We start from the raw sequence: 56,520 nt of genomic DNA on the forward strand, positions 1-56,520 counted from the left end.
GCGGCGAAAGGCGCCCCTTGTCCAGCAACTCCTGAACGGCTTCAGCCACCGGGCGATAGTTTTCGCTCTCGGCGCGGAAGGCTTGCAGGTCGTGGAAACGGTTCGGGTCGAGCAGGCGCAGACGGGCGAAGTGACTGTCCTGGCCCAGTTGTTCCGGGGTGGCGGTCAACAGCAGCACACCGGGAATGGTTTCGGCGAGTTGCTCGACCAGGGAATACTCAGGGCTGACCTGGTCTTCGTGCCACACCAGGTGGTGAGCTTCGTCGACCACCAGCAAGTCCCAGCCCGCCGCGAACAGCGCGTCCTGGGCTTTCTCGTCGTCCACCAGCCACTCAAGCGCGACCAGCGCGAGCTGGGTGTCTTCGAACGGATTGCTGGCATCGCTTTCGATGAAGCGCTCTTCGTCGAACAGCGCAACCTGCAGGTTGAAGCGGCGGCGCATCTCGACCAGCCACTGGTGCTGCAGGTTTTCCGGAACCAGGATCAGCACGCGGTTGGCGCGGCCCGAGAGCAATTGGCGATGGATCACCAGGCCGGCTTCGATGGTTTTACCCAGGCCCACTTCGTCGGCCAGCAGAACCCGTGGCGCGATACGGTCGGCGACTTCGCGGGCAATGTGCAACTGGTGCGCGATGGGTTGCGCACGCACACCGCCCAGACCCCACAGCGAGGACTGCAACTGACGGCTGGTGTGTTCCAGTGTGTGATAACGCAGGGAGAACCAGGCCAACGGGTCGATCTGGCCGGCGAACAGACGGTCGCTGGCCAGGCGGAACTGAATGAAGTTCGACAGTTGGGTTTCCGGCAGGGTGACCACTTCGTTCTGCCCGTTGAGGCCGTGGTAAACCAACAGGCCATCAACGTCATCGACTTCGCGGACGGTCAGCTTCCAGCCTTCGAAGTGAGTGATGGAGTCACCCGGCGAAAACCGCACACGGGTGAGGGGCGCATTCCTTAGCGCGTACTGGCGAGTGTCGCCAGTGGCCGGATAGAGCACGGTCAACAAGCGGCCGTCCTGTGCCAGAACGGTGCCTAAACCCAGCTCGGCTTCGCTGTCACTGATCCAGCGTTGCCCCGGTTGATACTGCTGCGCCATGCTGCCTGACTCCCACCTGAAAAAGCGGGCTATCTTAACGGAATGAGGGCTTCAGGGCCAAAGGACTCTCAGAAAAACTCACAGTCATACGTTAGTCCACCTGTGCATGACGCGCCGCTCGGTGCACTAATGAGTGCCAAATGAGTCACAGTTTGCGACCGATGGCTCAAGTCGCCATCCCCGCAGCCGACAGCCTGCCGACAGGAGACTGAAAACCATGCTGCCACCGATGCTCCCCCTGAGTGCCGTGCCGATCACTTCACAGACCGACCCGATCCGTCAGCGCCCGGATATTCCACCGGTGGTGCCGGTGCAGGAAAGCTCCAGTGAAAGCACCATCGACCTGCAAAAGCGCAATCCTGAAGAGGACGGGTTAGTGCTGCGCGAGGAACAGCGGCGCAGGCAGGAGCAGGAACGGCGCCGCCGTGAAGCCGACAATGACCCCGAGGCGCACCTGGCGATTCCCGGGGATGAACTCAATGCCGACAACACCGTGCCGGTGGCGCCGCTGATGGAAGATCAGCCGCGGCAGGGGCTGTGGGTCGATATCGAGATTTGAGCGCAGGCTGGTCAGCGCGACCGTCAGGCCGCATTATTGGGGCAGGGTTGCCGAAATATACGGCGGCTTAAACTCATTTCAAGCGATGCACTGACCGCCATGAGCCAAGACGACAAACTGATTGACCTCAATGCTGAGCGCGCCAAGCGTGTTCATGACCTCAATGACAAGCGGCTCAATGAAGTTCGCCAGGCGTTCGAGCAGGCCATGCCGTTGGGCAAGGCCAAAAAAAAGCCGAAAAACAAACCGAAAAAACGCTGAAATCCCCCGCATTCATTGATGTGGGTCAAATTTTTCCCTTCCTCTTGCCCAGTCTCGGGCGACATTGATCCCGGTCAATATTCTCTCCTGCCCGTTTGGTTAACTTAGCCCTATCGCAACAGGGCAGGTACAGGAGACGCGTCATGTTTTTCGACAACGTGGTGATCGCCGGAGTGCTGACTGTCGGCCTCATGTTTGTATTTTTTGCAGGGTTCGGACTTTTTATCTGGAAGGATTCGCACAAGCGGAAGTAACCGCAGTTCTTTCTGGATGTAATGAGCACGCAAGGCATTTTGGGCAACTTCGGTTGCCCTTTTTTTGTGCGCCCAGCATGGGCGCAATCTTGCGGGTGAAAGTCCCGTCGTAAGCTGACCACAGCGAACGAAGTGAAGCGCAACTGCATGAGGGCGACCGAGTGTGGGGAGGAAGCGTGAATCGAAACCGCGAGCCGATGGACAAGAACCGGATATAAGGCGAAGCCGATCAGGGCGAGCGAGCAAAAGATCGCGAAGCTCTTGTGGTCAAGGATCAGGCTGCGTAAATCCGGCGGTTGTGCGGGGAAGGATTGCGTTCTTACCTGGGGAGATCTCGCCTTGTGTCTGAAAGGGCGACGGTGCGAGCCGGAGCGAGAAGTCAGCAGAGGCCGTAGTAGTCTTTTTTTTTTGACGAAGGGCCGAACGAGAGAGAGTGTTGTAGGCCATGTTGATGCGAACGACCGGAAGTCAGATGCCTGCCAAACGCGGGGCGGATGGAGATAACGAGCGGTGAAACCGTGAGAAGTCCCGCCAGCGACGAGGTCAATCGCCCGCAAGATGAATCCGACAACGCAGGGCAAAGGCTGCTGGAACGGGCCTTTGCGAGAGAAAACCTGAAACGGGCGTGGAAACGGGTCAAAGCCAATAAAGGTGCAGCGGGAGTTGACGGTCTGGACATTGAACAGACTGCTGAAGCCTTGCTGACTCAATGGCCAGTGATTTGTGAACAGCTACTTTCAGGTGTCTACCGGCCCAGTCCGGTAAGACGCGTGGTCATCCCCAAACCTGACGGCGGTGAACGCGAGTTGGGCATTCCGACGGTCACCGACCGCCTGATTCAACAAGCACTGCTGCAAGTCTTGCAGCCACTCCTCGATCCGACCTTCAGTGAACACAGCTACGGCTTTCGCCCGGGACGTTGCGCGCAGGACGCCGTTTTGGCGGCTCAGCGGTATGTGTCCTCGGGGCGCAAAGTGGTGGTGGATGTTGATCTGGAGAAGTTCTTCGACCGGGTCGATCACGACATTTTGATTGATCGCCTACGCAAACGGATTGCGGATCGGGCGGTTATTCGACTGGTCCGGGCGTACCTGGATGCGGGAACGCTGATCAATGGCGTAATCGAGAAAAGCCGCTGCGGGGCGCCGCAGGGCGGTCCGCTGTCACCGTTGCTGGCAAATGTGCTGCTGGACGAAGTGGATCGGGAGCTTGAACATCGAGGTCATTGCTTCGTGCGCTATGCCGACGACGCGAACGTTTATGTTCGCAGTCATAAAGCCGGGCAGCGGGTGATGATCTTGCTGAGGCGTCTGTATGAAAAGCTGCACTTGAGCGTCAACGAGAGCAAGAGCGCGGTGGCCAGTGCGTTTGGTCGCAAGTTTCTGGGTTATGCATTTTGGTGCGCCCGTGACGAAGTCAAACGTGCGGTATCTCAGAAGGCACAAAAGCAATTCAAGCAACGTATCCGGCAGTTCACTCGCCGTTCATGTGGCCGCAGTTTGCAGCAGGTCGTCGACCTCCTACGTCCCTATTTGCTGGGTTGGAAAGCCTATTTCAAGTTGTCGCAAACACCAGGCGTCTGGCGCGAATTGGACAAATGGATGCGGCACCGACTCAGAGCGATTCAACTCAAGCAATGGAAGCGGGGAACGACGACTTATCGTGAATTACGGGCTTTGGGTGCGAGTAAAGAAGTCGCCCAGAAAGTGGCATGTAACACCCGTCGTTGGTGGGACAACAGTCGATGGGCCTTGAATTGGGTGCTTAATCTCGCGTGGTTTGATCGCTTGGGACTTCCACGTCTCTCCTGACCTCAATCCCTCGAACCGCCCGGTGCGGACCCGCATGCCGGGTGGTGTGGCAGGGGTACGGTCTATGAAGGCCGTCCCCTATGCCGATTGTTTGTAGACTTTTTGTAGCCATTTGTAGCAATTACCTTCATTCCCTATCCGTTTACGGCTAGGCTGCGGACATCTGCAACGCCGCCACCCGCAATTCAAACAAGAGCCGGCTATGACTGATTTGTCTACATCCCCAGGTTCTGCACACGTTGCTGTCGCGACACTCGACGGGCGCTTCTTCCGCCCGCCGTTGCCCGACGGCCATGTGCTGCGTCCACGTTTGTGCGAGCGCTTGAGTGCCGGGCTCGGTGGCAGGTTATTGCTGGTCAGCGCACCGGCAGGGTTCGGCAAGAGTTCGTTGGCGGTGGAGTTTTGTCAGGGGTTGCCGGCGCACTGGCAAAGTCTCTGGCTGGGCTTGAGCCCGCGAGACAGTGACCCGGGACGTTTTCTCGAGCGCCTGCTGGAAGGCCTCCAGGACTACTTCCCGCACCTGGGCAGGCAATCCCTCGGGCTGTTGAAAATGCGCCAGCGCCATCAGCCGTTCGCGTTCGAAGAGTGGCTGGACGGCCTGCTCGACGAATTGGCCGAGCACCTGTCCACCGCGACGCCATTGCTGCTGGTGCTGGATGACTACCATCTGGCCCAGGGGCCGGTGCTGGACCGTTGCCTGCAATTTTTCCTCAATCATCTTCCCGATGGCTTGCTGGTGATGGTCACCAGTCGCCAGCGTCCCGACTGGCACCTGGCGCGACTGCGGCTGTCGCGGCAACTGCTTGAGTTACATGAACAGGATTTACGCCTGACCCACGACGAGGCCTTGAGCCTGCTCGACCGGCACAGCAGTTCCTTGCGCGGTGAGGCACTGGAAAACCTGATCCAGCGCAGCGAAGGTTGGGTCGCGGGTTTACGTTTCTGGCTGCTGGCCGCCTCGGAGGCGGGCACCGATGGTGCACTGCCGCAATCGTTGCACGGCGGGGAAGGGCTGATCCGCGATTACCTGCTCGAAGAGGTCATCGATTGCCTGCCCGCCGAGGTTCAGTCGTTCCTCTATGACACGGCGCCCCAGGAGCGTTTTTGCAGCGAACTGTGCGATGCCGTTCGTGACGCCCATGACAGCGGGGAGATCCTGCGCTTCCTGCTTGCCCACCAAGTGTTCCTGGTGCCGCTGGACGAACATGGCCACTGGTATCGATACCACCACCTGTTTTCCGATCTGTTGCGCACGCGGCCGACTTCCCAGTCGATGGTGCCGGCCGCTAGCCTTCACCTGCGTGCCTGCCGCTGGTTCAATGCCCAGGGGCTGCTCGATGAGGCCGTGGAGCAGGCCTTGCGTGCCGGTCACCTGGATGTCGCGGCGAACCTGGTGCAAAACCTCTCCGAAGAGCAGCTGCTGGCCGAGCAGAACGTCGGCATGTTGCTGCGCTGGAAAATGGACTTGCCTGACAGCTTGCTGATCAGCACGCCGCGACTGATCGTGCTCTATAGCTGGGCGTTGGGGATGGCGTGCCAACTGGATGCCGCCGAAGAGCTGGCCAGCCATTTGAGCCGTTTCCTGCCTGCGCCGTCGGCCACCGCCCAGAAGTCGATGCTCGCTCAATGGCTGGCGTTGAGCGGCATCATTGCCCGTGGGCGCGGTAACCGCGAACTGACGCTGCGGTACTGCCGCGAAGCGTTGGAAAGTCTTCCGTCCAAGCGTTACGGCCAGCGCCTGATGTGCCTCTCGACCCTGTCCAACCTGGCCATTGCCGACGGTGATTTGTGGCGGGCACGAGGGCTTAACCGCGAATCGCTGGAGCTGGCGCAACGGGTCGGCAACCCCTTGTTCGAAGCACTGGCACATTACGACCGCGCCCGGGTGCTGCAAGCACGCGGGGAAATCTGTCGGGCGCTGGAAGAGGTCCGCCAGGGAATGCAGCGCCTGCAGAGCTTGTCGGCGCAACGGCTGTATGCGGTTCGCGCCCGGCTGACCTTGTATGAAGGCTTTTTGCTGGCCCTGCGCATGCAGCCGCAGGCGGCGCGGGTGCGATTGCAGGCTGGTTTGAGCGAGGCGCGTGCCTGTCGTGACATCAGCGTGCTGATCGGCCACTGTGTGATTGCCAGGCTGGAAGGCAGCAGCGGCGAGTTCGCCAAGGCCTTTGCCGAACTGGCCGAAGCCGAACGGCTGATGCACATCTGGGATGTGCCGCCGATCTACTACCTGGCCATGATCACCCTGGTCAAATGCGAACTCTGGCTGGCCCAGGGGCGCACCGATCTGGCCGAAGCCTGGCTGGCGCGCCTGGGGCAGACCTATAACGGCGAAAACGGGGCAGCACCACCGGAATTCCACCCGCAATTGCCGCTGCATATCGAATTGCAACAAGCCTTGCTCGACGTCATCCAGGGCCAACCGATGCTGGCCGAAGGGCGTTTGAATGCGCTGCTCGAACATGGCCAGCAAAGCGGTCGGCAGATGCTCAGTGCCATGGCGTTGACCCAGAAAGTGGCGTTATTGCTCGGCAGCGGACGGGAACCGGAAGCACGCAAGGCGCTGACCCAGGCATTGGACGCCGCTGGCGGAGGGGTGCTGCAACCCTTTGAGGGCTTGCTGGCCGAGCACCCGGACTGGCTGCGCGGGCAGCTTCAACAGTGTCCGCCAACCCCTGTTTCCCTGAGCCTCAGTGAAAAACTGCCGGCATTGACTGCCCGCCCCGGACCGGAATCCTGCGCGGCTGCGGAGCAGCTCAGCACGCGGGAATTGGCGGTCCTGCGATTGATCGCCCAGGGCTGTTCGAACCAGGAAATCAGCGATCAGCTGTTTATTTCCTTACACACGGTCAAGACCCACGCCAGCCACATCAACAGCAAACTCGGGGTCGAGAGGCGCACGCAGGCCGTGGCGCGGGCCAAGGAATTGGGGGTACTGGGTTAAGGTTTTTTCACGTTACACATCGCGGCCATTGGCTGGATACTCAATTGTGCGAAAATCGTTCATCCCCGTTTATCGAGCAGGCCCCGATGTCCCAGCAACCCACCCTCATCCGCGAAACCTTCCCTGTCGGTCCTTTGCAGTGCAACTGCAATGATGCGTGACTGGCTTCCACGTTGATTTACAAGGTATTTATGTAAAAACACCTTTTATTTCAAATGCTTGTGTTCATGCAGTGATGTGCGTTTCGAAGCGTACTTTTGCAGTGTTTCGCTCTCGCAGTGTGCCAAAACTGTGCCCGCACAAGTGTTGTGTCAGAGCCCAGGGAGACCCAGAACAAATCCCCAAATATTCTGAAATATGCCCTTATCACCTGACCCGAGCCCGGCATGAGCCAGATGAGTTTTTCCGACCTCGAATACGCCGGCGAACTTAAGCGAAGTCGCCGCGAACGGTTCCTTGCCGAGATGGATCACATTGTGCCCTGGATTGGTTTACTGAAGCTGATCGAACCGTATTACCCAAGGCTGACGGTGGTCGCAAGCCCTATCCTCTAGAAACCGTGCTGCGCATCCCTCTAGCGCAAAACTGGTTCTCTCTGAGCGACCCGGGCGATGGAAAGGCGCTGTATGACATCAGGTGGGTAATCGCACAGACTTACCCCACATTTGCATTCGACCTGACCAGTCATTTGCAACGGATTGGACCAGTACGCTCCGTGGCCATAACCGGCAGAGAACGACCGATAGCTGACGGTGGCGATAGGCAGAAATCGGCCAAAAGTTAACCTGGTTGGTAGCCGAAAAGAAGCGTAAATAAAGGCTTCCAGGCGGGGCCGTGAAAAACTAACCTTCCTAACTTTTTTCCCACGGCTCAACATGAAAATGGCTTGAGGGTACGAGGAGGGGGATATGACCTGCCGCGCACTGGTAAGGCTAAACATCCCCCAATACGGCCCCCAGCTTGTTGTCGTTGCGTACAAACACCGCTAGAAGGCTTGAAATACGTGGCGGGGGTGAAGGGAATCGAACCCTCGTTATCAGCTTGGGACGCTGACAGATCAGCAGAGCTGATATTCTGGCAGCAATCCCAAGCTATTCACGGTGGCAGATCAGTCGAACAGCTCGCCGCTATACGTCTTGCGGTGATATTCCTGAACTCCTTCTACTGAGTTTAGGTAATCGATTAGCTCTTTAAGAGCGATGACGTAGAACTTAGTTGTTGCGGAGTTTAAAATGTGAGTAATTCCGTGATAGTCGCGTAAGTGCAGGTTGTCCAGGTCTAAAAGCGAAATGACATCGTAATTGCGCTGGCACTCTGAGCCTAATTCCCATGCAATGGCAAGATGGATTTCTTTTTCGCTTTTGTACTCGGACTCAAATTCGCGGATTAGTGCATCAATATTGAATTTGTACTCAAGAATTTTTGGAGGGCTGGTGTATTCTTTGTTGTACTGAAGCTGTTGAACTCCCAGTGGATTGTTTTCTTTGTCATATTCATGGTTAGAGAGAGGGTCTCTAATGATGAATTTAAAAACTCCATCATACTGCTGCGTTTGACTGGTGGCTAATAATTTTATGCCTCGGATAACTCCGCCAGCAACTAACTGATTGAAAAGTACAATCACATCCTGCTCTGAGACAGGTTCGGATGTTATTGAGATCTCATTGGTTGGCGCAAAGAAATTCTTGTTGGTGAGGCTCAGTGGTCGTTCAATTTCATGGGCTTCTTGCGCTCGTACCCAGTCATGAAGAGAGCCCTCTCTAGTTATGTCGTTCTTGGCACCTGTATCTGTTCTTAGCAGGCGTCGCCATTTCTGAAAGCGCTTCACGATCTCCACTGAAATCTGTTCTGCAGCTTCTTTCAATTCAGGTTGAAACCCTTTGCGTCCTAAATCTGGATCTGCATCTACGAAGTGGACAATGACGTGGCACTGGTTTTGGTGGCCGATATTAGATGTCAGAGGTATTGTGATCAATTCACCCTGTATCATCTGGTTATTAGCGAGCTGTAGACCACCTTTCAAGACCCTATACAGCTTTCTTAGCTTCGCAAGCTCGTCATTAAACTGATCCCAAATAGACGTAGAGTAAGCAAAGTAACCGTATGCTGAAATCTGGTACTGGCTGATTAGCGTGTCAAACTTGTCGTTGGGTGATAGCAAAGAAAGCAAATCTTCAGTGCTAAAAAACTCATATATTCCGTTAGCCTTCAGATATTTCATCGGAAGGTCGGATGAATCCTTTCCTTGGGATTGAAGCTTTTTCTGAATTGTCAATACGTCTTTGAGGTTGACGCTTGCACTTAATTTCAAGTGCGGGTAAATATAGCTGCAGCTTTGTTCGGAAAGAGTTGAAATTCCACCTTGTTTGTTTATAACGTTAAGCTGGAATTTAATTTTTGAGCTTTCTGATGCAAATGTTATTGCGCCGAGTGGTGTTTTGATAAGTAGTAGGAATAGCCATTGCTCGGCAGTGGTGGCGGAGTACCAGGATAGGTCTTTTGGTCGAGTGCTGATTCCGCCGAATTTTATTTTAAAAGTCGATCCTCTTGGTATTTCCGCGAACGTTGGGTCAGCAATTTCCGAGGATGTAACCATGGGTCGCGTCACAATACCGTGAAAGTCTTCAACCCAGTCACGGCCTTTCAAAAGCTCCCCGTGAAACGTGTGCCCTGGTACTTTTGTGCCAAATTGTAGGTAGTCGAAGCCATAGCCTATGTAGGTAGCTCCAACTCCTTTGTTGCCCCTCGTTTGCCCGCCGTTTTTAAAGGAGATATTTGGAGCAAGGAATGATTTAAATTCTTTTTCGTTGAACCCAATGCCATTGTCAGTTATGGAAAAAGAGTTTTCTTCAAGATTTACAGTTAACCAAAGCTTGGGAGTGTAGTCTGGTTCCTTAAGCTCAGTTGCGCGGCGGTCCACAGCATCCATAGCATTTTGAATGAGTTCGGAAAAAGAGTCATACATACCAACGTAGGACTTCAAGATGTTCTTGATTTCACGCTTCTTCGCAGCAAACAAAATCTCTGCATCTACATCTTGACCGCTGGTGAGCGGATCCCATGACTCTAGCTTCATTACAGTCCCTTTAGATCGGCATTTGATCGGCTTCGGTGTCAGAGCACCCAACACGGGAGTCCTGAATGATTTTTCATTAGCAGGACGTTACCAGTGGGCTGGAAAATCAACTATTGAATAATTATATTGAAGCAAGGCTCTCGATAGGGTGAATCGTGAATCGCCCCTGATTTCCTAGACGCATCCGACCGTCTGCTTCTGGCCGATTCTGTTGAAAAAGTCGGTCTGCGCAAACGGCCTGATCATTGACTGGTGAAAACGCCTTTTTTGCACGCTGCTACGTGAAATCCGAGTCCGGAAGCTTCTTCCAAAAGTAAAGATTTCAATCTTGGACGCGTACTTTTCTGGTGTGCAAACCATGGCCGACTTTTTCAACAGAATCGGCCGTTTTCTGCCGATCATGGTCACGAAACGTGCTGATCAAATCCGACGCAGTCGGTGCTCAGTACGAATGCATATGACTGGTCAAGGGGAGTGCAATTTCGCAATCACTCGCGCTTTTTTTAGCACTCTGTAGCAATGCCCTGCGGTGTGTATCTGTGTGATGCGGTAATCAAGGTAAAAGTCTTTCGAAGTATTCACCTACGAGCGAAGTAGGTAACCCGAGAACCTGTGCGCATTCGAACCAACCAATGCGTGTCGAGGCCTGTATGGCCTGGCGAGGAGTCTTGAGGATGAAAGCGCTACTTACCGTTGATGATCTGTCTGATTGCATTCATAAATCCGTCACAAGCATTCGCAGCGACGTAACACGCAACCCGCTGTCCTTGCCACCGATCTGTCGGCTACCTGGCACCAAGAGGCTGCTGTGGCGCGCAGAAGACGTAGAGCGCTGGCTGGCAGACCACGTATCAGGTTTTGCTACTGCAGGGACAGCCACCGATGAGGCTATTAAAGCCAAGTCGGGTCGACCTACAAAGGCGCAACAAATCAAAAAGCAGAAGATTCGTTTGTCTTCGTCAGGAAGCCAGAGCAGCACAGCATCTGTTGGTGTCTGATCATGAGTTATAGCTTCCCGAAGCCTCAAAACGCTAACGAAGCGCGTTTGCAAAAGGCTCAGGCCAGACGGCCGCCAAGGGAAAGATCCTCGGAGCAGCTCCCGCTTTGGCCGGATTCCACGCGAGGAGTACCGAATGTTTGGCTCCGGTGCGCATTGTTTGCAGGTATTCAAGGCAAGGGGCGAAAGGCCTTGAAGCGCGAACTGCTTGCTACTGTCGATGGAGTCGAGATTCGCTTTTCTGGATGGCAGCTTGACCAATCAGATTTAGACGTCTGGGAAACGGTCATTCATTTGGCACGCCATCATAGGATCGGCAACCGAGTTCAGTTCAGCGAAGTTCAAGTGCTAAAGACATTGAAGCGCTCTACAGGAACGAGCGATCGATTGTGGTTGAGATCAGCACTGGTCCGTCTCGCGGGGGCAACAATTGAAATGAAATATGGCAACCTCACGTTCTTTGGAGCATTGCTCAAAGGGGCTGGAGACGAGATGACCGGCGTGTACGTCATAGAGCTTGAGTCACGGCTTGAGGCGCTATACATGGCAGGCTGGACTCAAATCGAATGGGATGAGCGTGTACTCCTGAGACGCAAACCACTTGCTCTGTGGCTTCATGGTTGGTTTTGTAGCCATGCCGAACCTTTCCCTCTTGGCATAGAAACGATTCAACGGCTGAGTGGGAGCGTGAACGCGCATCCGGGCAGTTTTAAACGTCAGCTGAGTAAAGCGCTCGATGAACTTGTCTTGATTGGGGCTCTCGTCTCATGGAGATTAAGTGGTCACCGGGTATGCGTGATGCGCACGCCAACACCAAGCCAGCAACGCCACCTGACCAAGAAAAAACAGGGTGGATGAGCCTGTGGATAAATGCATTTTCGGACGTGGGATACGATGCATTGGGCTATGGGATGCGATGCATTCGACATGGGATACGGTGCATAAAATTGTGGGATACGATGCACGAAAATATGGGATACGGTGCACGCTATCCACAGGGTTAAATCGGCTGCAGGCCTTGCGCAGCAAGGGATAGCGCAGAGTGGGAAATATGCACTAATCCTTTTTTAATCCTTATTTAATCAAAGAAACCTCGCTGTCCCTCAAGTGTTAACAAACGCCTCTGCACTTAAGTCGACCGTGTTGCTTTGTCATCAGAACGGCCTGGATGCTGACACTTGAGTGATTCTGCGACGTCACCATCACGCATCGCTACTGACCCAGTCGAACTTCAGGTCATCCCATCGTTCGGAGTTGGCATGTGTTGCTAAAGGGTCGCTAGCATATTTTCTGGCAGCGTCGTCAGATGGTGGATACCTCAATCCAGCCTTCTCACAGTAATCGGGATACGATTGCAGCTTTATGGTTTCCATGCGAATTAGTTCGTCTTTTATGTCGTCAAGTATTCCAAGCATACTTAACGTGATTTTAATGTCAGCGTTGGATATGCATTGAAACAGACTTCTATAAGCTCCTATTCCATCGGAGTTTATTCTAAATAATCTGATTGCATGAGTGTGTAATCTGTAAAGGGCTATGGCTTCTATCAAGTATCCGAATGGGAGTTCGTGAAAGTTTGTTTCCGTTGCGAGCATTATTTCTCCTTCAAATACCCTTAATGCTTCGCAAATATCGTATTTGTTGTCTTGTTTGGAAAGTACTTCGCTCCATAATTTGTCATCCATGAAATGGGCGTTAGTACTTATCCTGGTCTTACAAAATTTCCAAAGCTGGTCGGGTTCTCCCCAAAGTGCATCCCAAAGATTTGATGGGCCTTTGTGATAGAGGTCTTGTGCGTCACTGAATAGTTCGTGTAGTAGGTCTAGCTGCTCATTCTGTAATGCTGTACGTCCTTTGAAACTACCGGTCCATCTGTTGCTTTCGGCTGTATTAGCTCGATTGTATAGTCCTTTTGTGATCATCTCTTGGTCAAACCACTGTGCAAAAGTGTCCGCGAACGGCAAAGCTACGCGCAACGATAGCTCATGTAAGAGAACCTTTGTTCTAAGGCGATTTCTGAAAAGTCGTATCTCTTTCTCGGAAGATGATGTTTTAGCGGTCATCAAGGTGAATCTCCAGAAAAATTTATACCTGCAACTCTATACCAATCTGAAGCAATCTGCATCTGTCTAATTCGCTTTCGATATTGTCTGGAGCTTGCTGCCGATATATCGAAATTTATCCGTTCGATATACCGGAGTCATATGAAGTCCATAATTGATTATCTGCAGGATAAATACGGCTCACTTATGACCGTTGAGCAGTTGGCGCAAGCTCTAAGTCGTAAGCCATCTGGGCTTCGTGGCGTACTGCAGAAACCAACGGAGCCCTGGATGTTTGAATTGAATCGGGTCAAGCGGCGTATCGGGCGGCGTATTTACTTCCCTACGGATGCTGTAGCCGCATTGCTTAACGGCGACTTCGGTCACCAAGAAGCTGGTTCATGATTAATTCGATTTTCCTGGAAAGACCAGTTAAAGGAAATTGGCTGTATAGAACGTCAGCGCCGACCAGTGACCATAAAAAATTGGGCAAGATGCAGATTAAGAATCTAGTTTCCCTAGGAGCGATCATGAAATCATTGTCACTGAGAATAGCAGAGCGCGTAGCAGCTTCGACAGACGCGTCAATAGGGGACAAGAATCGCGCCACATTCATCATGCTGAGAACCGAGATCCAAAGCGCTATTGATGACGGATGCTCGATTTTAAAAATATGGGAGGTACTACGAGATGATAATTCAATCAATTTTGGCTATCAGGCATTTCGGCGTTACGCCCACCAGCTTTGCTCCGAAACAGATGAGTGAGTGTCGCAATGGCTAATGAAGCGTTGCTAAACCGATCCTCTACCTTTCTTAGGCCGGTCAACCGTTCTTAGCGCGGTCAAACCCCGTTCAGGTGCGTTCTTATCGCGAACAATATTAATTGTCCGCGATAAAACACCGCATTGCTCACTAGAAGAACACACGATTGAACGCTAAAGGAACATCGAAGTGCAGGGCAAGACAGGTGAAGTTAGCTAACCGGCAAGCCGGCCAGCCAATTTCACTATCACTTATTCGCGCCTATCGGCACTCAACATGGACTTGCTCTGCGAGGCCATTCGCATCCGCGAAGTGAAGTTCACCATGAACATAGGAGGAACCCGCTATGCAAACGAAGAAGCCTGGTATCGACACCAGAAAACATGGCAAGCACTTGCGAGTGCCCGTCCTACCCGATGAGGAAACTCTGATTAAAGAAAATGCAGCCCGCGCAAGCCTGACTGTCGCGGAATATCTGAGGCGCCTCAGTCTGGGGCATGTGATTAAGGGAACTATCGACTCTGAGAACGTGCTGAAGCTCGTAAAAATCAATGCTGATCAAGGACGCCTGGGAGGGCTTCTCAAGCTTTGGCTGACTGACGACCCCAAGCTGGCGCTAGCCAACATCGCTTGGACGCCGGCCGTTGTGAGGGCACTGCTGAAGCGCATAGAAGCGAACCAAGACGAAATGCTGCGACTGGTGCAGTCCCTCAAATTTTAGCCGCTAAAAAATCAATCTTTCAAAAACGTGCTTCCCTTTGGAGTTTCCATGAACAAAACCGAAGGTTTTATCGCAGGTTGCTTGCTGACCATCTCTATGATGCATTTGCAGCAAGCGGTTGCCGGCATTCCGGTAGTCGACGGACTAAACGTCAGCCAATCCACCATCAGCGCTATCCAAAACGTAGCTGCCGTCACTAAGCAGATCGAACAATACAAGACCCAGTTAGAACAGTACGAGAACATGCTGCAGAACACCGCCGCTCCGGCAGCCTACATCTGGGATGCGGCTGATCGGACTATCTCTAAATTGCTGGCAGCTCAAGACACGCTCACCTACTACAAGAACCAGGCAGGCAGCCTCGAAAGTTACCTCTCCAAGTACAAGGACGTTTCACATTACTCAGCCTCTCCGTGCTTTGGCGACCAAGGTTGCTCAAACGAGGATCAGCAAACCATTGCAAAGGCCCGAGCCGATGCCAGCACTGCACGCAAACAGGCTAGCGACGCATTGCTAAAAAACGTGGATAGCCAACAAGACACCCTACAAGCAGACGCCGACAATTTAGCAGCTATGCAACATCAGGCCGTTACGGCCAACGGCCAGATGCAGGCGATCCAATCGGCTAATCAGTTAGCCAGCGCTCAAGCCAACCAGCTTCTTCAAATCCGAAGCCTACTCGTGGCACAGCAAAATGCATTGGCTACTGAAGCCCAGATCAACGGCGACCGAGAATCCCAGCAGCTCGCTTCCGATCAGCACGCATTGTCCGGACAAAACAGCCCGAGCGCTGAAAAGCTCTGGTAGGGAGGGGATATGCACCACCGATTTTGGATCTGCATCGTTCTGCTAACCGCTCTCATGAGCGGTTGCGACACATCAAACAACTCGAAGGTGCTGACTTGCAATGACGATCCCACAGGTCGCCCGAAGCACGACCAAGAGCAAATTCGGGACGCATGTGCGCTGGACCACAACAACACCTCTAGCAGCGATAAAAAATGGTGACGCCATGAGAAAGCTCATATCAATCTATCTGCTACTCACCACGCTCTGCATTGCGCAAAGTGTTCAGGCTGCGGGTTTGGATAGCGGCAACATGCTCAACCAAATACTGGAAAGTTTTTCCAACGTAGCCATCACGTGGCAATCCAAAATTATAAGCGCGGCCACCTGGCTTTTCTGGAGCCTGGCACTCGTGAGCATGGTCTGGACATACGGATTCATGGCTTTGCGTAAAGCAGATATCCAAGACTTTTTTGCAGAAACGATCAGGTTTTTTGGAACACTCGGTTTTTTTTGGTGGCTCCTGATAAACGGCCCGGCCATCTCCCTATCCATCATCGACACCATGCGCAAGATCAGCGCTGATGCATCCGGCCTAGGCAATGGCCTATCTCCTTCCAGCATCGTTGATATCGGCTTCAGCATACTCACGAAAGTAAGCGACTCTGCCTCGTTACTATCCCCAGTCCTCTCCGCCGTAATGCTCGTTGCTGCAATCGTCGTATTGGTGGTCCTGGCACTCATTGCCGTCAACATGCTGCTGCTGCTCGTTTCCGCATGGCTTCTCGCTTATGCCGGCGTTTTCTTGCTGGGATTCGGAGGCAGCCGCTGGACATCGGACATTGCGATCAGCTTCTACAAGGCAGTGCTTGGTATCGGGATTCAGCTCTTCACCATGATTCTGCTGATCGGCATCGGCAAGTCCTTCATCGACCAGTACTACAAAGCCTTTCAGGAAGGGACGCCAGACTTGAACAGCTTATGCGTACTCCTAGTGGCGTCTGTAGTGCTGCTCACCATGGTGAATAAACTACCTCCGATGTTAGCTGGCCTAGTTGGTTCTGGAGGACAGTCCGCAGGGATCGGCAACTTCGGCGCCGGTGCAGCCATGGGTGCTGCGACCATGGCTGCCTCTGCCGCTGCATCAGCAGGCGCCTCAGCCTTGACGGGTGCAACCCAGGCTGCTGGAGGCATGTCAGCGCTCTCAGCAGCGTTTAAATCCGCCCAGGCAAGCATGGCAGACGGTAGGAGCGGTGAACTCTCGATGGACACCTCTGACTCGTCTCCTAGCGGTGGGAGCGGCCGTTCAAGCTTCTCAGAGATCATGGGCAATGGATCTGGCTTTTTTAGCAGCCAAGACGGAAGACACCACGACCCTGCAACGGCATCCGATCAAAGTTCACTTGGTAAGGCCGGCAAAATCGCGATGGAGGCAGGAGCGCAGCTTGCCCGCCACGCTGCGGGAGGTTTCAGTCTCGCCGCAAATGAAGGGATCAAACAGTCATTAGGCGGTAAAATCGCTACAGCGATTGAATTAGAACGAGATCAATCGGTATCTGCGATTCAAGGCCCTGCCTTTGACGGTGACCACCTTGCTGCTGGAAATGGCGAAGTGGCCGACTTCGTAAACCAGAAACCACCACAGAATTGACCTAGCCAACCTGGTTGCGCTTGCGCGCAACGCACCATGCCTGGCACACCCAAAAAAGGGCTACTGGTGACAGTAGCCCTCGAAATTGAAGCTTGATATTCATATACACACCCTCAAGCAGGGGTGTGGAGGTCTCACCCTACGCCGATGTTCAGCCATCGCCGGGGTTCCTACGCCAGTCCTTGCCGCTGAAGGCCACTGGTTTCGCGCTCGATTGCATCGTATACAAGGTGAGACTTGTGGCCAAGACATGGTGTGCACTTAAATTTAAGTGCACACCAGTTCTAGCCTTTTAAGTGGGTATTTCATGCAAGCAAGAATTGAAAACCGCTACTACCATCTCCTCTGCCGCTGTATGAATGGTTACGCCGCTGGCGACCACTCATCAGGATCCCCCTTGACGGAGCGCAGTGGCGCTACAATTCCATTAACGACTAACGTTAAGCGTTAATAATGATCATAAATTTTCGCTGCGGTGACACAGAGAACCTCTTCACGACGGGATCCTCCAGAAGGTGGACGGCTATCTTGACTGTGGCGCAACGGAAACTGAACATGCTCAATGCCGCGACTACCATCCAGGATCTGGGGTCACCGCCGGGAAATCGGCTGGAAGCACTACAAGGGAACCGACAAGGTCAACACAGCATCCGAATCAATGATCAGTATCGAATTTGCTTCATCTGGGGTGCTTATGGGCCAGAAAGCGTTGAAATTGTAGACTACCACTGAGGTGAAATTGTGTTCACTAACGGTATGCGCCCTGTCCATCCGGGCGAAGTTCTCAGGGAAGAATATCTCCATCCCATGGACCTTTCCCCTACCGCACTTGCGAGGTTGCTGAATGTCTCTGCGCCTACGGTGCATGAAATCGTCCATGAGCGTCGCAATATCAGCGCTGATGTAGCTCTACGCCTAGCAGCATGCTTTGATACCAGTCCGCAATTCTGGGCAAACCTCCAATCAGCTTACGACTTGCGTAAGGCGGAGATTGAACACGGCGCAGACATCGCTCAACAAGTCCAGCGTGCTCCAGAGTACGCATGACTTTTTACGCCTTAAGAGTTTCGTTAGGGCATGGCGATCAGCGAAAAATGGTGTCCACTTAAATAGGTAGACACCATCGTCCTAGGCGTTGGTATCAGGAAGGCGTATCGGCCGGACGCTTACACATCAACAACCGATCGGGATATTGGAATGAGCGAAATTGGTAATCTGCAGGAGCCTATTTTCCTCGAGGGGAATAATGAATCCCCTCAAGAGCTACCGCTGATGGTCACTCGCCATACGTTGAGATCTAGAGGCCTCGCAAAAGCTTTGCTTGAACAGTTGAGTGCTAGCGCATCCACGGATGAGCAACAGGGACGAGTAACCATCAAATGCCAGAGCGAACCATGACACAGCACGCCCCTCTGAAGATGCACGCGAGCTGTAGGGGTCACTGGAAATCCCTGAATATCACTGGCATTCACTAAGTTTTATTGCCGGAGTGGTCATTACCGAATAATAATTATATCAACGCATGAGGGAGTCTCCCGTGCCTACCCTCCGAGGCCCGCGATGCGCAAGCAAGCGGGCTTTCGTGTTTCTGGAATAGGGAATTCGTTCATGACGCATTACGTCGTACATCTGGACGAATTCGGGCATCTCGGCCATCAAACTACATGACAAGCCTTCTCTTTGGCCTCGCCTGCCCTTCCCATCGAGAGATGGTCATAGCTTTCGATCTGGGGTGCCTACAGAATTCGGAAAAAATCGTATGCCTTAAGGCTGCTCCAGCAGCCCCTATACTGGATTTGTCTAGGGGGAGGGAGTGGAATGGGAAGCCCGGTACGCATTCTAGTGATCATGTCCATTGTGATATCGCTTTCGGCGTGCTTTGACCGCTCAATTTCAGGTAGTTACGTGGCCAAAGACTCATCCAGCGCTGAGCTCTTGCAACTTACTCAGGCCCAGGACGGAAAGATCGTAGGAACCCTACAGCACATAGCTCTCAAAAGCGGTGGAGGGATAGAAACGTCGATGGCAAATGTAAGTGGAGTCGTTGATGGTGAGAGTTTGACCCTTACTGTGTCCCTGGCCGGTCTTCCAATCAGTCGGAACCTCAGCGGAACGGTTACCGCATCAGCATTGGAGCTAAATCTAGTCGGCAGCGCCGGCGCGGTAGCCAGCGCTCATTTCGCGCACGGCAGTGTCGCAGACTTCAATACTGAAGCTAAAAGGTTGGCACAGGCCGGCCAGTCGATCAAAGCTGAGAAGTTACGGGCTGATCAGGTCGAAACCTTGGACCGGTCCGCGCTGGCTCTCGAAGAGGCGCTGAATGCGTATGTGGAGAGGGCCAGAAAGCAAATCGACGATACGCCCCGCTTCATTTCTTACTTCACGCGCGCAAGCAACGACATCAGTGACAGGCTACGTTTTGCGCAGCGTCTTAACGGTGCGCAGAGATCTCAGGCCGAGGTTGCATTGGCGCAAGTCTCCGCCTCCGAGCCCGCGATCCGGAATACCGGAGACTCGATCGATACGGCAATTGAGAATATGACCCGGGAAGAGGCATCTCTTAACATCCGAATGATGGCCTTCAATGGTAACTGCCTTGGCACGTCCACCGTCAAACCTGGAGATGTCATACCCAACATGGGCCCCTGCAAAGCACTTACATCGGCTGCAGCACGCTTTGGGGAGGTGAGAGTGCTTGTTCACGCAGCGCATGAGCGCCTCCAACTCCAAAAGAACAAAGCGATGAAAGAGATGGAGGCCACTTGGCAGTTGGCTACTCGACTTCCTTATCCTGAGAGATGACCGACTCTCATCAATTCAGATCAGTGCCTCAATGGTGTGGGGCTGGATTGCCTCAACTCCGAATTCCTCCAATACCGCATCAGGGAAGTCCGATATGACACTTGAGGAAATGCTCACCCGCTCGGCTGATCTACAGGACGAGATCCTGCGACTGCTCGAAGACGTCCCCACACATCCCGGCGAGCGGTTTGAGGCTTCGATGGTTGCTTGTGGAGTCGCCCTAGAACACGCTCAGGCACTACGCATCCTGCTCGAGCATGGCAGTCCGACCACCGCGATGTCGGCGCTACGCCTCCAGTTTGAAGCTCTCACCAGGGCGATGTGGATGCTGTACGCTGCGAGTGATCTGGCCATCCAAAAGCTCATGGCACCGCTGACAGAAGAAACCGCGCGGGTTGCCAATAAACTCCCCCAGGTTGGGGAGATGATAGAGGCTATCGTGAAGAAGGCCCCGATAGGGGTCTCATCCATGCTGATCCAGTTCAAAGACATTTCCTGGTCGGCGATGAATTCCTATGTGCACAGCGGCATTCACCCGCTGCGTCGGCATCTGGAGGGCTATCCAGCCCAACTCGTACTGCAAGTCCTGCGGAACTCCAACGGCTTGATGACCATGACGGGCATGCTCGCGGCGATCCTCACCGGCAATGATTGCTGCATCAACCCGATGCGAGTCATCCAGACAAAGTTTAAGGACTGCCTGCCGCCGCTTAACCCCTTGGCCCCACAGGTGTAAACGATATGGCATTGACCCAGATGCAAATGGGGGGACTATAGAATTCGGAAAAAATCGTACGCTAAGGTTTCCGGGCAGCCCTAGCGGCCGAAACTTCCATCCTCCAGGCTGTGGCCCTTTCCCCGGACGTAATCGAAGGCACGGAACTGCGCTGGTAGGGCTTAAGTGCACTTTCTGCTCCGTTGCTCCCCCAACTCGTAATCGCCGAGCACCATGGCATTGTCCCTCACACTGCGGAATGGTTCAGCCGAACCTCTTGGCATATGTAAGTAGCTGCTTGTTGAGGTCATCGGCATATGGCGCATAATGCGCTTCGCGGTGACAGCACGGGCACAGGGCCACACAGTTGTAAACACGGTCTGACTTCTCGGCCCCTAAGATGTGATGAACATCCAGGAAGCCAGGGAAGTCCCGGCGCTTGCCACAATCCTCACGCTCGCACGCAAACCCGGCCCTTTCGAGTACAGCTCGACGTACATGCGGATCGCGACGAACCTCCGAGCGAAGCACGGGCACGCGCTCACCTTCATCCCGACCCAGAGTCGAGTAGTCCGGAGCCGGGCAGTCGTCGTAGGTATCGTCGACCAGTAACGACTCCACTACATGGGGAATGAGCTTGGCTAGATCGATCACTCCCGGCCACTGCCATAGTGCATCGGCCACCTCGTGTCCGTCAGGTGTCCGGTCATCCTGCAACCACAGAGTCGGGCTGGTGCCGTTCTGAGCGTGATTCTTCTTGGCCCGCCCCTTCAGCCCACGGCGATGCAGGTCATCGCTGACCTCGCGCTGGCGGTTCCAGATGGCATGGAGACTTTCGATAGGAATGAGCGCGGCGAAGATAATTGCGCCTCCGTCACGCTGTAAAAGCAGATTGTGAGTGAGCCCGCGCTTCGTGTCTCGGGAGGTGATGTGCTCCAGTGTCGCATCCCATCCGCCCGACCGTAGGTGCGCCGCCAGCTGAGCCGCGGAGTACTTCTTCTCGTTGGGATTTCGTCCATCGCGCCTCCAGCACAGCCGGACGCGCATACTCAGTACCTGGCCATCAGGAGTGCGGGTGCTGATGAACTGCTGAGTGGCCACGCCCGTTTGAATCCGCTCGTCGGCAATGACAACGTAGCCTCGATCATTCAGGAATGGCGCTAGTGCATCCCTGGACAACTTTTCCGCAGCGTGACTTTCAGGCCCCCGGAACAGGCGATCTCCTTTCGACACCTTGGCACCCCTGCTGTTGATATATGACGAAGCCATACCGAGATAAAGGGAAAATTCACTCATTTGGTTCGTAACCGCCGGTCAGGTTGATGTGTTTCCAACCCAACGGCGACAGGTACTGATACAGGTCGGTGTTCACCGGCTTTCCGGCGTCAGTCAGCCCTTGGGTTGCCCGTTCCAGGTAGACCGTGTTCCACAGTACGATAGCAGCTGTTACCAGGTTGAGGCTGCTGGCCCGGTAGCGCTACTGCTCGAAGCTCCGATCCCTGATTTCAGTACTACACGTTGGTTGCGAACACATTGACCGACTCGGTATAGGCCACAGTCCGTTGGTCTCCGGGAGCCAGGCGGATGGGCGTGGCCGGCCGCACCTCATCTGGACTGCACTAGGACCCGAAACCTTAGCGTACGTTTTTTTCCGAATTCTGTAGGCTCCCCGACCTAGGCTGGGCAAACATTCTAAATGTGTACTCGGATTCAAACAATTATTGTGACCTGGGCTGAAGCGAAGAGCTTGCTAGATACTAGCTCTAGTTTAGCTGCCTCCGGGTTGCTAGTGAAAATTACTATTTTGAGGTCCTTAGCAGCGCGCGAAAAACAAACGTATGCCAAATTATAACTTTTCGTTTTCTGGCCTTCAGTAGGTTCTTTCCCAGAGGTTTGAGGTGTGAATAGCTTTGAAAAACTATACTGATTCCAATTTGCCTCGGTGTCATCAAACACTACTAAAACTTTGGGGAATTCCTCTCCCTTTACACCATGCTGCGTACTATAAGGTGTCATCTTAGAAATAAATTTGCAAAGCGCTGGTAACTCTTTGCAGTTGAGCTTAAAAAATTCGTCGCACAACCAGTCTCCTTTGTCCATATAGTGGATTTCATCGTCGTACTCTTCTGTGCGCGGTGCGCGAGCAAGCTGCTCTTCTAACCTCTCATTGCTGTGAAAAAGATCGTTATCCCGCGCGAACTGTAGAATCTCAATGGTGGCTCCGGTGCTCCAAAGCTCACTCAAATTTGCAATGCTATTTCTTATCTCCGATGAAATATCTCTAAGAGACTTATTTTTATTCTTTCCTTCCGGGTCTAACGCAGGGCTGTTCTCTCTAAGCAGACCAGATATAGCCGCCCAATTGTCGGCTTCAAAGTATTGAATCAAAGGAACTAGCGTTTTTATAAATGGAGAAATCAGATAATGACTCCCCTCTTTGAAAGCATCCTCAGAGTTCTGTGAGGAGTAAGAGCCTGTGAACAGCTTATTTAGATTCGAAAAGCCTAGGCGATGAGCTATCATCTGCCTAGTGAGGTATAATTGCTTTACCTCGCTGTCCTCTTGCCACCCGAATTGTTCCAGGGCCTGATCAAATTTCAATATGTTATTTTGGAGTTGCCGGGGTGAGTACGTATTTCGCTCGCCCTCACCTTTTTCAGACCCTATTATTAATAGTTCAACGCTGCCCTGCGCATTGTCTGAGCTAGGTTCTTGCTGTAGCTCAGGCCTTATCGTATTTAGTAGCTTTATTACTTCTATTGAGCATCTATAATTTATATTTTTCTCAATTGTGCAAGAACCTGACGGACCTTGGAAGTTCCCTGCACGCTTTTCATAAATCTGTTGAATTGGATCCCCAAAGTAACCTGTTATGGGAAGACCGACGTTTTCCGAGATACGGTTGAAGGCATCAATCACATGAGGAAACGTGTCTTGAGCCTCATCAATAAAAATATAGGGGAATCGTTGACCTATAATTCGACGAAGCGACTTATTGTTTGTTATTAAATCTGAGGCAATATCGATGACATCGTCGTGATCCAAATCGCCCTTTACGAAGTCGCTATACCCACTTTCGTTGTACCTAAAGGAAATAGTGTGCTCGATGATAGCCGAAGCGTGGTTGAGCCTATCAATCTGCGCTCGCGCTTTTTTCGCCTCTTTGCTATTGCCTTTCGTCTTTTCTTGTTTTTTTTCAATTCTTTTTGGAATTATGTGATCTTTTATGGCTTTCCTGATGTCGTCTTGATAACCGCTAATTTGATTCCACATAAATCCGTGGATTGTAGAAACCAAAAATAATTCATTTAAGTTTGTGCGTTGCTTTATTACATTTACGGCCGCATTTGTATACGTTATGCATGCGACCTTTTGGCCTGCGGCTAGCATTTGCGCCCCGCAGGATGTGAATATGTAATTTAAGGCCTTCACCAACGACCCCGTCTTGCCAGATCCTGCACCTGCGATGACTGAAAAATTAGTCATCGAATCGATAAATGCTTTTATTTGCTCATCAGGATCAATAACCACGGTACTCATTTGACTTCCTCGACTTGGGTGGCGAGCATAAGAGTGATATCTGTCGTTGCGCTCAATGTAGAGGAAAGCCAGCGTAGACCGTCAGATATATATTCAGGCGCCTTCCATTCCTCGAGAGTCTCGATTTGATTTAATGCGAACTCTACTTTCTTGAAGTCCGAAACAACCTCATCGTACGTTTGCTTGTAGTGCTGATCTAGAGTAGCCTCGTCGGAGTATTCAATCAAAACATCGAGCTTGCCCGCTTTTACTAGCTCAAAGTTAGTGTAGATAAATGACTCTTCGAACGTCCTAGGAATTATTTTCTTAGTTTCCGTTTTGCTTCCGACTTCAATGGCTTCTTGGAACGTTACGTATATTCGGCTATCGGGAACGATTTTTTGATCTTGTTTTAGGGTCAATAAGTTTGATATGAGCCTGCCTTCGTCATACTTGATTTTTGCTTCCCCTCTCAACCCCTTCTTTCCATTAAGGAGCAGGGTCGTGATGCAGGCATTGCTACTTACTGCGTTTGGAGTGTCGGCCCGGCAAGATTTTCGATTATCACTCCTATCCACAGAGTCCAAATCGGTAATTACTAGACACGTCAAGTCCAGAAACTTTATTAAAGGAAGAAATTTGTGTGCGAATGCGCCCCCAAGCTGAAGGGTTGATATGTACGCGTATTCCAATGCGGGGTAATTATTTTTAATAATATGTGGGAGCAGAATACGCTCTACCGTTCCCTCTATAATTATAGCGGCGTCGGCAAAAAACAGATCGCAGTGCGTGAGTGAGAGATATTTTTGGAGGAAGTGTAAATTTTCTTGCTCCGTGCTTTCTGACGCGAATTTGGCGAGATTTAATATTTTAGTTGCTGTTGTTTTCTTACGCACTGATTTCGGCGCACCTAAGTTACTTATACATCTGCGAAAGTATCGGATTGTTTTGAAATCTGCTTCTGCGATAATGTGTGAGGAGTGCGTAGTGATTACTAGCTGAGGGCAATGGGTCTCATGACCTAAGTTTTTTGTGGTCTTCTGGATTGCATGTCGTATTTTTCTGATGAATACTTGCTGCACCTGTGCGTGTAAATGCGCTTCAGGCTCCTCTATAAATATTATTTGGCAGAGTGGACGATCTACTTCAGTGTTGAACCACTGAATTTGAAAGTGAGCAACTTGAATTGCCATATATATCAGGTTTTTATATCCCAGTCCGTTATAGGATTCTGGAAGGGGATGTTTTGCATCTGCGTCAAAGTAAGTGAGAATTGCGTTGCCGCTAAGAGCTTTTTCAGGATTGAGATTCGAAATTATTTTAAGTTGTCGGTCATTCGCGCCCGGAAAGCCCAGTTCTTCTATTGTTTGGATTAGTGATTGAAACTCTTTCTCATAGTGATCTGAAAGGTTGTCATTGCTTTTTTCAATTATTTCTAACGACTCGTTATCATTATTAAGTTTATTTAGATTATGTCGATAGAAGTCAAAAAATATGTCTGAAAGACGATTACTTTTAGATGTCGAGCTTTCATCGATATTACGCTGCGCATCTACAAAATCGACCCTAATTAGAGATGTTAGAGCTTTTCTCCCTACTTGAGAGTCTAACGGATGGAGAGTCAGCGCGCCGCTAAGGAGGTCTTGTTCCAGCACATAGTACTTTAAGCTGAAGTGCTTTTTTAGTATCCCGTCCTGGCTTAAGTAGTGACTAAGTGATTTGCGTAGTCGCTTGTTTTCATTATCGGTTGATTGTGTGGGTATAGGATAAAACTTATTATAATCTAGAAGAAGCTGCTCCGGGGATGTTACTGAATATTGCAATCGAACTCCCGCCTCAGAGCTCTCGATGCCTATCTTAGGTAATAGATAAGCAATGCGACCATATTCAATATCAGGATCGAATGAAAACCACAGATCAAGCTCTATTGAGGGGAGAGCATTTTGTGGAGATTTTTTATCTTCACCAAAGCTGTCGAATTCATTAATTAACTCTGTTGGAAAGTCATGGATTTTGAAGTCTAGTCGGCCGGATACAAAATTTCTAAATGCCGCAGTAGCTGAGGTCTTTCCTGCATTATTTGCACCCACAAATATTGTTTCACTTGATTCTAGACTGATCTCGACATTTTCAAGTCGCCGAAAGTTACGAATGCTATATCGAGTTAGGCGCATTTGGTTACGTCCCTTTAACTTATCTATTGGAGGTGTTATTCGTGTATACTTTTCCTGACTAGAGGTGAATGTTACTGTGCTCCCCGTCTTGGAGCATGTGATGGCTGTTTCGATGCTGCGATTTAGGGACAGGTCTTCGCCGCGAATCCCTTGCCACTGAGCAAGATACTTTAAGGATCCAAACTTTTTGAGTTTTCTATCGACTGAGCTTATACCTCCTTTCCAACCTAGAATCGGTAGCTCTCCTGCTTCGCATTGAGCTTTTAATGCAGGATTCTTTTCTCCAATTTCTCTACCAACTTCCCAGCACTTTATCAGTCCCTTATCAACACCTCCCCAATACTCATCGTGAGTTAGCCCACGTCTAATTGGCTCCGAAACTTTGCGAAATATTTGTGAGCACATAATCCATCCTTGTTGATCTCGTCTACCGGTTTGGGTATCCCGGGCAGTGAAGGCCATTTGATACTACGTCCAGTTGGATCTACTGTATAGGCTAAGGGCACAGCCTACCCTTGCCTCAGCAGCCTTATTGAATAGCCCTACTCCTTAGGCATTAGGGCTGTTCGGTTCGGGACAGTTGCTGCCTGTCCTAATGGAATGTGAAGGCTCGACCGCTACGGATGGCACGCGCTCACACTGGATCAAGAGTTTGCCTTTCCAGATTGTAGTCAAGTAACTGCATGAGCCCGAGCGAGACTCATACGCTGCCAAATCAGTACAACCACGGTACAGTACTCAGCTTGAGCAACCTTCTCGGAATTACGCTCAACACCAGTAACGACAGGGCCTCCAGCTATGCCAACCTACGTTCACCTACGAACGACTTCTCTAGGCATATCAGCTCGCCCAGCAACTCATAATCAGCAAGTCGAATTAAGTGAGCTTCTTGGCTAAGTCCTCCGTTTTGGGATGGTAATAGCGCATGAGCATGCGCGTATCCTGATGGCCAGTGATCTTGGTCAGTTCGTGCAGCGGGAAGACTTCCGCTAGGCGCGAGGTTGCCTCATGGCGTAGATCGTGGAAGCGCAAATCCATTAGGAACGGATCGGCCTCGATGCGCTTGTCGATCTTGTCCTGTGAGAGTTTCTTGTGTTTGAGGTGAAGGGACAGACCTTCTGTGTAGGCGTTGCGTGCGTCGGCGATAGCGTTTGCAAATGCTTTAGTGATTGAGTCCGGCCGACTCCGAAAACAGCGACCGTCGTCTCGCTCAGCAAGGTTTTTCAATATGCCTGCTGCCTTGCTGGAGAGGGGGACGCCGCGGGAAGAGCCGTTCTTGGTCATCGGCAGCAGAGCAACTCGCTTGTCTAGATTGACGTTAGCGTTTTGCAAGCCAGTAATTTCACTGCGGCGCATTGCTGTTTCCACTGCGAAGGTCATGATCTTTGGTAGCTCGGTCGAGCGAGAGTAGCGGCAGATCATTTCGAGCTCGTCCACGTGTTCGTACAGCAGCTTCCCACCTTTTTGCGTCCATACATCGGCGCTGAGAATCCGACGCTCGCGTGAGTCGTCAACACTTGGTTGGCGGATGAGTTCGACCGGATTGGTCAGAGACTCCATACGCCACTCTTTACGGGCAATGGTGAATACGTGAGAGATCAAGGCGAGTTCGCGGCGCACCGTGGCTGGAGCCAGGCCCTCTTCGAGGCGACTATCACGGTAACTTGCCATATCGGAGCCACGAATGCTGGCAAGCGAGCGAAGGGCCATTGGATGACGTTGCATAGCCTGGATGCGTGACAGCTCGGATGCACTACTTCGTTTTTTGCAGGTTATCTCTTTGGCGTATAACTCCAAGGCGCTGGCGAAGGAGGTCGCTTCAGCTTCGCTGCGGCTGACGAATACGCCGGCATCCATTTCTCGCTCTATCATGGTCGCCCAGGTTTTTGCCTCTAGCTGGGTATTGAATGTGCGTGTCTGTTGGGGCCACCCTTTACGCCTGATCTGGGCGTGCCATTGGTGAGGGCCTTTCTTCCTAAACGTCGCCATCGCTTTTCGCACTGTGCCAAAAATGTGCCATTAACTTTACAGGAACACCTATGGAAGCCGCAAAGCCCGCGCTAATACGCGAAACCTTCCCCGTCGGCCCTTTGCAGTGCAACTGCACGATCATCGGCGATCCGGTAACGAAAAAGGCCATCGTCGTCGATCCGGGTGGCAATCATGAACTGATCCTGGCGCGTCTCGATGCCTTGGGGCTGAAAGTGGTCAGCATCATTCACACCCACGCGCACCTCGATCATTTCCTGGCTTCCGGCCAACTCAAGGAGAAAACCGGCGCGACCCTGCATCTGCACAAGGAAGACCAGTTTCTGTGGGACAACCTGGAAATGCAGTGCCAGATGTTCGGCGTTCCTTATACCCCGGTGCCGTCCCCGGATCGCTGGCTGGCCGATGATGAAGAACTGGCCTGCGGCTGTGGCGTGGCGCTGCACACCCCGGGTCATACACCGGGCTCCATGAGCTTCTGGTTTTCCGAGGCCAAGCTGCTGATTGCCGGTGATACGCTGTTTCGTCGCGGAGTCGGGCGCACGGATTTGTGGGGCGGCGACCAGGCGACCATCGTGCGCTCGATCAAGCAGCGGCTGTACACCCTCGACGAGGACGCGACAGTGGTGACCGGGCATGGTCCGGATACCCGTCTGGGCGACGAAATGCGCGAGAACCCGTTTGTTCGGGGCTGATTTGTAACATTCGGAATTTTTACCCATTAACATGATCCAACGCCCGCAAAGGCTGATGCCTTGGTCCGTTGCACCACAGAATGCAAAAAAGTAGGAGCTTTACATGTTCACCACGCGTCGTTTGATTATTCTCGCTACGGCTGTGGCCGTTTTGTCCGGTTGTGCCTCGCCTAACCCATACGGCGGTCAGGGCCAGGCTCAGGGCCAGACGGATAGCGGCTCCGAAGGCATGAGCAAGACCGCGAAATACGGTGGCTTGGGCGCTCTGGCCGGTGCGCTGGCCGGTGCTGCGATCAACCACGATAACCGTGGCAAGGGCGCACTGATCGGTGCTGCGGTGGTCGGTGCTTCCGCCGCCGGCTACGGCTACTACGCCGATCAGCAGGAGAAAAAGCTGCGCGCCAGCATGGCCAACACCGGTGTTGAAGTGCAGCGCGAGGGCGACCAGATCAAACTGATCATGCCGGGCAATATCACGTTCGCTACCGATTCGGCGAACATTGCCCCAAGTTTCTATCAGCCGCTGAACAACCTGGCGGGCTCGCTGAAAGAGTTCAACCAGAACCAGATCGAGATCGTCGGCTATACCGACAGCACCGGCAGCCGCCAGCACAACATGGACCTGTCCCAGCGTCGTGCCCAGAGCGTGGCAACCTACCTGACCTCGCAAGGTGTCGGCGGTGCCAACCTGAGCGCTCGCGGCGCAGGTCCCGATAGCCCGGTTGCCAGCAACGGCGACGTCAATGGCCGGGCGCAGAACCGCCGTGTAGAAGTCAACCTCAAGGCGATTCCGGGCCAGCAGTATGGTGCTCAGCAGTAAGGTCAGGTTCAGCAGTACCCTTGATCGTCTGATTGAACCCCAGGCGTAAAAAGGCCCGCCCGATTCTAAACAGATCAGGCGGGCTTTTTTTGTCGTCAGTTCTGGCCCCATCGCGAGCAGGCTCGCTCCCACAGGGGATCTCCTTGGTCGCAGAGGCTGTGTCCGCTGAAGATCAATTGTGGGAGCGAGCCTGCTCGCGAAGAGGCCAGTACAGGCAAAGAAGAATGCATGAAACAAAAAAGCCCCCGGACTAGTGATTGTCCGAGGGCTTTTTGCCATGCGCGAAAGTTGATTACTTCTTCAGGCCGTAATGCTCATCGAGCATGCCCGGCGCGTTCGGGGCTTTCGGTGCGTAGTCGCGAGGCGGTTCCTGATTGCGTGGCGGCGTCAGGCGTTCCCGTGGAGCCTGTGCTGCATCGGCATGCAGGGAAGCCAGCAGGCGTTGGCGAGTCTGTTCGTCCAGGGCCAGACGATTGGCGCCCTCGGCGAGATGGTCCTGCACTTCCTGATAGCTCTGAGTCAGTTTCTTGACCAGTGTCGCGGTGCTGTTGAAGTGGGTCACCACCTCGTTCTGATAACTGTCGAAACGTTCCTGAATATCGTCCAGCTGACGCTGCGTGCGGCTGGGCGCGGCGTTCGGTGCAACGCGAGCGATCAGGAACCCAATGGCGACACCCACAACCAGGGCAAGAGTCGGTAACAACCAAACTAAGAGCGAGTGTTCCACGAGTCCTTCCTCTATAAACGGCTTTGCTTTACGTTAACGGCTCGAACCTGCGCTGTATACCGCGATTCACTCGCAATAGACAGCCACAGACAATTTGCTAGACGAGTCGACCTGATCCGAGGTCACGGAGTTCCTTCCTTGCTTATGCGTGAAACCCCTGTAGTGATTGATGGCCCGGTGGGTCAACTGGAAGCACTGTACCTGGACAACGAGCAGCCGCGTGGCCTCGCGCTCATCTGCCATCCGAACCCGGTGCAGGGCGGCACCATGCTCAACAAAGTGGTCTCGACCCTGCAGCGCACCGCGCGTGATGCCGGTTTGATCACCTTGCGCTTCAACTACCGTGGCGTCGGCGCCAGCGAAGGCTCCCACGACATGGGCACCGGTGAAGTCGATGATGCCCAGGCTGTGGCCGAATGGTTTCGCGCCAGACACCCGGAATTGCCGCTGACCCTGTTCGGTTTCTCCTTCGGTGGATTTGTTGCAGCAAGTCTCGGCGGACGTCTGGAAGCGAAGGGCGAACAGCTCAAGCACCTGTTCATGGTCGCGCCGGCGGTCATGCGCCTGGGCGATCAGGATCAGCTGCCGCAGCACGGCGAACTGACCCTGATCCAGCCGGAAACCGACGAAGTGATCGATCCACAAGTCGTTTACGAGTGGTCCGACAAGCTCGAACGTCCCCATGAGCTGCTGAAAGTGGCAGAATGCGGACACTTTTTTCATGGCAAGCTGACCGATCTCAAGGATCTGATCCTGCCGCGTCTCTCGAATTGATTGCAGTCTGACAAGCGATTACCCATGACGACTCGTACCCGTATCCTCACCGGCATCACCACCACCGGCACGCCGCACCTGGGCAACTACGCTGGCGCCATCCGCCCGGCGATCGTCGCCAGCCGTGACAGCAATGCCGATTCGTTCTACTTCCTGGCCGACTACCACGCCCTGATCAAGTGCGATGACCCGCTGCGCATCCAGCGCTCGCGTCTGGAAATCGCTGCGACCTGGCTGGCCGGTGGCCTGGATGTCGACCGCGTGACCTTCTACCGCCAGTCCGACATCCCGGAAATCCCCGAACTGACCTGGCTGCTGACCTGCGTTGCCGCCAAGGGCCTGCTCAATCGCGCCCACGCCTACAAGGCTTCGGTGGACAAGAACGTCGAGACCGGTGAAGACCCGGACGCCGGCATCACCATGGGCCTGTACAGTTACCCGGTGCTGATGGCCGCGGACATCCTGATGTTCAATGCGCACAAGGTGCCGGTCGGTCGCGACCAGATCCAGCACGTGGAAATGGCGCGGGACATCGGCCAGCGTTTCAACCACCTGTTTGGCCAGGGCAAAGAGTTCTTCACCATGCCCGAGGCGTTGATCGAAGAGAGCGTCGCCACGTTGCCGGGCCTGGATGGCCGCAAGATGTCGAAGAGCTACGACAACACCATTCCACTGTTCAGCAGCGCCAAAGAGATGAAGGACGCGATTTCGCGGATCGTCACCGACTCCCGCGCGCCGGGCGAAGCCAAAGATCCGGACAACTCGCACCTGTTCACCCTGTTCCAGGCGTTCGCCACCCCGGCGCAAGCCGACGAGTTCCGCAGCGAACTGTTGCAGGGCCTGGGTTGGGGTGAGGCGAAGAATCGTCTGTTCCAACTGCTTGACAACGAATTGGGCGAGTCCCGCGAGCGTTATAACCAGCTGATCGAGCGCCCGGCGGATCTGGAAGACATCCTGCAGCACGGCGCGAAAAAAGCCCGTTCGGTAGCGACACCCTTCCTCAACGAACTGCGTGAAGCGGTGGGCCTGCGCTCCTTCGTTGCCCAGACTCAAGTGGCGGCCACCACCAAGAAGAAAGCCGTGAAGGCTGCACGTTTTGTCAGCTTCCGTGAAGACGACGGCAGTTTCCGCTTCCGTCTGCTGGCGGCCGATGGCGAACAACTGCTGCTGTCGCGCAACTTCGCCGACGGTAAAACCGCGGGGCAAGTGACCAAGCAACTGCAAGCGGGCCAGGATCTGGACGTGCGCAGTGAAGACCTGAGCTTCAGCGTCTGGCTGGAAGGCGAGTGCGTTGCCGACAGCCCGGCCTTCGCCGACAGCACCGCACGCGACGCGGCTATCGAAGCCTTGCGCATTGCCCTGACGCCGGTTCAGGAATAAACAACGGTTCGGCCCGACCAAGGGCCGATTGCCATTCCTCGGGGCCGTCGCTACAGTGTCGGCCCGTTTTTGTTGCCTTGCTAACGAATTATGACGCCCCTAGAACGATATCAAGCTGATCTGAAACGCCCGGAATTCTTCCATGACGCCGCACAGGAAACTGCCGTGCGTCATTTGCAGCAGCTGTACGACGACCTGGTCGCGGCCGAGCAAAGCAAGCCGGGCCTGCTGGGCAAGTTGTTTGGCAAGAAGGATCAGACCCCGGTCAAGGGCCTGTATTTCTGGGGCGGCGTAGGTCGCGGCAAGACTTACCTGGTGGACACCTTCTTTGAAGCGCTGCCCTTCAAGGAAAAGACCCGTACACACTTCCACCGCTTCATGAAGCGCGTGCACGAAGAGATGAAAACCCTGGGCGGCGAGAAAAACCCGCTGACCATCATCGCCAAGCGTTTCGCCACCGAAGCCCGGGTCATCTGCTTCGATGAATTCTTCGTTTCCGACATCACCGACGCCATGATCCTTGGCACCCTGATGGAAGAACTGTTCAAGAACGGCGTGACCCTGGTCGCGACGTCGAACATCGTGCCGGACGGTCTGTACAAGGACGGCCTGCAACGCGCGCGCTTCCTGCCGGCCATTGCGCTGATCAAGCAGAATACCGAGATCGTCAACGTCGACAGCGGCGTCGACTATCGTCTGCGTCACCTCGAACAAGCCGAACTGTTCCACTATCCACTCGATGCGGCCGCCAACGAAAGCCTGCGCAAGAGCTTCCGTGCGCTGACACCGGAGTGCACGGCGGCGGTCGAAAATGACGTGCTGATGATCGAAAACCGTGAAATTCGTGCCCTGCGCACCTGCGATGACGTGGCCTGGTTCAACTTCCGTGAACTGTGCGACGGCCCGCGCAGCCAGAACGACTACATCGAACTGGGCAAGATCTTCCACGCCGTGCTGCTCAGCGATGTCGAGCAGATGAGCGTCACCACCGACGACATCGCCCGACGCTTCATCAACATGGTCGACGAGTTCTACGATCGTAACGTGAAACTGATCATTTCTGCCGAAGTCGAGCTTAAAGACCTGTACACAGGTGGTCGCCTGAACTTCGAGTTCCAGCGAACCCTCAGCCGTCTGCTGGAAATGCAATCCCACGAATTCCTGGCCCGGGCGCACAAGCCGTAGGACGATTCGGAAAGTAAAAAAAGGCCTGCGTTTGCAGGCCTTTTTTGTCAGCGCAAATCCTCCGCCCACAGGTTTGTACATTGTTTTGAAGTCAAATGTCTTCGTTGAGATACTGCGCAAGCTCGTGCTGCCGTTGGCAACCAAGCAGCAGCCAAAGCAGAATTCTGGCTTTTCGCGGACATAGAAAACCCGCCATCGATGCCCCCTTGCGGATCAAGTCCATTTCACCACCGCTAAAACCGTAAGAGGATCGTGCGGTGGAGCCGGAGCCGGTTCGGGTCGCAATGATCACGGGGATTCGTTTGGCAATATGCTCAATCATTGTCGCCCAGCGCTGCGAGATGTGGCCGGCGCCGAAACCGCCGATCACCAGCCCGTCGTAATCGAGTACGAGAATATTTTCCAGTAGCAGGGTGTCGGCCGAAAGTGAGGCCTCAAGCAGCGCAACCTTCTGTGTGGTCTGTTGTGGCAACGGTAATACCGTGCGCGGCCCCGGCGGGCGCAGGTAGCGAACACGGTCTTCCAACAGTAGGCCCGCGGGCCCCACGACCGGAGAGGAAAACGCCTGCAATGCCAGCGAATCGGTTTTGCGTACGCTGCACGCTTGATGAATCTGTCCGTTCATCACGACCTGGACACCGCGCTGCCGGCTGTTCTGCGCCAAGGCAACGCGACATGCATCCAGCAGATTGGCCGGTCCATCGGCACCTGGCTGCGCTGCGGAACGCATGGCACCGGTCAGTACCAAGGGGGTGTCGTAGGGCCACAGGTAATCCAAAAACACCGCGGCTTCCTCGAGGGTGTCGGTGCCCTGGGTTATCACGACCCCAACGGCGCCCTGTTTGACCTGAAACTCAGCCCAGGACAATACGTTCAGCAAAAACTCGAAATCCAGGGACGCACTGGGCAGCAGGCCGAGGGTCTCGACGGTCACTCCGGCCAGTGTCGTCAGTTCCGGTATGGAAGTCAGAAGGGCTTCGCCGCTGACGGTCGGGATGACGCCTTCACCGGCATTGCTCGCTTGCATGCTTACCGTGCCGCCAAGTGCCGCGATGGACAGTTTGGGCAGGTCCATGGGATACCTCGCTTGTTTGTAATGAAAAGTGGCTGTATCCGCTTTTGAGGCCGCGATACAGCCGAATGGCTGGGGCATTAATCAGCGATCAAAAAACCGATCAGCGGCACGATCAGCAGTGTGCTGATGGCCATCGACAGTACATTAGCGATGTAGGCGTGCATGTCGGCCGGTAATTTCCTGGCAATCACACAGGCCAGCGGTGGTGCGAGTAATGCCCCCAGCAGTGCACTTGAGACGATAATCTGCCAGCTGCCGCCATAGGCCAGGATCGCCGCGGGCACCACTGAAACCAGCGGGATGTAAGTGGGATACCAGCCGCGCAACATCCATTGTTGACGCCAGATCAGCACGCCGATTGCCGAGGCCAATGCCTGCGCGCCGATGATGTGCAGCAACAGGCCCGATCCGTACGCGGGGCTTGAAGGGTTCAAGCTGTATGCCAGCACTGCACCCAGTATCAGGCCAAGGCTGGCCAGCTCATTGCCGAAGAACGGTGCTTCGGAAAAGTCCGCCAGAATCCGGCGCAGGCTCCAGGTGACGCCATAGTCGGGCGCCTTGGCGGGGGCGATCGAGGCGGGTGGCGTTTCCGACGACCTGGATTTCACCAGGTTCGGCCAATAGCGGCAGAACAGAAACGCCAGGATGCTGGCAACCGCCATGCCCAGCACATTGCCAATCACTGCAGGCAAGGCCAGCGGTTGGCACACGTAGTTGACGATCAACAGGCACATCGGTGTGACGAGTACGGCGCCCATGAGTGCGCCGTTGATCGTGACCCTCCAGCCTCCGCCAAACATGAGCACCATCGCCGCTGGCAGCGAGACGAATGCTACGAATGTGGGTTGCCAGGTTGTGGCTGTCACCGTCCAGCCCCACAGCAGATTGCTCAGCAGCAGCCCGAGCAACGAACTGGTGACCAGCCAGGGCCAAAGTCCCGTTCCATAGGAGATGGCAAACCCTTGCCAGGATTTCCCCGTTCGATTCGCCCAGTAAGCCAGATAAGCGCCCGCCAGCAGGCCGATCGAGGCGAACTCGTGCTTGTAGAAAGCCACCTCGCTGATGTCGCCTAACACCCAACGCAACCAGGCACTCGGTTCGGGTAGCAGCGATACCATGTCGCCGTACCCGGGCCAATGTGCTCCCCAGAAAGTCCGGTTGCTGAAAGAAAGCCAGACGATCAGCAGTGTCGCGCCGATCATTATCAGGACGACGGCTGTATCAATCGGTGATTTACGCGATGGTTGGTTTTTGTCGGTTGTAACTTCCATGCGATAGCCCTCCTGATCAACGTGGGAGGCAAGGGTGTTGGGTGTAGCCGAGCATCTGATCGTAAAGATCGGCTCGGCGATCGCGATGCAGATCGTTCAGGTTGTTCCAGATGGGCGCACTGCGGGAGCTGGTCAGGTCAACATCGGCAAACAGGATTTCCTGCCTGTCTGCCGAAGCCACGGCGCCAATCGGCCAGCCGTTGGTTCCGGCAATCAACGAGCAACCCAGGTAGCGCGCGCCGCGCTCCTCGCCGATCCGGCTGGCGGCAGCGATAAACACGTTGTTGACGTGAGCGGCGGTCATCGTCAGATACGACGCCATGCACTTACCGGCATCGTCGAACAGCGGCGGCGGTGTCCAGACCCAGTTGTTCAGGCTGCAAATGATGTCTGCGCCTTGCTGGGCGAGGATCCGTGGCACTTCCGGGAACCAGATGTCCCAGCAGATCAACAGCCCGATGCGGCCGATCGGTGTGTCGAAAACCGGGAAACCCAGGTCGCCGGGGGTGAACCAGAGCTTCTCCAGATTCCACAAATGGGCTTTGCGGTACTTGCCGATAAAACCGTCTGGTCCCACCAGAACGCCGGTGTTGAAGAGTCGCATGCCGTCGCGTTCGACCAGACCGGCCACGAGGTAAACGTTGTGTTCGCGGGCGAAGTCGATCCAGCACTGCACGCTTGGCCCGTCGGGAACCGCTTCTGCGTGGGCAAAGGCATCCTGTCGATTACTGAAGAAATAGCCAGTATTGGAAAGCTCGGGCAGAACGATGAGATTCGCACCGCCGTTTACCGCTTCAAGTGCCAATTCCAGGCTGCGACGCAGATTACCTACACATTTCTCGATGCCGACTTGTGGATCGAATTGCACGACTGCTACACGAACAGGGCTTGTTGGCTCAGTCATTCCGTCGTTCCTCTTTTTATTGTTCTTCAAGCTGTTAAATGGCGTGTGTATAAAAGGGGTATCAGGAATGGGGTGTAAGTCAGCTACTTCCGTTTAGGTCGTAGTCCTTGTCCTAAAATGGATCAGTGTGATGTTTGATGGCAGTGGGTAGCCGGCGCGAGAGGTAGAGCCATGTATTGCGTGCATGGCTCTGGAACGGGGATGTGATCAGATTTTGAGTTGGTAGTGCGGGTAGTCGCTCAAGGAAAATCCGCCATTGAAGGTCGCGGCGGTTTTGTTGCAGATATGAATCACTGCATCGACAGCACCGCGAAAACATGGCTCCGTCCAACCGGCATCGACGGAAAATGACTCGCCGGACAAATACAAGCCTGATACATGAGCAAAGTCCCGGTTGTACTTCATCAGGCCGACGGCATCGTAGTAGGTGCCCGGTCGGTAAAGCTTGGCACAGCCCAGGGCATTTTTATCAGTGATCCAACGCTGAACCACTGCTTGATCAATGCCGATGTAGGGAGAGATTTTTTCCTGGATGTTGGCAGAGTTCATGAGTATGCGATCCAGCTCTTCGGCGCATTTTGATACCAGCTCCTTATCGCTGAATGAGGCGAGCTTGGTTGCGTCATCTTCCCAGGTATAACTCAGCAGGATGCAGTCATAGCTGTAATTGTCGTTGTAGCGGTAGGTATAGACATCGTGGATAAAACTGTCGGTTACGATGGCTTGTGGGATGTTTTTGTTTTTCGAGAGAAATGATTTTTTCAGCGGTGCAAACACTTTGCAGCTAGTTTCCCAGTGTGCGGTTTTGTAGGCGTTAATCGTCTCGAAAGGCAGCATCTCCCGGGTGAAATTTTCGAGCTTGATTCGAGTTTCAATCAGCCAGGAGGGTAGTGTCATGATGACCGAGTCAAAGTCATCAAATTGCTCCTGGATTTGCTCGGGTTGACTGTGTTTCCAGTTGTAATAGACGCGTATTTTTTGATTGGTCAGCTTTTCCAGTTTTGTGACGGATGAGTCGGTGAGAAGCCCATTGCTTCTTTCTAGGCAATGTTCGTAGATGGACTTTCCGGTTTCTTCGGTTTTCACAAACAGCAGGCATTCGTCCAAAGCGGCGAGGCCGATGTAGCGGGGCCTGTCGAAGCTCTGCCCCATTGAGTCAAAAACGGTTTCGCTATTCAGGTAGGGCGAATCCAGTGGATCGCCGTTTGAGTCCACTCGACCATGGATCAGTTGCAATTGGCTGCTGAAACCGAAAATCGCGGTACGCAGAGGGTAGAGGCAGCAGACGTCGTAAAAAGCTCCCCAGCTACCATCACCTATACCTATCGCGTAAAAAATTGCGGACTCTTGCGCAGACATTCCCATTCCGCCGAAATCTCCGGGTGAGCGGCCATCCCAAGCTTCCAGTGCTGGCATGCTGACCAGGTCGCGGAACGAGACACTCTCGTATTTTTCAACGATAGAAGCCCATATGGCTTCCCATTCCTGGCTCGCATAGAGCTCAGCAACGTGGCGGGTCATGCGATCGGCAAAGGCTTTCCACTTGGAATAAACCTTTTGCAATTCATCGCCGGGAGGCGGTGTGACGCCGTCTTCGTTTTTCCATATCAACATTTGCGACGCCGATCCGCCGCCCATGCTGCCCTCCCGGAGATAGATGCCTGTCGAGTTAACCCATTGGCTACCGGGGTTGGCGAAGTCTGAAAACGCCAATTCAAATTGATTGGCGTAGTAAGCCATCAGCGACCGACCTTCTGTCGGTGGCTCATCCGCCCGGTTGAAGAAGGGCATGCGCATGGCGCCCATTTCAAACGGTGTATGGCTTTCTGCCGAGTTTCGGCTACCGGGAACGGTCAGATGCCTGCCACCGATGCGTCTGGATTGTTCGATGAGAGTGATATGGGTAAAGCCGCAGCGATAGAGTTCTCTGGCGGCGGTCAAGCCTGTGACGCCGGCGCCGATGATGCAGATTTTATGTTGCGGGTCAGTTGCCCTGGCGATGCCGTTTTCCTGTTCTACCAGTGCACGATAGTCAAAGCACAAATCCGGAGGATTGGGAAAGCGAGCCGCCCATTTGTTTTTAGCCGAGCGCTTTGTTCGGGCGGCCTCCTTGGCGATGTATGAAGGGTAGTTGTAGCTTTATCCGATAGTCATGGTTGATCTTCCCTGATGGTGTTTGCAGGGAAGATGTTGAAGTTTTTAAGGGGCTGCGTCTGTGGGCCGGGTTGGGTTCTCCGGCGCTCTGTATTCCGCTTTTTGCGTAGGAAAATGCACAGCGAAAAGAACTGCGTGGCCGGCGCAAGGTTCTATGTGGGAGCGAGCAGGCTCGCTCCCACATTCGGTTGGTGTTTGGCTATGCAGCCTGCTGAAACTGCTGCCGATACTGGTTCGGCGACAACTCCGTATGCTGGCGGAACAGTCGTGCGAAGAAACTCGCATCGTCATAACCAACTTCATAGCTGATGGTCTTGATGCTCTTGCGGCTGCCGGACAGCAAGCCCTTGGCGGTTTCGATGCGCAGGCGTTGCAGGTAATGCAATGGCTTGTCGCCGGTGGCGGTCTGGAAGCGGCGCATGAAGTTGCGGATGCTCATGCCGTGTTCGCGGGCGACGTCTTCGAAACGGAACTTGTCGGCGAAGTGTTCTTCGAGCCAGTGCTGGATCTGCAGGATGATCACGTCCTGGTGCAGCTTCTGCCCGCCGAATCCAATCCGTCCCGGTGAATAGCTGCGCTGCACTTCATACAGAATGTCCCGCGCCACGGCCTGGGACACATTGGCGCCGCAGAAGCGCTCGATCAGGTAAATGTACAAATCGCACGCCGAGGTGGTGCCGCCGGCGCAGTACAGGTTATCGGCGTCGGTCAGGTGCTTGTCCTGATTGAGCTGGACCTGGGGGAAGCGTTCGGCGAAGGCATTGAAGAAGCGCCAGTAGGTGGTCGCTTCTTTGCCATTGAGCAGCCCGGCTTCGGCCAGCCAGAAAACACCGGTGGCCTCGCCGCACAGTACGGCGCCGCGCGCATGTTGCTGGCGCAACCAGGGCAGGACTTGCGGGTAACGCTTGCAGAGGCTGTCGAAATCGTCCCAGAACGCGGGAAGAACGATGATGTCGGCGTTTTCCAGCCCGCCATCCACCGGAATCATCACATCGCTGAAGGTGTTGACCGGTTTGCCATCGGGGCTGACCAGGCGGGTTTCGAACGCCGGTGTCAGGCCCTGGCCCAGCTGTTTGCCGTAGCGCAGGCTGGCGAGGTGGAAGAAATCCTTGGCTTGCATGAGGGTGGAAGCGAAAACCCGGTCGATGGCCAGGATGCTGACGCGCCGCAGGGGCGTGGAGGCTTGGTTAGACATAATTCAACTTTATTTTTATAGGGGGAAGTGGTCACCAGACGGCTGGATCGTCTTATTTTTTGTCGGATGTGTCCAGTGTCCTGTATCGGAAGCGAGGCATAGTCTCTTTAGGTCAACTCCTTCTAAAAACAAAGAAAAGGTGCCGCATGATCCCCAGAACCCTGTTCAGTTCCGAGCACGAGCTTTTCCGCGACAGCGTGCGGACGTTCCTCGAAAAAGAGGCGGTGCCGTTCCATGGGCAATGGGAAAAACAGGGCTATATCGACCGCAAGCTGTGGAACAAGGCAGGGGAGGCGGGGATGCTTTGCTCGCACTTGCCGGAGGAGTACGGCGGCCTGGGGGCGGACTTTCTCTACAGCGCGGTGGTGATCGAAGAAGTGGGGCGACTGGGCCTGACCGGTATCGGTTTTTCCCTGCATTCGGATATTGTGGCGCCGTACATCCTGCATTACGGCAGTGAAGCGCTGAAGCATAAATACCTGCCGAAACTGGTGTCCGGCGAGATGGTCACCGCGATCGCCATGACCGAACCGGGCGCCGGTTCCGATCTGCAAGGGGTGAAAACCACAGCCGTGCTCGATGGCGATGAGTACGTGATCAACGGCTCGAAAACCTTTATCACCAACGGCTACCTGGCCGATCTGGTGATCGTCGTCGCCAAGACCGATCCGAAGGCCGGCGCGAAGGGCACCAGTCTGTTTCTGGTGGAAGCCGATACTCCGGGCTTCGACAAGGGCAAGCGACTCGAGAAGGTCGGGATGAAGGCTCAGGACACCTCGGAGCTGTTCTTCCAGGACGTGCGTGTGCCCAAGGAAAACCTGCTGGGTCAGGCAGGGATGGGTTTTGCCTACCTGATGCAGGAATTACCCCAGGAGCGCCTTACAGTGGCCATTGGCGGGCTGGCTTCGGCGGAAGCGGCACTGCAATGGACGCTGGACTACACCCGCGAGCGCAAAGCGTTCGGCAAGTCGATCGCGGATTTCCAGAACACCCGGTTCAAACTGGCGGAGATGGCCACGGAAATCCAGATCGGCCGGGTCTTCGTCGACCGTTGCCTGGAACTGCACCTGCAAGGCAAGCTCGACGTGCCGACGGCGGCGATGGCCAAGTACTGGGGCACCGACCTGCAATGCAAGGTGCTCGACGAGTGTGTGCAGTTGCACGGTGGTTACGGGTTCATGTGGGAGTACCCGATCGCGCGGGCATGGGCGGATGCGCGGGTGCAGCGGATCTATGCCGGGACGAACGAGATCATGAAGGAGATCATCGCCAGGTCATTGTAGGAGCGAGCTTGCTCGCGATGGTCGTCAACGATAACGTTGAAAGCCTGACACCCAACGGTGTGCTCAGGTTTTTCGCGAGCAAGCTCGCTCCTACAAATGGGGGTTATGGCGCCGGATTCGGGTGATCCTTGTGAATCGCCTCGATCCCTTCCAGTACCTCCTCCGACAATTTCAGATCAAAACTGGCGATGTTGCTCTCCAGTTGCCCCATCGTCGTCGCGCCAATGATGTTGCTGGTCACGAATGGCTGCTGCGTCACGAACGCCAGGGCCATTTGTGCCGGGTCCAGGCCGTGCTCGCGAGCCAGGGCCACATAACGGCTGCAGGCTGCTTCCGACTGCGGGTTGAAATAGCGGCTGAAGCGGCTGTAGAGGCTCAGGCGACCTTTTGGCGGGCGGGCGCCACCTTCGTATTTACCTGACAGGAAACCGAACGCCAGCGGCGAATAGGCGAGCAGGCCGCACTGTTCGCGGATGGCGATTTCCGCCAGGCCGACTTCGAAGCTGCGATTGAGCAGGTTGTACGGATTCTGGATCGACACCGCGCGTGGCCAGCCACGGGCTTCGGCCAGGGCCAGGAAGCGCATGGTGCCCCATGGCGTCTCGTTGGACAGGCCGATGTGGCGGATCTTGCCGGCGCGGACCTGCTCGTCCAGTGCTTCGAGGGTGTCTTCCAGTGGGGTCAGGTTGGCTTCGATCTTGTGCTTGTAGCCCAGTTGCCCGAAGAAGTTGGTGCTGCGCTCCGGCCAGTGCAATTGATACAGGTCGATGTAATCGGTCTGCAGGCGCTGGAGGCTGGCGTCCACCGCTTCGCTGATGTGCTGGCGGTTGTGGCGCAGGTTTTTATCGCGGATGTAATCGATGGTGTTGCCGGGGCCGGCGATCTTGCTGGCGAGGATCCAGTCGGCGCGGTCGCCGCGGCTTTTGAAGTAATTGCCGATGTAGCGTTCGGTGGTGGCGTAGGTTTCGGCCTTGGGCGGCACCGGGTACATCTCGGCGGTGTCGATGAAGTTGATCCCGGCACTCTTGGCCCGTTCAATCTGGGCGAAGGCGTCTGCCTCGCTGTTTTGTTCGCCCCAGGTCATGGTTCCGAGGCAGAGGGCACTCACGTTCAGATTGGTTCGGCCTAGCTGGCGATAGTCCATCGGGTGCTCCTTGGGCAAAACAATCATAAAAGCAGGTTGAATTATTTTTCGCAATCTGCATAATTGCGCACCTCTTTCTGCAGTGGAAGTGATGCGCCGCCGCCGAAGAATCTTGCCGTTGAACGGACGCGCCGACCCGAGCCCCCGAAAGCGTCTGTATCCGGCTGCCTTTGACTTGTCAAAGTACGCACTATTCAGTAAGATCCGCCGTCTAATTTACAGGGCGGCCCCTGAGGCTATAAAGAATGAAAACTTTTACTGCTAAACCAGAAACAGTAAAGCGCGACTGGTTTGTCGTCGACGCTGCTGGTCAGACCCTGGGTCGTCTGGCCACCGAAATCGCGAGCCGTCTGCGTGGCAAGCACAAGCCTGAGTACACTCCTCACGTTGACACCGGCGACTACATCGTCGTAATCAACGCTGAGCAGATCCGTGTTACCGGTGCTAAAACCACTGACAAAATGTACTACTCCCACTCCGGTTTCCCGGGCGGCATCAAGTCGATCAACTTTGAAAAGCTGATCGCCAAGGCCCCTGAGCGCGTGATCGAGACCGCGGTTAAAGGCATGCTGCCTAAAAACCCACTGGGTCGCGACATGTACCGTAAGCTGAAAGTCTATGCGGGCGCTGCACACCCACATACTGCTCAGCAGCCCCAAGAACTGAAGTTTTAACGGAATAGTACATTATGTCGGCGACTCAAAATTACGGCACTGGCCGTCGCAAGACCGCAACCGCACGCGTTTTCCTGCGTCCGGGTACTGGTAACATCTCCATCAACAACCGTTCGCTGGATAACTTCTTCGGCCGCGAAACTGCCCGCATGGTAGTTCGTCAGCCGCTGGAGCTGACTGAGACTGTCGAGAAATTCGACATCTACGTCACCGTGATCGGCGGTGGTGTGAGTGGTCAGGCTGGCGCAATCCGCCACGGCATCACTCGCGCTCTGATGGATTACGACGAGACTCTGCGCAGCGCCCTGCGTAAAGCCGGCTTCGTAACCCGCGATGCTCGTGAAGTTGAACGTAAGAAAGTCGGTCTGCGTAAAGCGCGTAAGCGTCCGCAGTACTCGAAGCGTTAATTCGCTTTCACGTTCAAAAAAAGAACGCCCAGTTTCCTCACGGAGCTGGGCGTTTTTTTATGTCTGCGATTTATCAAAGAATTGCGCTGTGACAACTTGCCACATCCGCAGACGCCCTATACTACAAGGCTTGGGGGTGATGGGCTCCGGTAATTACCTTGTCAGAATTGGGGCTTTTCATTACCATTCGGCAAAATTTTTATAAGTACATAGTTTTACTTAGTAGATGCCTGATTTAACAGGCCACAAAGCTGATGGGAGAGGACTGAATGAGCAATGACGGCGTGAATGCAGGCCGGCGTCGCTTCTTGGTAGCAGCCACATCCGTGGTGGGTGCTGCAGGAGCGGTGGGGGCTGCGGTCCCGTTCGTGGGGTCATGGTTTCCCAGTGCCAAGGCGAAAGCCGCAGGTGCACCGGTGAAAGTGAATGTCAGCAAAATCGAGCCAGGCCAGCAGATGATTGCTGAGTGGCGCGGCCAGCCGGTGTTCATCGTCCGCCGTACACCGGAAATCCTGGGGAATCTGAAGAAGATCGAGGGCCAGCTCGCTGACCCGACCTCCAAGAACTCGACACAACCGACTTACGTTGATCCGGAAACCCGTTCGATCAAGCCTGAGGTCCTGCTGCTGATCGGTATCTGCACGCACCTGGGTTGCTCGCCGACCTTCCGTCCCGAAGTGGCACCTGCGGATCTGGGTAAAGACTGGGTAGGCGGCTATTTCTGCCCTTGCCACGGTTCCCACTACGATCTGGCCGGTCGCGTCTACAAGTCGCAACCTGCGCCTTTGAACCTGCCAGTTCCCCCGCATTCCTATGAGACCGATGAAATTATTATCATTGGCGTCGATACGGAGAAAGCGTGATGAGCAAGTTCATGGATTGGGTTGATGCGCGCTTTCCCGCCACCAAGATGTGGGAAGACCATCTCAGCAAGTATTACGCTCCGAAGAACTTCAACTTCTTCTATTTCTTTGGCTCCCTGGCGCTGCTCGTTCTGGTCAACCAGATCGTCACCGGTGTCTGGCTGACCATGAGCTACAACCCGTCGGCGGAAGAGGCGTTCGCTTCCGTCGAATACATCATGCGTGACGTCGAGTACGGCTCGATCCTGCGTCTGCTGCACTCCACCGGCGCTTCGGCGTTCTTCATCGTGGTCTATCTGCACATGTTCCGTGGCCTGCTCTACGGTTCGTACCAGAAGCCGCGTGAGCTGGTGTGGGTCTTCGGCATGCTGATCTACCTGGCGCTGATGGCTGAAGCCTTCATGGGTTACCTGCTGCCTTGGGGCCAGATGTCCTACTGGGGTGCCCAGGTGATCATCTCGCTGTTCGGTGCGATCCCGGTCATCGGCAACGACCTGACCCAGTGGATTCGTGGTGACTACCTGATTTCCGGTATTACCCTGAACCGCTTCTTCGCCCTGCACGTGGTTGCCCTGCCGATCGTTATCCTGGGTCTGGTGGTGTTGCACATCCTGGCATTGCACGAAGTCGGTTCGAACAACCCGGACGGCGTGGACATCAAGAAACACAAGGACGAAAACGGCATACCGCTGGACGGCATTGCCTTCCACCCGTACTACACCGTGAAAGATATCGTCGGCGTGGTGGTGTTCCTGTTCATCTTCTGCTCGATCGTGTTCTTCTTCCCGGAAATGGGCGGCTACTTCCTTGAAAAGCCGAACTTTGAAGTGGCGAACGCCTTCAAGACCCCAGAGCACATCGCTCCGGTCTGGTACTTCACCCCTTTCTACGCCATCTTGCGTGCGATTCCGGACAAGCTCCTGGGTGTTATCGCCATGGGCGCGGCCATTGCTGTGCTGTTCGTCCTGCCATGGCTGGACCGTAGCCCGGTCAAGTCGATGCGCTACAAGGGCTGGCTGAGCAAGATCTGGCTCTGGGTGTTCTGCATCGCATTCGTGATCCTGGGTGTGCTGGGCGTATTGGCCCCAACCCCTGAGCGTACGTTGCTGTCGCAGGTATGTACCTTCCTGTACTTCGCCTACTTCATTCTGATGCCGTTCTACACCAGGCTCGAGAAGACCAAACCGGTTCCGGAAAGGGTGACTGGCTGATGAAAAAACTATTTGCTGTATTGATGCTTGCTGCGTTGCCAGTGTTCGCTTTCGCAGCTGAGCACGGTGGCCCCGAGCTGGAAAAAGTCGACATCGACGTTTCGGATAAAGCAGCCATGCAGGACGGCGCACGTACGTTCGCCAACTACTGCATGGGTTGCCACAGTGCCAAGTTCCAACGCTATGAGCGTGTTGCCGACGACCTGGGCATTCCCCATGAGTTGATGCTGGAGAAGCTGATGTTCACGGGTGCCAAGATCGGCGACCACATGAGCATCGGCATGCAGCCAGCGGACGCCAAGGCCTGGTTTGGCGCAGCGCCGCCGGACCTGACCCTGGTTGCCCGTGTACGCGGCACCGACTGGCTCTACGGTTACCTGAAGTCGTTCTACGAAGATCCTGCGCGCCCATGGGGTGTGAACAACAAGGTTTTCCCGAACGTGGGTATGCCTAACGTCCTGGCCGGCCTGCAAGGTCGCCAGGTGGTTGGTTGCAAACAGGTTCAGATCGTCGAAGACGGCAAGAAGCAATTTGATCCGTTGACCGGCACGCCATTGACTCATGAAGCGTGCGATCAACTGACCATCGTGCCGAAAAGCGGTGCTCTGACTGAAGAGCAGTTCGATGAGAAGGTCAAGAATCTGGTAACCTTCCTGGCTTACTCGGCTAACCCGGTTAAGCTGCAACATCAGCGCATAGGTACGTACGTATTGTTGTACCTGGCGTTCTTCTTCGTCTTCGCTTACCTGCTCAAGCGCGAATACTGGAAAGACGTGCACTGATAAAGCTTCAAGCTATTGCTGTTAATCGCGCGCGCCCAAGGGCTCCTCTGAAGATGTAGCGAAACTGGTAATCCAGTCGTTACGGGAGGCGCCCTCTGGGCGCGCTCGTTTTTGAGCTTTCGATAATTTCTACAAGCGAGGAGGATCGCCATGGGCGTGACCAATCGGTTGGCCTGTTACTCCGACCCCGCCGACCACTATTCCCACCGAGTGCGCATCGTACTGGCAGAGAAGGGTGTCAGCGCCGAGATCATTTACGTGGAGGCTGGTCGCCAGCCACCTAAACTGATTGAAGTGAACCCTTACGGCAGCTTGCCCACCCTGGTCGATCGCGACCTGGCGTTGTGGGAGTCGACTGTGGTGATGGAATATCTGGATGAGCGTTACCCGCACCCGCCACTACTGCCGGTTTATCCCGTGGCGCGTGCCAACAGTCGTCTGCTGATTCATCGTATTCAGCGTGACTGGTGTGGCCTGGTGGATCTGATCCTGGATTCACGGACCAAGGAAGCAGCCCGCGTTGTCGCTCGTAAAGAGCTGCGCGAAAGCCTGACGGGTGTGTCGCCGTTGTTCGCCGACAAGCCATTTTTCCTCAGCGAGGAACAAAGTCTGGTGGATTGCTGCCTATTGCCAATACTCTGGCGATTGCCGATTTTGGGTATAGAACTGCCGCGGCCTGCCAAGCCGCTGCTTGATTACATGGAGCGCTCGTTTGCGCGTGAGGCTTTCCAGGCAAGTCTGTCTGGTGTCGAACGCGATATGCGCTAAGGCTTAAGGAGCCGCTATGAACTCCAGTCGACCTTATCTGGTCCGCGCGCTCTATGAGTGGATTGTGGACAACGATTGCACCCCGCACATGCTGGTCAATTCCGAGTACCCGTCGGTGCAGGTGCCTCAGGGGTTTGCCAGTGACGGACAGATCGTCCTGAATGTATCGCCACAAGCCGTGCGTCACTTGCACATGGATAACGAGGCGGTCAGTTTCGAGGGGCGCTTTGGTGGCGTGCCGCACACCTTGTACGTGCCAATTGCTTCGATCCTGGGTATCTACGCCCGGGAGAATGGCCAGGGCATGGTGTTCGATCTGGAATCGCCGATGGGCGAGGACGACGAGATCGAACCGGATGACGATCTTCCGCCGCCCGACAGTGAGCCGCCGCGTCCAAGCGGTCGCCCCAGTCTGAAAGTGGTGAAGTAATAAAAAAGGCGATCCAGATGGATCGCCTTTTTTATTGCGCGTGATTGCAGGTCAGTCGATGTACTCGAACAACTTCACAATCTTCTGTACGCCGGAAACGCCTTGTACCAGGTTGGTCGCCTGTGCCGCTTCCTGTTTGGTCAGCAGGCCCAGCATGTAGACAATGCCGTTTTCAGTGACAACCTTGATGCGCGAACCAGGGATGTTTGCATCGGTGAGCATCTGGGCCTTGATCTTGGTGGTCAGCCAGGTGTCATTCTGGCGGGCCAGCAACGAGGAGGGCGGCAGGACTTGCAGTTCGTTGTGCACCTGTTTCACGCGCTGGACAGCGGCGGCGGCCTGTTCGGCCTTGGCCTTGAGGTCTGCGCGTGGCGTTTGCCCGGCGAGCAGCACGACACCGTTGAAGCTGGTGACGACGATATGCGAATCCTTATCCAGGGCCGGGTCGGCCTTGGCGACGTTCACGCCAACCTTGGTGTCGATCAGGGAATCGTCGATCTTGCTGCCCAGTGTGCGAGTACCGCGGTCATCTTCAATCGGTGCTTCACGGCTGGCGGTCACCACCGAGGTGCAGCCGCTGATGCCGAGGCACAGTGTCAAGGCCAGTAGGCCAAGGCGATTAGGGGTCATTCTTCACTCCCGAACAATTGGCTGTCGATCAAGTCGCAAAGGCAATGGATCGCCAGCAGGTGGACTTCTTGAATACGAGCGGTGACGTTGGCCGGTACGCGAATCTCGACGTCCTCGGGCAACAGTAGCGACGCCATGCCGCCGCCATCACGTCCCGTCAATGCTACGACAATCATTTCGCGATCATGTGCGGCCTGGATCGCTTGAATTATGTTGGCCGAGTTGCCGCTGGTGGAGATGGCCAGCAACACATCGCCCGGTTGGCCGAGCGCACGGATCTGCTTGGAGAAGATTTCGTTGTAGCTGTAGTCGTTGGCGATCGAGGTGATCGTCGAGCTGTCGGTCGTCAGGGCGATGGCCGGCAGGCTCGGGCGCTCGCGCTCAAAGCGATTGAGCAGCTCGGACGAGAAGTGCTGGGCGTCACCGGCAGAGCCGCCGTTGCCACAGGAAAGCATTTTGCCTTCGTTGAGCAGGGCGTTGACCATGACCTGGCTGGCTTGCTCGATGTGCGGTGCAAGTACTTCCATCGCCTGTCGCTTGGTGTCGATACTGGCCTGAAAAAGCTGGCGAATTCGGGATTGCATGTCCATCTGTGTGACCTTAAGTAGCGCGGCTGTTCGGCACGTGAACGTGCAGCCCGCAAAGCAAAGAGCAAAAGTGTTGGGTGATAGTGTCCGGTTCGCAATGCCGGCGATCAGCCGTCGAAGGCATTCTGTAGCCAGTTCAACTGATCGAGGTTGCTGTCGATGGCAATCACGTCGAAGCGGCAAGGGGAATTGGCCCAGCGCGGCTCGCGCTGAAGAAAATATTGCGCGGCGAAAATCAGTTTTTGCCGTTTGCGCTCATCGATGCTATCGAGCGCGCCACCCCATTGAGTGTTTTTTCTGTAGCGGACCTCAACGAATACTACTGTATCGCCATCTAGCATGACCAGATCAAGCTCGCCGCGTTTACACAACCAGTTCTGCGCCAGCAGGCGCAGACCCTGTTGCTGAAGATGCTCGAGCGCATGGCGCTCGGCATCCTTGCCGCTTTGCTGGCGTGACCTGTCGGGCATCAGCGAGCGGTGTCCGGCAGGCGCTGAACCTGGCCATTGGCGAACTCGGCCCATGGCAACTGGCGCACGACCCGCTGGCTCTGAGATATGCCAAGGCTGCCCGACTCGCCGTCGATGCGGCTGTCTGGCAGTGACTTGAGCTGGCCCAGGCGTGGCGCCAGACGATAGGCGTCCACACCCATGGCATACAGGCGCCCCAGGCTGCCGGCGGCTTGTGGCCACTGGGCGGTGACCTGGCGGCGCAGTGGATCATTGGCGTCCAGCAACCATGGCGTCTCGCAGAAGCGAATGCCATTCATGTCGTTGTACTGGTTGACGTCACCGCTGGCGCTGAACACGTGGGAGGTGGCGTAGACCGGAACATCGCCTGCGTACTGGAAGTTCAGGGTCGGTTTGATCTGCTGGGCCTGTTGCGGTGTTGCGGCGAGGAAAATGAACTCGATGTCCTGGCGGCGCGATGGTTGGGCAGCGACTTGCGAGCCAACCGTGCTTTGCAGGCTCTTGGCGCGACCTTCGCTCTGACGCAGCTGGAACATGTCGGCAATCTGCTGGGCCAACTGGACCGGCTGATCGACGCGTTCGGTGGCGACGATGGTGCCGCCATTGGCTTGCCAATCCTGGCTGAATGCCTTGAGCACGCGGTCGCCCCATTCACCTTTCGGCACCATGATGGCTGCGCGATGCAGGCCGTCGGCGCGAGCGCGGCGCGACACTTCGCGGGCTTCGTCTTCAGCGGCAAGACCGAACTGGAACAGCTGCGCCGGGCCTTGATCGCCCTCGCTGTAATTCAGTGCCAGGGTGGTGATCGGCAATTGCGGGCGAGAGCTCAGCTGTTTGACCAGCGGCTTCTCCAGCGGGCCGACGACCAGTTGCACGCCATCGGCCTGGGCCTTGCGGTAGAACTCGTCCATGGAAGTCAGGCGCGAGCTGTCATAGAACTCGATGGCGGGTGGTTTCTGCCCGGCCTGTTGGGCCTGGTAGTGAGCGGCCATAAAGCCGTCGCGCAGTGCTTTGCCGACCGAGGCCAGCGGGCCGTCCTGAGGCAGAAGCAGGGCGATCTTGTTCAGGGGCTGGCTGGCCAGTTCCTTGAGTTGGGTCAGAGGCTGCGGCAATTGGATGGCTGCCGGGTGTTTTGGATTCCGCGCGCGCCAGTTTTCAATGGCAGCTTGTTGCTGCTCCAGGGTGCCGGCGGATTTCACGGCCAGCGCCAGGGCCATCCAGCCGCCGAGATCGTCGTTGGTGTTTGGCTGCAATTGATCGGTTGGCAGCGAAGCGATCAGGACCCAGATGGCTTCGTGGTTTTTGCTCGCGGCCTCACCTTTTAGCATCGGGGCGATGAAAATGCGCTCGCGAGCGGCGGCGAGGGTCTGGCCATCGGCTTCAAGTGCGCGGGCGTGAACGGTGCCGGTGCGGACCTGTTGTTCGACGGGCAGTTCGCTCAAGCGTTGCAGGCTCGGATGGCTCAAGGCAGCCAGCGCGGCCTTGGGCTGATTGCGGGTCATGGCCAGCTCCGCCGCCAGAGTACTGGCGAAAACTTGTGGGCCCGGCTTGAGCTGTTCGATCGGAACCTGTTGCAGGATTTGCGCGGACTGGCCGGCATTGCCCTGGCGATAGGCCAGGTCGGCAGCGCTCAGGCGCAGCAGGGCGGCATCTTCCGGTGATTTGCTTTGGGAGGCCTTCTCAAGCAGTTGCTCGATACTGGCGTCCGGTGTCCGTGGAAGTTCGCCAAGGCTGGAGGAGGGCGAGCTGGCGCAAGCCGCCAGCAAGGCAGCGAGGCAGAGGGCAGATAACAGCCGCAGGCAAGCGATCATGTAAGCGTTCCTGATACTCGATCAAATTAGCGTGGAATTGTACCCAAGCACTGGCCGGGGCGCGATGTTACTGGCGTGAATCGATCAATTTAGCTGGTGTAAATGTTGCGCCAGTGCACAAACGGTCACCGATACCTCGTTTGCTTGCGGGTATCGTGAGCTTCGCTACGCGCTACAATGGCGACTTTTACCGATCATGAGGTGTGCGCTTTGACTGCTCCAGGTGCTTTGAATTCCGCTGCTGGCTCGCTTTATGTGGTGGCGACGCCCATCGGCAACCTGGATGACATCAGTGCGCGGGCGCTGAAGATTCTGCGTGAAGTGGCCTTGATTGCCGCGGAAGACACCCGCCATTCCCAGCGCTTGATGCAACACTTCGGCATTTCAACGCCATTGGCGGCCTGCCATGAGCACAACGAGCGGGATGAAGGTAGTCGCTTTATCACTCGTCTGCTTGCCGGTGACAACGTGGCGTTGATCTCCGACGCCGGGACGCCGCTGATTTCCGATCCGGGTTATCACCTGGTGCGGCAAGCCCGGGCGGCGGGCATCAATGTAGTGCCGGTTCCGGGCGCCTGCGCGTTGATTGCAGCGTTGTCGGCGGCAGGGCTGCCTTCCGACCGTTTCATTTTCGAAGGTTTTCTGCCGGCCAAGGCGGTGGGGCGGCGTGCGCGTCTCGAGCAGGTAAAGGAAGAACCTCGCACATTGATCTTCTATGAGGCCCCGCATCGGATCCTTGAATGCCTGCAGGACATGGAGCTGGTGTTCGGTCCCGAGCGCCCGGCGCTGCTTGCCCGTGAGCTGACCAAGACGTTTGAAACGCTCAAGGGGCTGCCGCTGTCTGAGCTGCGCGAGTTTGTCGAGTCGGACAGCAATCAGCAGCGCGGCGAGTGCGTGGTGCTGGTGGCGGGCTGGTCCGCGCCCGAAGAGGAAGGTGCCGTCAGCAGCGAGGCGATGCGCATCCTCAACCTGTTGCTCGAAGAAATGCCGCTCAAGCGTGCGGCGGCTTTGGCGGCGCAAATCACCGGCGAGCGAAAGAATGTGCTGTACCAGATCGCGCTGGATCAGCAGAAGGGCGAGTAAAACCCGATGCGCAGGCATGCTCAATGGCGCTTGGTGCTTGTTCTTCGGGCGCTGTGCCGGTAACCTTCGCGGCGGAGAGTCGATCGGACAGTCGCTGCCCTCTATGAAAATTAGGGGGGGGAGGAAAGTCCGGGCTCCATAGGGCGAAGTGCCAGGTAATGCCTGGGAGGCGTGAGCCTACGGAAAGTGCCACAGAAAATAACCGCCTAAGCGCTTCGGCGCCGGTAAGGGTGAAAAGGTGCGGTAAGAGCGCACCGCACGTCTGGCAACAGTTCGTGGCTAGGTAAACCCCACTTGGAGCAAGACCAAATAGGGTCCCAAGGCGTGGCCCGCGCTGGGACCGGGTAGGTTGCTAAAGATGTCCAGTGATGGCCATCGTAGACGAATGACTGTTCAAGACAGAACCCGGCTTACAGATCGACTCTCCACCTTTTTCTCCTCTCTGCTTAATTTATTGGGCAGAGTGTGTCGGTGGTAGCAATTTTCCTCCTTGCACAATCGTCAGAAGGAGCAGTTTTGTGATATCGATTAGCCCGCGCTTGTAGTGATCGCATAAACTCCACGCAGCACCGGTTTTCTTCGTTACACGGTCGTCAGCAGAAGCGGTTTTGTGATATCGATTAGCCCGCGCTTGTAGTGATCGCATAAACTCCACGCAGCACCGGTTTCCCTCCTTACACAATCGTCCGCAGAACCACTTTTGTAATACCAAAAAAATCTTACTCTTAATAAATTACTTTAACTTCCGAACGCAGCCTCCTGTGCTGATTCAAGTTATTGGTCAGTTTCATCTGCCGGATCCTCATTGCTCCTCCTTTAATGCTCCTAAATCTCAGTTCTGTAAGGGTTTTCCTTTAATCCGCGCCTTGACGGTGTGGTGGGCGCATTCCTATAGTGTGCGTAAGTGGCGGAAAGTGGCATGAAGTGGGTTTTTTGAACTCAAAACGCTAGAATTTGGAGAAGCGCTGACGTGTTTCGCGGAGCCAACGCTATCAGTCTCGATGCAAAGGGCCGTCTCGCAATGCCGAGCCGGTACCGTGACGAGCTCGATTCGCGCAGCTCCGGTCAATTGATCGTGACAATTGATGCCGTTGATCCTTGTTTGTGTGTTTACCCCCTCGATGAGTGGGAAATTATTGAAACCAAACTGCGCGCACTGCCTTCGCTTCGCGAAGAGAACCGCCGCTTGCAACGTTTACTGATTGGTAATGCCGTCGACCTCGAGCTCGATGGCAGTGGTCGTTTTCTGGTTCCGCCGCGTCTTCGTGAATATGCCAAGTTGGATAAGCGCGCGATGTTGGTAGGCCAACTGAACAAGTTCCAATTGTGGGACGAGGATGCCTGGAACGCGGTTTCTGCCGCTGACCTGGCTGCCATTCAACAACCGGGCGCGATGCCTGATGAACTGCGTGATTTGATCCTGTGACTATTGATAGCGGCTTTAACCACATCACCGTACTGCTTGACGAAGCCGTCGAGGCTCTCGCCGTACGTCCTGATGGCTGCTATCTGGACGGCACGTTCGGGCGCGGCGGACACAGCCGGTTGATCCTCAGCCAGCTCGGTCCCGATGGTCGGTTGCTCGGATTCGATAAAGATCCACAAGCGATTGCCACCGGGCAAACGCTAGCGGCCGAAGACGGCCGCTTTGTCGTTGTGCAGCGCAGCTTTGCCGAGCTCGGTTCGGAAGTCGCCGAACGCGGGATGAACGGCAAGGTCAGCGGCGTTCTGCTGGATCTGGGCGTATCTTCGCCGCAGCTCGACGATCCTGAGCGCGGCTTCAGCTTCCTCAACGACGGTCCGCTGGACATGCGCATGGATCCGTCCCGTGGCATCAGCGCCGCCGAATTCGTCAACACCGCGCCTGTGGAAGAAATCGCCCGGGTGTTCAAGGAATACGGCGAAGAGCGTTTCTCCGGCCGCATGGCCCGTGCCGTGGCCGAGCGCCGCGACATCAAGCCATTCGAGCGCACCGGTGACCTGGCAGAAGTCCTGAAGGTCGCCAACCCGGCGTGGGAAAAGGGCAAAAACCCTGCAACCCGCGCCTTCCAGGGGTTGCGTATTCACGTCAACAACGAACTGGGTGATCTGGAAACCGGCCTTGAAGCCGCGCTGGAATGCCTGGAAGTGGGCGGTCGCCTGGTGGTGATCAGCTTCCATTCGCTGGAAGACCGTATCGTCAAGCTGTTCATGCGCAAGCTGGTGAAAGGCGAAGCCGACAACCTGCCGCGCAACCTGCCGGTTCGGCATGTCGCCTTCGAACCGAAAATCAAAGTCCATGGCAAAGCGCAGACGGCCTCCGACGCCGAACTCAAAGCCAACCCACGTTCCCGTAGTGCTGTCATGCGTGTGGCGGAGAAGCTGCGGTGAGCAAGCTTTTCGCCAAGCCTTTGCCCGGCGGAAGCTTCTTCATGCTGCTGCTGTTTGTCGGCGTGCTGGTGTCGGCCATCGGCGTGTCTTACAGCGCCCACTGGAATCGCCAGTTGCTGAACACGCTGTACAACGAATTGAGCGTGCGCGACAAGGCGCAAGCCGAGTGGGGCCGGTTGATTCTGGAGCAGAGCACCTGGACCGCCCACAGCCGTATCGAAGTGCTGGCCACCGAACAATTGAAAATGCACATCCCCGGTGCCGCTGACGTGAAGATGGTGGCGCCATGATGAAACTCGAAGGTGCACTCTTTCCTTGGCGGTTCCGCGTGGTGCTGGGTTTGCTTGGCGTCATGGTGGCCGCGATTGCCTGGCGCATTATTGACCTGCAAGTGGTCGATCGTGCCTTCCTTAAAGGTCAGGGCGATGCGCGCAGCGTTCGTCATATTCCGATTCCGGCTCACCGTGGTCTGATCACCGACCGTAACGGCGAGCCTTTGGCCGTCAGTACCCCGGTGACCACTCTGTGGGCCAACGCCAAGGAAATGCAGCTGGAAAAAGACAAGTGGCCAGCACTGGCCGCAGCGCTGGGACAGGATCCCAAAGCCCTGACCGAGCGTCTTGAAGCCCAGGCCAACAAAGAATTCATTTACCTGGTGCGCGGGCTGACGCCTGAGCAGGGTCAGGCCGTGCTCGACCTGAAGGTGCCGGGTGTCTATGGCATCGAAGAGTTTCGGCGGTTTTATCCTGCCGGCGAAGTCACTGCTCATATGGTTGGGTTTACCGACATCGACGATCACGGTCGTGAAGGCGTCGAACTGGCCTACGACGAATGGCTGGCCGGGGTCCCTGGCAAGCGTCAGGTGATCAAGGACCGGCGCGGCCGGCTGATCAAGGATGTCCAGGTCACCAAAAACGCCAAGGCCGGTAAGCCCTTGGCGTTGTCCATTGACCTGCGCCTGCAATACCTGGCCAACCGCGAATTGCGCAACGCGATCATCGAGAACGGCGCCAAGGCCGGCAGCCTGGTGATCATGGACGTGAAGACCGGCGAGATTCTCGCAATGGTCAACCAGCCGACCTACAACCCGAACAACCGTCGCAACCTGCAGCCGGCGATGATGCGTAACCGCGCGATGATCGACGTGTTCGAGCCAGGCTCGACCATGAAAGCGATCTCGATGAGCGCCGCGATCGAAACCGGCCGCTGGAAACCGAGCGACACCGTCGAGGTGTATCCGGGCTCCTTGCAGATTGGTAAGTACACCATCAAGGACGTATCGAAGACCGAAGGTCCGGTACTCGACCTGACCGGGATCCTGATCAACTCCAGTAACGTCGGCATGAGCAAGGTCGCATTCGATATCGGCGGCGAAACCATTTTCCGTCTGGCGCAGAAAGTCGGCCTCGGCCAGGACACCGGCCTGGGCTTCCCGGGCGAGCGCGTCGGCAACCTGCCGAACTACCGTGAATGGCGCAAGGCAGAAACCGCCACACTGTCCTACGGCTACGGTATCTCCGTGACCGCGATCCAGTTGGTCCACGCCTTCTCGGCCCTGGCCAACAACGGTCGCCTCGCACCGCTGACCCTGATCAAGACAGACAAGGCACCGCAAACCACCCAGGTGCTGCCGGAGGCGGTCGCGAAAACCATGCAAGGCATGCTGCAA

52 protein-coding genes, 1 other RNA gene and 2 pseudogenes (2 of these 55 running past the window's edge) are annotated in these 56,520 nt (G+C 55.1%); 36 read left to right on the top strand and 19 right to left on the bottom strand.

All coding sequences use genetic code 11. The features are described 5' to 3' along the window. Positions 1 to 1,096, bottom strand: partial view of an RNA polymerase-associated protein RapA gene (gene rapA / locus KGA85_RS26185; protein ID WP_046043996.1) — the beginning only. It extends 1,751 nt beyond the left edge of the window; the window shows 1,096 of its 2,847 coding nt (coding positions 1–1,096); the start codon lies at positions 1,094 to 1,096; its stop codon lies beyond the left edge, outside the window. 217 nt (positions 1,097 to 1,313) lie between these two features. On the opposite strand from rapA, the gene KGA85_RS26190 reads away from it, so the two are divergent. From KGA85_RS26190 to KGA85_RS26210, 6 genes and pseudogenes are all read left to right on the top strand, one after another. Further along, positions 1,314 to 1,655 carry a hypothetical protein gene (locus tag KGA85_RS26190; RefSeq protein WP_007998360.1) on the top strand — a complete coding sequence of 114 codons (342 nt, stop codon included), beginning with the start codon at positions 1,314 to 1,316 and terminating at the stop codon, positions 1,653 to 1,655. Positions 1,656 to 1,754: 99 nt separating this feature from the next. After that, a complete protein-coding gene (locus KGA85_RS26195; RefSeq protein ID WP_008016476.1) occupies positions 1,755 to 1,916 on the top strand; it encodes a hypothetical protein in 162 nt (53 codons plus the stop codon). A gap of 143 nt (positions 1,917 to 2,059) precedes the next feature. Then, positions 2,060 to 2,170 (top strand): cytochrome c oxidase subunit CcoM, encoded by a 111-nt coding sequence (gene ccoM / locus KGA85_RS31310; RefSeq protein WP_310056553.1) that lies wholly within the window; start codon positions 2,060 to 2,062, stop codon positions 2,168 to 2,170. A gap of 494 nt (positions 2,171 to 2,664) precedes the next feature. Beyond that, entirely contained in the window at positions 2,665 to 3,981 is a 1,317-nt protein-coding gene (ltrA, locus tag KGA85_RS26200) for a group II intron reverse transcriptase/maturase (protein WP_223538364.1), read from the top strand. Between the two features lie 202 nt (positions 3,982 to 4,183). After that, complete coding sequence (locus tag KGA85_RS26205; protein ID WP_223458969.1) at positions 4,184 to 6,922, top strand: LuxR C-terminal-related transcriptional regulator; 2,739 nt, start codon at positions 4,184 to 4,186, stop codon at positions 6,920 to 6,922. A 386-nt stretch (positions 6,923 to 7,308) separates the two neighbouring features. After that, positions 7,309 to 7,556 (top strand): annotated as a pseudogene (locus KGA85_RS26210) (IS5/IS1182 family transposase); the annotation flags it as partial. A gap of 474 nt (positions 7,557 to 8,030) precedes the next feature. Here the strand turns inward: KGA85_RS26210 and KGA85_RS26215 are convergent. Then, on the bottom strand, positions 8,031 to 10,049 hold the full coding sequence (locus KGA85_RS26215; protein ID WP_223543475.1) for a hypothetical protein: 2,019 nt from the start codon (positions 10,047 to 10,049) through the stop codon (positions 8,031 to 8,033). 623 nt (positions 10,050 to 10,672) lie between these two features. On the opposite strand from KGA85_RS26215, the gene KGA85_RS26220 reads away from it, so the two are divergent. Next, positions 10,673 to 10,996, top strand: a complete 324-nt coding sequence (locus KGA85_RS26220) for a DNA-binding protein (protein WP_223543476.1) — start codon at positions 10,673 to 10,675, stop codon at positions 10,994 to 10,996. A gap of 2 nt (positions 10,997 to 10,998) precedes the next feature. Beyond that, a complete protein-coding gene (trfA, locus tag KGA85_RS26225; RefSeq protein WP_223543477.1) occupies positions 10,999 to 11,853 on the top strand; it encodes a plasmid replication initiator TrfA in 855 nt (284 codons plus the stop codon). A 344-nt stretch (positions 11,854 to 12,197) separates the two neighbouring features. Here trfA and KGA85_RS26230 read toward each other — a convergent pair whose 3' ends face one another. Then, positions 12,198 to 13,058 (bottom strand): hypothetical protein, encoded by an 861-nt coding sequence (locus tag KGA85_RS26230; protein ID WP_223543478.1) that lies wholly within the window; start codon positions 13,056 to 13,058, stop codon positions 12,198 to 12,200. Between the two features lie 141 nt (positions 13,059 to 13,199). On the opposite strand from KGA85_RS26230, the gene KGA85_RS26235 reads away from it, so the two are divergent. The 9 genes from KGA85_RS26235 (at position 13,200) to KGA85_RS26275 (ending at position 20,497) form a co-directional block, all read left to right on the top strand. Continuing rightward, positions 13,200 to 13,442, top strand: coding sequence for a hypothetical protein (locus tag KGA85_RS26235; protein WP_223543479.1), 243 nt, complete (start codon positions 13,200 to 13,202; stop codon positions 13,440 to 13,442). After that, positions 13,439 to 13,804 (top strand): TraK family protein, encoded by a 366-nt coding sequence (locus KGA85_RS26240; protein WP_223543480.1) that lies wholly within the window; start codon positions 13,439 to 13,441, stop codon positions 13,802 to 13,804. Before KGA85_RS26235 ends, KGA85_RS26240 begins: the two co-directional genes overlap by 4 nt. A 343-nt stretch (positions 13,805 to 14,147) precedes the next feature. Further along, positions 14,148 to 14,522, top strand: coding sequence for a conjugal transfer transcriptional regulator TraJ (gene traJ, locus KGA85_RS26245; RefSeq protein ID WP_223543481.1), 375 nt, complete (start codon positions 14,148 to 14,150; stop codon positions 14,520 to 14,522). Positions 14,523 to 14,570: 48 nt separating this feature from the next. Next, positions 14,571 to 15,329, top strand: a complete 759-nt coding sequence (trbJ, locus tag KGA85_RS26250) for a P-type conjugative transfer protein TrbJ (RefSeq protein ID WP_223543482.1) — start codon at positions 14,571 to 14,573, stop codon at positions 15,327 to 15,329. A 100-nt stretch (positions 15,330 to 15,429) separates the two neighbouring features. Then, positions 15,430 to 16,959, top strand: coding sequence for a P-type conjugative transfer protein TrbL (gene trbL / locus KGA85_RS26255; protein WP_223543483.1), 1,530 nt, complete (start codon positions 15,430 to 15,432; stop codon positions 16,957 to 16,959). A 453-nt stretch (positions 16,960 to 17,412) separates the two neighbouring features. Beyond that, positions 17,413 to 17,691 carry a type II toxin-antitoxin system RelE/ParE family toxin gene (locus KGA85_RS26260; RefSeq protein WP_223543484.1) on the top strand — a complete coding sequence of 93 codons (279 nt, stop codon included), beginning with the start codon at positions 17,413 to 17,415 and terminating at the stop codon, positions 17,689 to 17,691. 24 nt (positions 17,692 to 17,715) lie between these two features. Further along, a complete protein-coding gene (locus tag KGA85_RS26265; protein ID WP_263287631.1) occupies positions 17,716 to 18,006 on the top strand; it encodes a HigA family addiction module antitoxin in 291 nt (96 codons plus the stop codon). A gap of 771 nt (positions 18,007 to 18,777) precedes the next feature. After that, positions 18,778 to 19,761 carry a hypothetical protein gene (locus KGA85_RS26270; protein WP_223543485.1) on the top strand — a complete coding sequence of 328 codons (984 nt, stop codon included), beginning with the start codon at positions 18,778 to 18,780 and terminating at the stop codon, positions 19,759 to 19,761. 94 nt (positions 19,762 to 19,855) lie between these two features. Then, positions 19,856 to 20,497, top strand: coding sequence for a DUF6988 family protein (locus tag KGA85_RS26275; protein WP_223543486.1), 642 nt, complete (start codon positions 19,856 to 19,858; stop codon positions 20,495 to 20,497). A gap of 243 nt (positions 20,498 to 20,740) precedes the next feature. Here the strand turns inward: KGA85_RS26275 and KGA85_RS26280 are convergent, their stop codons facing one another. The 5 genes and pseudogenes from KGA85_RS26280 to KGA85_RS26300 form a co-directional block, all read right to left on the bottom strand. Beyond that, positions 20,741 to 21,772, bottom strand: a complete 1,032-nt coding sequence (locus KGA85_RS26280) for an HNH endonuclease signature motif containing protein (protein WP_223543487.1) — start codon at positions 21,770 to 21,772, stop codon at positions 20,741 to 20,743. 7 nt (positions 21,773 to 21,779) lie between these two features. Continuing rightward, positions 21,780 to 21,983 (bottom strand): annotated as a pseudogene (locus tag KGA85_RS26285) (Tn3 family transposase); the annotation flags it as partial. A gap of 203 nt (positions 21,984 to 22,186) precedes the next feature. After that, positions 22,187 to 24,016, bottom strand: coding sequence for a UvrD-helicase domain-containing protein (locus KGA85_RS26290; protein ID WP_223543488.1), 1,830 nt, complete (start codon positions 24,014 to 24,016; stop codon positions 22,187 to 22,189). Then, the gene (locus KGA85_RS26295) at positions 24,013 to 26,631 is read right to left on the bottom strand and encodes an ATP-dependent nuclease (RefSeq protein ID WP_223543489.1); all 2,619 of its coding nucleotides are present in this window, start codon (positions 26,629 to 26,631) and stop codon (positions 24,013 to 24,015) included. The genes KGA85_RS26290 and KGA85_RS26295 overlap by 4 nt, the downstream gene beginning before the upstream one ends. 414 nt (positions 26,632 to 27,045) lie before the next feature. Beyond that, positions 27,046 to 28,026: a tyrosine-type recombinase/integrase gene (locus KGA85_RS26300; RefSeq protein WP_223543490.1), complete on the bottom strand. Its 981-nt coding sequence runs from the start codon at positions 28,024 to 28,026 to the stop codon at positions 27,046 to 27,048. A gap of 182 nt (positions 28,027 to 28,208) precedes the next feature. Between KGA85_RS26300 and KGA85_RS26305 the strand changes: the two genes are divergently transcribed. Next, complete coding sequence (locus KGA85_RS26305; protein ID WP_223543491.1) at positions 28,209 to 28,853, top strand: MBL fold metallo-hydrolase; 645 nt, start codon at positions 28,209 to 28,211, stop codon at positions 28,851 to 28,853. A gap of 103 nt (positions 28,854 to 28,956) precedes the next feature. Next, complete coding sequence (locus KGA85_RS26310; RefSeq protein WP_223538344.1) at positions 28,957 to 29,673, top strand: OmpA family protein; 717 nt, start codon at positions 28,957 to 28,959, stop codon at positions 29,671 to 29,673. A 292-nt stretch (positions 29,674 to 29,965) separates the two neighbouring features. On the opposite strand, the gene KGA85_RS26315 is transcribed toward KGA85_RS26310, so the two are convergent. Further along, positions 29,966 to 30,400: a YhcB family protein gene (locus KGA85_RS26315; protein WP_007989833.1), complete on the bottom strand. Its 435-nt coding sequence runs from the start codon at positions 30,398 to 30,400 to the stop codon at positions 29,966 to 29,968. A 144-nt stretch (positions 30,401 to 30,544) separates the two neighbouring features. Here KGA85_RS26315 and KGA85_RS26320 point away from each other — a divergent pair, with 144 nt between their 5' ends. The 3 genes from KGA85_RS26320 to zapE all read left to right on the top strand — a co-directional run bounded on the left by KGA85_RS26320 (position 30,545) and on the right by zapE (position 33,739). Continuing rightward, complete coding sequence (locus KGA85_RS26320) at positions 30,545 to 31,174, top strand: alpha/beta hydrolase (protein ID WP_223459006.1); 630 nt, start codon at positions 30,545 to 30,547, stop codon at positions 31,172 to 31,174. A 24-nt stretch (positions 31,175 to 31,198) separates the two neighbouring features. Continuing rightward, positions 31,199 to 32,554 carry a tryptophan--tRNA ligase gene (locus tag KGA85_RS26325; RefSeq protein WP_223458973.1) on the top strand — a complete coding sequence of 452 codons (1,356 nt, stop codon included), beginning with the start codon at positions 31,199 to 31,201 and terminating at the stop codon, positions 32,552 to 32,554. A 90-nt stretch (positions 32,555 to 32,644) separates the two neighbouring features. Next, positions 32,645 to 33,739: a cell division protein ZapE gene (zapE, locus tag KGA85_RS26330; protein WP_223458975.1), complete on the top strand. Its 1,095-nt coding sequence runs from the start codon at positions 32,645 to 32,647 to the stop codon at positions 33,737 to 33,739. Positions 33,740 to 33,830: 91 nt separating this feature from the next. Here zapE and KGA85_RS26335 read toward each other — a convergent pair whose 3' ends face one another. From KGA85_RS26335 to KGA85_RS26355, 5 genes are all read right to left on the bottom strand, one after another. Next, positions 33,831 to 34,814, bottom strand: coding sequence for an asparaginase (locus tag KGA85_RS26335; protein WP_223458977.1), 984 nt, complete (start codon positions 34,812 to 34,814; stop codon positions 33,831 to 33,833). A 77-nt stretch (positions 34,815 to 34,891) separates the two neighbouring features. Then, entirely contained in the window at positions 34,892 to 36,085 is a 1,194-nt protein-coding gene (locus KGA85_RS26340) for a hypothetical protein (protein ID WP_223458979.1), read from the bottom strand. 16 nt (positions 36,086 to 36,101) lie between these two features. Next, positions 36,102 to 36,989, bottom strand: a complete 888-nt coding sequence (locus KGA85_RS26345; RefSeq protein WP_223458981.1) for a nitrilase family protein — start codon at positions 36,987 to 36,989, stop codon at positions 36,102 to 36,104. Positions 36,990 to 37,196: 207 nt separating this feature from the next. Then, entirely contained in the window at positions 37,197 to 39,107 is a 1,911-nt protein-coding gene (locus tag KGA85_RS26350; RefSeq protein ID WP_223459008.1) for a flavin monoamine oxidase family protein, read from the bottom strand. Positions 39,108 to 39,342: 235 nt separating this feature from the next. Then, positions 39,343 to 40,263: a GlxA family transcriptional regulator gene (locus tag KGA85_RS26355; protein ID WP_178120848.1), complete on the bottom strand. Its 921-nt coding sequence runs from the start codon at positions 40,261 to 40,263 to the stop codon at positions 39,343 to 39,345. Positions 40,264 to 40,484: 221 nt separating this feature from the next. Between KGA85_RS26355 and KGA85_RS26360 the strand changes: the two genes are divergently transcribed. Then, the gene (locus KGA85_RS26360; protein ID WP_160390377.1) at positions 40,485 to 41,621 is read left to right on the top strand and encodes an acyl-CoA dehydrogenase family protein; all 1,137 of its coding nucleotides are present in this window, start codon (positions 40,485 to 40,487) and stop codon (positions 41,619 to 41,621) included. Between the two features lie 103 nt (positions 41,622 to 41,724). Here KGA85_RS26360 and KGA85_RS26365 read toward each other — a convergent pair whose 3' ends face one another. Continuing rightward, positions 41,725 to 42,765 (bottom strand): NADP(H)-dependent aldo-keto reductase, encoded by a 1,041-nt coding sequence (locus KGA85_RS26365; protein ID WP_223458983.1) that lies wholly within the window; start codon positions 42,763 to 42,765, stop codon positions 41,725 to 41,727. Positions 42,766 to 43,010: 245 nt separating this feature from the next. On the opposite strand from KGA85_RS26365, the gene rplM reads away from it, so the two are divergent. The 7 genes from rplM (at position 43,011) to KGA85_RS26400 (ending at position 47,900) form a co-directional block, all read left to right on the top strand. Continuing rightward, a complete protein-coding gene (gene rplM / locus KGA85_RS26370) occupies positions 43,011 to 43,439 on the top strand; it encodes a 50S ribosomal protein L13 (protein WP_007917032.1) in 429 nt (142 codons plus the stop codon). A gap of 14 nt (positions 43,440 to 43,453) precedes the next feature. Further along, the gene (gene rpsI, locus KGA85_RS26375) at positions 43,454 to 43,846 is read left to right on the top strand and encodes a 30S ribosomal protein S9 (RefSeq protein ID WP_003228056.1); all 393 of its coding nucleotides are present in this window, start codon (positions 43,454 to 43,456) and stop codon (positions 43,844 to 43,846) included. Positions 43,847 to 44,115: 269 nt separating this feature from the next. Beyond that, a complete protein-coding gene (gene petA, locus KGA85_RS26380) occupies positions 44,116 to 44,709 on the top strand; it encodes a ubiquinol-cytochrome c reductase iron-sulfur subunit (protein ID WP_095943480.1) in 594 nt (197 codons plus the stop codon). Further along, a complete protein-coding gene (locus KGA85_RS26385) occupies positions 44,709 to 45,920 on the top strand; it encodes a cytochrome b (protein WP_008016686.1) in 1,212 nt (403 codons plus the stop codon). Before petA ends, KGA85_RS26385 begins: the two co-directional genes overlap by 1 nt. Next, complete coding sequence (locus KGA85_RS26390; RefSeq protein WP_223458985.1) at positions 45,920 to 46,702, top strand: cytochrome c1; 783 nt, start codon at positions 45,920 to 45,922, stop codon at positions 46,700 to 46,702. Before KGA85_RS26385 ends, KGA85_RS26390 begins: the two co-directional genes overlap by 1 nt. Positions 46,703 to 46,852: 150 nt before the next feature. After that, on the top strand, positions 46,853 to 47,470 hold the full coding sequence (locus tag KGA85_RS26395; protein ID WP_007905304.1) for a glutathione S-transferase N-terminal domain-containing protein: 618 nt from the start codon (positions 46,853 to 46,855) through the stop codon (positions 47,468 to 47,470). A gap of 16 nt (positions 47,471 to 47,486) precedes the next feature. Continuing rightward, positions 47,487 to 47,900 carry a ClpXP protease specificity-enhancing factor gene (locus KGA85_RS26400; protein WP_007998247.1) on the top strand — a complete coding sequence of 138 codons (414 nt, stop codon included), beginning with the start codon at positions 47,487 to 47,489 and terminating at the stop codon, positions 47,898 to 47,900. A 51-nt stretch (positions 47,901 to 47,951) separates the two neighbouring features. Here the strand turns inward: KGA85_RS26400 and KGA85_RS26405 are convergent, their stop codons facing one another. From KGA85_RS26405 to KGA85_RS26420, 4 genes are all read right to left on the bottom strand, one after another. After that, on the bottom strand, positions 47,952 to 48,530 hold the full coding sequence (locus KGA85_RS26405) for a BON domain-containing protein (protein WP_046041915.1): 579 nt from the start codon (positions 48,528 to 48,530) through the stop codon (positions 47,952 to 47,954). After that, a complete protein-coding gene (locus tag KGA85_RS26410; protein WP_223458987.1) occupies positions 48,527 to 49,120 on the bottom strand; it encodes a phosphoheptose isomerase in 594 nt (197 codons plus the stop codon). Before KGA85_RS26410 ends, KGA85_RS26405 begins: the two co-directional genes overlap by 4 nt. Before the next feature lie 104 nt (positions 49,121 to 49,224). Beyond that, on the bottom strand, positions 49,225 to 49,587 hold the full coding sequence (locus tag KGA85_RS26415; RefSeq protein ID WP_008045939.1) for a YraN family protein: 363 nt from the start codon (positions 49,585 to 49,587) through the stop codon (positions 49,225 to 49,227). Then, positions 49,587 to 51,398 carry a penicillin-binding protein activator gene (locus KGA85_RS26420; RefSeq protein WP_223458989.1) on the bottom strand — a complete coding sequence of 604 codons (1,812 nt, stop codon included), beginning with the start codon at positions 51,396 to 51,398 and terminating at the stop codon, positions 49,587 to 49,589. The genes KGA85_RS26415 and KGA85_RS26420 overlap by 1 nt, the downstream gene beginning before the upstream one ends. Positions 51,399 to 51,575: 177 nt before the next feature. Here KGA85_RS26420 and rsmI point away from each other — a divergent pair, with 177 nt between their 5' ends. The 6 genes from rsmI to KGA85_RS26450 all read left to right on the top strand — a co-directional run. Next, a complete protein-coding gene (gene rsmI, locus KGA85_RS26425) occupies positions 51,576 to 52,481 on the top strand; it encodes a 16S rRNA (cytidine(1402)-2'-O)-methyltransferase (protein WP_223458991.1) in 906 nt (301 codons plus the stop codon). 75 nt (positions 52,482 to 52,556) lie between these two features. Next, an RNA gene (gene rnpB / locus KGA85_RS26430) (RNase P RNA component class A) lies at positions 52,557 to 52,910 on the top strand. A gap of 541 nt (positions 52,911 to 53,451) precedes the next feature. Continuing rightward, positions 53,452 to 53,907, top strand: coding sequence for a division/cell wall cluster transcriptional repressor MraZ (gene mraZ / locus KGA85_RS26435; RefSeq protein WP_007917012.1), 456 nt, complete (start codon positions 53,452 to 53,454; stop codon positions 53,905 to 53,907). After that, the gene (gene rsmH / locus KGA85_RS26440; protein WP_411741650.1) at positions 53,904 to 54,851 is read left to right on the top strand and encodes a 16S rRNA (cytosine(1402)-N(4))-methyltransferase RsmH; all 948 of its coding nucleotides are present in this window, start codon (positions 53,904 to 53,906) and stop codon (positions 54,849 to 54,851) included. Before mraZ ends, rsmH begins: the two co-directional genes overlap by 4 nt. Then, positions 54,848 to 55,141: a cell division protein FtsL gene (ftsL, locus tag KGA85_RS26445; protein WP_223458993.1), complete on the top strand. Its 294-nt coding sequence runs from the start codon at positions 54,848 to 54,850 to the stop codon at positions 55,139 to 55,141. Before rsmH ends, ftsL begins: the two co-directional genes overlap by 4 nt. After that, positions 55,141 to 56,520 carry the 5' portion of a peptidoglycan D,D-transpeptidase FtsI family protein gene (locus tag KGA85_RS26450; protein WP_223459011.1) on the top strand. 360 nt of this gene lie beyond the right edge of the window, so the window shows 1,380 of its 1,740 coding nt (coding positions 1–1,380); it begins with the start codon at positions 55,141 to 55,143; its stop codon lies beyond the right edge, outside the window. Before ftsL ends, KGA85_RS26450 begins: the two co-directional genes overlap by 1 nt.

Origin of the sequence: Pseudomonas sp. GL-B-12, assembly GCF_019955895.1 — a bacterium.
Lineage (GTDB): Bacteria > Pseudomonadota > Gammaproteobacteria > Pseudomonadales > Pseudomonadaceae > Aquipseudomonas.

What these genes read in the sequence shown, in the direction of transcription:
- KGA85_RS26190 (WP_007998360.1), top strand. Translation starts at nt 1,314, where the DNA reads ATGCTGCCACCGATGCTCCCCCTGAGTGCCGTGCCGATCACTTCACAG.
- KGA85_RS26195 (WP_008016476.1), top strand. Translation starts at nt 1,755, where the DNA reads ATGAGCCAAGACGACAAACTGATTGACCTCAATGCTGAGCGCGCCAAG.
- ccoM (WP_310056553.1), top strand. Translation starts at nt 2,060, where the DNA reads ATGTTTTTCGACAACGTGGTGATCGCCGGAGTGCTGACTGTCGGCCTC.
- ltrA (WP_223538364.1), top strand. Translation starts at nt 2,665, where the DNA reads ATGGAGATAACGAGCGGTGAAACCGTGAGAAGTCCCGCCAGCGACGAG.
- KGA85_RS26205 (WP_223458969.1), top strand. Translation starts at nt 4,184, where the DNA reads ATGACTGATTTGTCTACATCCCCAGGTTCTGCACACGTTGCTGTCGCG.
- KGA85_RS26220 (WP_223543476.1), top strand. Translation starts at nt 10,673, where the DNA reads ATGAAAGCGCTACTTACCGTTGATGATCTGTCTGATTGCATTCATAAA.
- trfA (WP_223543477.1), top strand. Translation starts at nt 10,999, where the DNA reads ATGAGTTATAGCTTCCCGAAGCCTCAAAACGCTAACGAAGCGCGTTTG.
- KGA85_RS26230 (WP_223543478.1), bottom strand. Translation starts at nt 13,058, where the DNA reads ATGACCGCTAAAACATCATCTTCCGAGAAAGAGATACGACTTTTCAGA.
- KGA85_RS26235 (WP_223543479.1), top strand. Translation starts at nt 13,200, where the DNA reads ATGAAGTCCATAATTGATTATCTGCAGGATAAATACGGCTCACTTATG.
- KGA85_RS26240 (WP_223543480.1), top strand. Translation starts at nt 13,439, where the DNA reads ATGATTAATTCGATTTTCCTGGAAAGACCAGTTAAAGGAAATTGGCTG.
- traJ (WP_223543481.1), top strand. Translation starts at nt 14,148, where the DNA reads ATGCAAACGAAGAAGCCTGGTATCGACACCAGAAAACATGGCAAGCAC.
- trbJ (WP_223543482.1), top strand. Translation starts at nt 14,571, where the DNA reads ATGAACAAAACCGAAGGTTTTATCGCAGGTTGCTTGCTGACCATCTCT.
- trbL (WP_223543483.1), top strand. Translation starts at nt 15,430, where the DNA reads ATGACGATCCCACAGGTCGCCCGAAGCACGACCAAGAGCAAATTCGGG.
- KGA85_RS26260 (WP_223543484.1), top strand. Translation starts at nt 17,413, where the DNA reads ATGATCATAAATTTTCGCTGCGGTGACACAGAGAACCTCTTCACGACG.
- KGA85_RS26265 (WP_263287631.1), top strand. Translation starts at nt 17,716, where the DNA reads ATGCGCCCTGTCCATCCGGGCGAAGTTCTCAGGGAAGAATATCTCCAT.
- KGA85_RS26270 (WP_223543485.1), top strand. Translation starts at nt 18,778, where the DNA reads ATGGGAAGCCCGGTACGCATTCTAGTGATCATGTCCATTGTGATATCG.
- KGA85_RS26275 (WP_223543486.1), top strand. Translation starts at nt 19,856, where the DNA reads ATGACACTTGAGGAAATGCTCACCCGCTCGGCTGATCTACAGGACGAG.
- KGA85_RS26280 (WP_223543487.1), bottom strand. Translation starts at nt 21,772, where the DNA reads ATGAGTGAATTTTCCCTTTATCTCGGTATGGCTTCGTCATATATCAAC.
- KGA85_RS26290 (WP_223543488.1), bottom strand. Translation starts at nt 24,016, where the DNA reads ATGAGTACCGTGGTTATTGATCCTGATGAGCAAATAAAAGCATTTATC.
- KGA85_RS26295 (WP_223543489.1), bottom strand. Translation starts at nt 26,631, where the DNA reads ATGGCCTTCACTGCCCGGGATACCCAAACCGGTAGACGAGATCAACAA.
- KGA85_RS26300 (WP_223543490.1), bottom strand. Translation starts at nt 28,026, where the DNA reads ATGGATGCCGGCGTATTCGTCAGCCGCAGCGAAGCTGAAGCGACCTCC.
- KGA85_RS26305 (WP_223543491.1), top strand. Translation starts at nt 28,209, where the DNA reads ATGGAAGCCGCAAAGCCCGCGCTAATACGCGAAACCTTCCCCGTCGGC.
- KGA85_RS26310 (WP_223538344.1), top strand. Translation starts at nt 28,957, where the DNA reads ATGTTCACCACGCGTCGTTTGATTATTCTCGCTACGGCTGTGGCCGTT.
- KGA85_RS26320 (WP_223459006.1), top strand. Translation starts at nt 30,545, where the DNA reads ATGCGTGAAACCCCTGTAGTGATTGATGGCCCGGTGGGTCAACTGGAA.
- KGA85_RS26325 (WP_223458973.1), top strand. Translation starts at nt 31,199, where the DNA reads ATGACGACTCGTACCCGTATCCTCACCGGCATCACCACCACCGGCACG.
- zapE (WP_223458975.1), top strand. Translation starts at nt 32,645, where the DNA reads ATGACGCCCCTAGAACGATATCAAGCTGATCTGAAACGCCCGGAATTC.
- KGA85_RS26335 (WP_223458977.1), bottom strand. Translation starts at nt 34,814, where the DNA reads ATGGACCTGCCCAAACTGTCCATCGCGGCACTTGGCGGCACGGTAAGC.
- KGA85_RS26340 (WP_223458979.1), bottom strand. Translation starts at nt 36,085, where the DNA reads ATGGAAGTTACAACCGACAAAAACCAACCATCGCGTAAATCACCGATT.
- KGA85_RS26345 (WP_223458981.1), bottom strand. Translation starts at nt 36,989, where the DNA reads ATGACTGAGCCAACAAGCCCTGTTCGTGTAGCAGTCGTGCAATTCGAT.
- KGA85_RS26355 (WP_178120848.1), bottom strand. Translation starts at nt 40,263, where the DNA reads ATGCAAGCCAAGGATTTCTTCCACCTCGCCAGCCTGCGCTACGGCAAA.
- KGA85_RS26360 (WP_160390377.1), top strand. Translation starts at nt 40,485, where the DNA reads ATGATCCCCAGAACCCTGTTCAGTTCCGAGCACGAGCTTTTCCGCGAC.
- KGA85_RS26365 (WP_223458983.1), bottom strand. Translation starts at nt 42,765, where the DNA reads ATGGACTATCGCCAGCTAGGCCGAACCAATCTGAACGTGAGTGCCCTC.
- rplM (WP_007917032.1), top strand. Translation starts at nt 43,011, where the DNA reads ATGAAAACTTTTACTGCTAAACCAGAAACAGTAAAGCGCGACTGGTTT.
- rpsI (WP_003228056.1), top strand. Translation starts at nt 43,454, where the DNA reads ATGTCGGCGACTCAAAATTACGGCACTGGCCGTCGCAAGACCGCAACC.
- petA (WP_095943480.1), top strand. Translation starts at nt 44,116, where the DNA reads ATGAGCAATGACGGCGTGAATGCAGGCCGGCGTCGCTTCTTGGTAGCA.
- KGA85_RS26385 (WP_008016686.1), top strand. Translation starts at nt 44,709, where the DNA reads ATGAGCAAGTTCATGGATTGGGTTGATGCGCGCTTTCCCGCCACCAAG.
- KGA85_RS26390 (WP_223458985.1), top strand. Translation starts at nt 45,920, where the DNA reads ATGAAAAAACTATTTGCTGTATTGATGCTTGCTGCGTTGCCAGTGTTC.
- KGA85_RS26395 (WP_007905304.1), top strand. Translation starts at nt 46,853, where the DNA reads ATGGGCGTGACCAATCGGTTGGCCTGTTACTCCGACCCCGCCGACCAC.
- KGA85_RS26400 (WP_007998247.1), top strand. Translation starts at nt 47,487, where the DNA reads ATGAACTCCAGTCGACCTTATCTGGTCCGCGCGCTCTATGAGTGGATT.
- KGA85_RS26405 (WP_046041915.1), bottom strand. Translation starts at nt 48,530, where the DNA reads ATGACCCCTAATCGCCTTGGCCTACTGGCCTTGACACTGTGCCTCGGC.
- KGA85_RS26410 (WP_223458987.1), bottom strand. Translation starts at nt 49,120, where the DNA reads ATGGACATGCAATCCCGAATTCGCCAGCTTTTTCAGGCCAGTATCGAC.
- KGA85_RS26415 (WP_008045939.1), bottom strand. Translation starts at nt 49,587, where the DNA reads ATGCCCGACAGGTCACGCCAGCAAAGCGGCAAGGATGCCGAGCGCCAT.
- KGA85_RS26420 (WP_223458989.1), bottom strand. Translation starts at nt 51,398, where the DNA reads ATGATCGCTTGCCTGCGGCTGTTATCTGCCCTCTGCCTCGCTGCCTTG.
- rsmI (WP_223458991.1), top strand. Translation starts at nt 51,576, where the DNA reads ATGGCGACTTTTACCGATCATGAGGTGTGCGCTTTGACTGCTCCAGGT.